At 67.0% G+C, this 57,671-nt stretch carries 51 protein-coding genes (2 of these 51 running past the window's edge); 35 read left to right on the top strand and 16 right to left on the bottom strand.

The features are described 5' to 3' along the window. A protein-coding gene (gene dnaN / locus AC1MED_RS00810; protein WP_175323034.1) for a DNA polymerase III subunit beta crosses the window boundary here: on the bottom strand, nt 1–463 show its start. 662 nt of this gene lie to the left of the window's left edge; the window shows 463 of its 1,125 coding nt (coding positions 1–463); the start codon lies at nt 461–463; its stop codon lies beyond the left edge, outside the window. Nucleotides 464–1,054: 591 nt separating this feature from the next. Then, complete coding sequence (gene dnaA / locus AC1MED_RS00805; RefSeq protein ID WP_346958746.1) at nt 1,055–2,476, bottom strand: chromosomal replication initiator protein DnaA; 1,422 nt, start codon at nt 2,474–2,476, stop codon at nt 1,055–1,057. Between the two features lie 466 nt (nt 2,477–2,942). Here dnaA and rpmH point away from each other — a divergent pair, with 466 nt between their 5' ends. The 8 genes from rpmH to AC1MED_RS00765 all read left to right on the top strand — a co-directional run bounded on the left by rpmH (nt 2,943) and on the right by AC1MED_RS00765 (nt 8,730). Continuing rightward, nucleotides 2,943–3,080, top strand: a complete 138-nt coding sequence (rpmH, locus tag AC1MED_RS00800) for a 50S ribosomal protein L34 (protein ID WP_003800212.1) — start codon at nt 2,943–2,945, stop codon at nt 3,078–3,080. Nucleotides 3,081–3,121: 41 nt separating this feature from the next. Continuing rightward, a complete protein-coding gene (gene rnpA / locus AC1MED_RS00795) occupies nt 3,122–3,532 on the top strand; it encodes a ribonuclease P protein component (protein WP_346958747.1) in 411 nt (136 codons plus the stop codon). After that, on the top strand, nt 3,525–3,932 hold the full coding sequence (gene yidD, locus AC1MED_RS00790; protein WP_479784926.1) for a membrane protein insertion efficiency factor YidD: 408 nt from the start codon (nt 3,525–3,527) through the stop codon (nt 3,930–3,932). The genes rnpA and yidD overlap by 8 nt, the downstream gene beginning before the upstream one ends. A 16-nt stretch (nt 3,933–3,948) precedes the next feature. Beyond that, complete coding sequence (yidC, locus tag AC1MED_RS00785) at nt 3,949–4,929, top strand: membrane protein insertase YidC (RefSeq protein WP_479784924.1); 981 nt, start codon at nt 3,949–3,951, stop codon at nt 4,927–4,929. Beyond that, on the top strand, nt 4,929–5,540 hold the full coding sequence (locus tag AC1MED_RS00780) for a Jag family protein (RefSeq protein ID WP_479784922.1): 612 nt from the start codon (nt 4,929–4,931) through the stop codon (nt 5,538–5,540). The genes yidC and AC1MED_RS00780 overlap by 1 nt, the downstream gene beginning before the upstream one ends. Nucleotides 5,541–5,556: 16 nt before the next feature. After that, nucleotides 5,557–6,207: a 16S rRNA (guanine(527)-N(7))-methyltransferase RsmG gene (gene rsmG / locus AC1MED_RS00775; protein WP_479784920.1), complete on the top strand. Its 651-nt coding sequence runs from the start codon at nt 5,557–5,559 to the stop codon at nt 6,205–6,207. A gap of 85 nt (nt 6,208–6,292) precedes the next feature. Continuing rightward, on the top strand, nt 6,293–7,360 hold the full coding sequence (locus AC1MED_RS00770) for a ParA family protein (RefSeq protein ID WP_479784918.1): 1,068 nt from the start codon (nt 6,293–6,295) through the stop codon (nt 7,358–7,360). Nucleotides 7,361–7,428: 68 nt separating this feature from the next. After that, on the top strand, nt 7,429–8,730 hold the full coding sequence (locus tag AC1MED_RS00765; protein WP_479784917.1) for a ParB/RepB/Spo0J family partition protein: 1,302 nt from the start codon (nt 7,429–7,431) through the stop codon (nt 8,728–8,730). A gap of 5,657 nt (nt 8,731–14,387) precedes the next feature. Here the strand turns inward: AC1MED_RS00765 and trxA are convergent. The 5 genes from trxA to AC1MED_RS00740 form a co-directional block, all read right to left on the bottom strand. Then, nucleotides 14,388–14,714 (bottom strand): thioredoxin, encoded by a 327-nt coding sequence (trxA, locus tag AC1MED_RS00760; protein WP_479784915.1) that lies wholly within the window; start codon nt 14,712–14,714, stop codon nt 14,388–14,390. A gap of 37 nt (nt 14,715–14,751) precedes the next feature. After that, the gene (trxB, locus tag AC1MED_RS00755; RefSeq protein WP_479784913.1) at nt 14,752–15,708 is read right to left on the bottom strand and encodes a thioredoxin-disulfide reductase; all 957 of its coding nucleotides are present in this window, start codon (nt 15,706–15,708) and stop codon (nt 14,752–14,754) included. 129 nt (nt 15,709–15,837) lie between these two features. Continuing rightward, complete coding sequence (locus AC1MED_RS00750) at nt 15,838–17,415, bottom strand: ABC transporter substrate-binding protein (protein WP_479784912.1); 1,578 nt, start codon at nt 17,413–17,415, stop codon at nt 15,838–15,840. 172 nt (nt 17,416–17,587) lie between these two features. Next, the gene (gene murJ / locus AC1MED_RS00745; protein WP_479786730.1) at nt 17,588–19,669 is read right to left on the bottom strand and encodes a murein biosynthesis integral membrane protein MurJ; all 2,082 of its coding nucleotides are present in this window, start codon (nt 19,667–19,669) and stop codon (nt 17,588–17,590) included. A 106-nt stretch (nt 19,670–19,775) separates the two neighbouring features. Further along, the gene (locus AC1MED_RS00740; RefSeq protein WP_346958757.1) at nt 19,776–20,324 is read right to left on the bottom strand and encodes an NUDIX hydrolase; all 549 of its coding nucleotides are present in this window, start codon (nt 20,322–20,324) and stop codon (nt 19,776–19,778) included. Between the two features lie 170 nt (nt 20,325–20,494). On the opposite strand from AC1MED_RS00740, the gene AC1MED_RS00735 reads away from it, so the two are divergent. The 5 genes from AC1MED_RS00735 (at nt 20,495) to AC1MED_RS00715 (ending at nt 26,513) form a co-directional block, all read left to right on the top strand. Continuing rightward, a complete protein-coding gene (locus AC1MED_RS00735; RefSeq protein WP_479784910.1) occupies nt 20,495–21,967 on the top strand; it encodes a CCA tRNA nucleotidyltransferase in 1,473 nt (490 codons plus the stop codon). Then, nucleotides 21,968–22,552: a histidine phosphatase family protein gene (locus tag AC1MED_RS00730; protein WP_346958759.1), complete on the top strand. Its 585-nt coding sequence runs from the start codon at nt 21,968–21,970 to the stop codon at nt 22,550–22,552. 672 nt (nt 22,553–23,224) lie between these two features. Further along, a complete protein-coding gene (locus AC1MED_RS00725) occupies nt 23,225–23,365 on the top strand; it encodes a hypothetical protein (RefSeq protein WP_346958760.1) in 141 nt (46 codons plus the stop codon). A 234-nt stretch (nt 23,366–23,599) separates the two neighbouring features. Further along, nucleotides 23,600–25,081 (top strand): glycosyltransferase family 87 protein, encoded by a 1,482-nt coding sequence (locus AC1MED_RS00720; RefSeq protein ID WP_346958761.1) that lies wholly within the window; start codon nt 23,600–23,602, stop codon nt 25,079–25,081. Further along, a complete protein-coding gene (locus tag AC1MED_RS00715; RefSeq protein ID WP_479784908.1) occupies nt 25,074–26,513 on the top strand; it encodes a phytoene desaturase family protein in 1,440 nt (479 codons plus the stop codon). Before AC1MED_RS00720 ends, AC1MED_RS00715 begins: the two co-directional genes overlap by 8 nt. Here AC1MED_RS00715 and AC1MED_RS00710 read toward each other — a convergent pair. Then, on the bottom strand, nt 26,510–27,208 hold the full coding sequence (locus AC1MED_RS00710) for an ABC transporter ATP-binding protein (protein WP_479784907.1): 699 nt from the start codon (nt 27,206–27,208) through the stop codon (nt 26,510–26,512). The two genes, AC1MED_RS00715 and AC1MED_RS00710, sit on opposite strands and share 4 nt — an antisense overlap. Nucleotides 27,209–27,256: 48 nt before the next feature. After that, nucleotides 27,257–28,354 (bottom strand): FtsX-like permease family protein, encoded by a 1,098-nt coding sequence (locus AC1MED_RS00705; protein WP_479784905.1) that lies wholly within the window; start codon nt 28,352–28,354, stop codon nt 27,257–27,259. 198 nt (nt 28,355–28,552) lie between these two features. Here AC1MED_RS00705 and AC1MED_RS00700 point away from each other — a divergent pair, with 198 nt between their 5' ends. From AC1MED_RS00700 to AC1MED_RS00655, 10 genes are all read left to right on the top strand, one after another. After that, complete coding sequence (locus AC1MED_RS00700; protein ID WP_479784903.1) at nt 28,553–29,827, top strand: sensor histidine kinase; 1,275 nt, start codon at nt 28,553–28,555, stop codon at nt 29,825–29,827. Further along, entirely contained in the window at nt 29,824–30,480 is a 657-nt protein-coding gene (locus AC1MED_RS00695) for a response regulator transcription factor (RefSeq protein ID WP_346958766.1), read from the top strand. The genes AC1MED_RS00700 and AC1MED_RS00695 overlap by 4 nt, the downstream gene beginning before the upstream one ends. A 56-nt stretch (nt 30,481–30,536) precedes the next feature. Beyond that, complete coding sequence (locus AC1MED_RS00690; protein WP_479784901.1) at nt 30,537–32,513, top strand: penicillin-binding transpeptidase domain-containing protein; 1,977 nt, start codon at nt 30,537–30,539, stop codon at nt 32,511–32,513. Nucleotides 32,514–32,533: 20 nt separating this feature from the next. Next, a complete protein-coding gene (locus AC1MED_RS00685) occupies nt 32,534–34,216 on the top strand; it encodes an ABC-F family ATP-binding cassette domain-containing protein (RefSeq protein ID WP_479784899.1) in 1,683 nt (560 codons plus the stop codon). Between the two features lie 56 nt (nt 34,217–34,272). Continuing rightward, nucleotides 34,273–35,460, top strand: coding sequence for an MFS transporter (locus tag AC1MED_RS00680; protein ID WP_479784898.1), 1,188 nt, complete (start codon nt 34,273–34,275; stop codon nt 35,458–35,460). A 16-nt stretch (nt 35,461–35,476) separates the two neighbouring features. Then, a complete protein-coding gene (locus tag AC1MED_RS00675) occupies nt 35,477–36,979 on the top strand; it encodes a phosphatase PAP2 family protein (protein WP_479784896.1) in 1,503 nt (500 codons plus the stop codon). Between the two features lie 123 nt (nt 36,980–37,102). Continuing rightward, nucleotides 37,103–38,047 carry an ABC transporter ATP-binding protein gene (locus tag AC1MED_RS00670; RefSeq protein ID WP_346958771.1) on the top strand — a complete coding sequence of 315 codons (945 nt, stop codon included), beginning with the start codon at nt 37,103–37,105 and terminating at the stop codon, nt 38,045–38,047. A gap of 3 nt (nt 38,048–38,050) precedes the next feature. Next, nucleotides 38,051–38,947 carry an ABC transporter permease gene (locus AC1MED_RS00665; RefSeq protein ID WP_479784893.1) on the top strand — a complete coding sequence of 299 codons (897 nt, stop codon included), beginning with the start codon at nt 38,051–38,053 and terminating at the stop codon, nt 38,945–38,947. 352 nt (nt 38,948–39,299) lie between these two features. Further along, entirely contained in the window at nt 39,300–40,742 is a 1,443-nt protein-coding gene (locus tag AC1MED_RS00660; RefSeq protein ID WP_479784891.1) for an amino acid permease, read from the top strand. A 190-nt stretch (nt 40,743–40,932) separates the two neighbouring features. Then, complete coding sequence (locus tag AC1MED_RS00655; RefSeq protein WP_479784889.1) at nt 40,933–42,267, top strand: M18 family aminopeptidase; 1,335 nt, start codon at nt 40,933–40,935, stop codon at nt 42,265–42,267. Between the two features lie 28 nt (nt 42,268–42,295). Here AC1MED_RS00655 and AC1MED_RS00650 read toward each other — a convergent pair whose 3' ends face one another. Continuing rightward, nucleotides 42,296–42,982 (bottom strand): DUF1345 domain-containing protein, encoded by a 687-nt coding sequence (locus AC1MED_RS00650; RefSeq protein ID WP_346958775.1) that lies wholly within the window; start codon nt 42,980–42,982, stop codon nt 42,296–42,298. Between the two features lie 248 nt (nt 42,983–43,230). Between AC1MED_RS00650 and rpsF the strand changes: the two genes are divergently transcribed. From rpsF to AC1MED_RS00615, 7 genes are all read left to right on the top strand, one after another. Next, the gene (gene rpsF / locus AC1MED_RS00645; RefSeq protein ID WP_056428835.1) at nt 43,231–43,536 is read left to right on the top strand and encodes a 30S ribosomal protein S6; all 306 of its coding nucleotides are present in this window, start codon (nt 43,231–43,233) and stop codon (nt 43,534–43,536) included. A 54-nt stretch (nt 43,537–43,590) separates the two neighbouring features. Then, nucleotides 43,591–44,163: a single-stranded DNA-binding protein gene (locus AC1MED_RS00640; protein WP_479777642.1), complete on the top strand. Its 573-nt coding sequence runs from the start codon at nt 43,591–43,593 to the stop codon at nt 44,161–44,163. A gap of 126 nt (nt 44,164–44,289) precedes the next feature. Then, nucleotides 44,290–44,529, top strand: coding sequence for a 30S ribosomal protein S18 (rpsR, locus tag AC1MED_RS00635; protein ID WP_003800144.1), 240 nt, complete (start codon nt 44,290–44,292; stop codon nt 44,527–44,529). Nucleotides 44,530–44,546: 17 nt separating this feature from the next. Then, nucleotides 44,547–44,999: a 50S ribosomal protein L9 gene (rplI, locus tag AC1MED_RS00630; RefSeq protein ID WP_175323062.1), complete on the top strand. Its 453-nt coding sequence runs from the start codon at nt 44,547–44,549 to the stop codon at nt 44,997–44,999. A 126-nt stretch (nt 45,000–45,125) separates the two neighbouring features. Continuing rightward, nucleotides 45,126–45,971 (top strand): PhzF family phenazine biosynthesis protein, encoded by an 846-nt coding sequence (locus tag AC1MED_RS00625; RefSeq protein ID WP_479786729.1) that lies wholly within the window; start codon nt 45,126–45,128, stop codon nt 45,969–45,971. Nucleotides 45,972–46,091: 120 nt separating this feature from the next. Next, on the top strand, nt 46,092–46,718 hold the full coding sequence (locus AC1MED_RS00620) for an FMN reductase (RefSeq protein ID WP_479786728.1): 627 nt from the start codon (nt 46,092–46,094) through the stop codon (nt 46,716–46,718). 75 nt (nt 46,719–46,793) lie between these two features. Continuing rightward, nucleotides 46,794–47,183, top strand: a complete 390-nt coding sequence (locus AC1MED_RS00615) for a TFIIB-type zinc ribbon-containing protein (RefSeq protein WP_346958778.1) — start codon at nt 46,794–46,796, stop codon at nt 47,181–47,183. 25 nt (nt 47,184–47,208) lie between these two features. Here the strand turns inward: AC1MED_RS00615 and AC1MED_RS00610 are convergent, their stop codons facing one another. Together AC1MED_RS00610 and AC1MED_RS00605 are read right to left on the bottom strand one after the other, a co-directional pair. Further along, nucleotides 47,209–47,784, bottom strand: coding sequence for a hypothetical protein (locus AC1MED_RS00610; RefSeq protein ID WP_346958779.1), 576 nt, complete (start codon nt 47,782–47,784; stop codon nt 47,209–47,211). A gap of 3 nt (nt 47,785–47,787) precedes the next feature. Then, complete coding sequence (locus tag AC1MED_RS00605; protein ID WP_479784886.1) at nt 47,788–48,249, bottom strand: hypothetical protein; 462 nt, start codon at nt 48,247–48,249, stop codon at nt 47,788–47,790. A 724-nt stretch (nt 48,250–48,973) separates the two neighbouring features. On the opposite strand from AC1MED_RS00605, the gene dnaB reads away from it, so the two are divergent. Then, complete coding sequence (dnaB, locus tag AC1MED_RS00600; RefSeq protein ID WP_346958780.1) at nt 48,974–50,356, top strand: replicative DNA helicase; 1,383 nt, start codon at nt 48,974–48,976, stop codon at nt 50,354–50,356. A gap of 14 nt (nt 50,357–50,370) precedes the next feature. On the opposite strand, the gene AC1MED_RS00595 is transcribed toward dnaB, so the two are convergent. Beyond that, complete coding sequence (locus AC1MED_RS00595) at nt 50,371–51,330, bottom strand: acyl-CoA thioesterase (RefSeq protein WP_479784884.1); 960 nt, start codon at nt 51,328–51,330, stop codon at nt 50,371–50,373. Nucleotides 51,331–51,614: 284 nt separating this feature from the next. On the opposite strand from AC1MED_RS00595, the gene AC1MED_RS00590 reads away from it, so the two are divergent. The 3 genes from AC1MED_RS00590 to AC1MED_RS00580 all read left to right on the top strand — a co-directional run bounded on the left by AC1MED_RS00590 (nt 51,615) and on the right by AC1MED_RS00580 (nt 53,975). Beyond that, nucleotides 51,615–52,895: an MATE family efflux transporter gene (locus tag AC1MED_RS00590; protein WP_479784882.1), complete on the top strand. Its 1,281-nt coding sequence runs from the start codon at nt 51,615–51,617 to the stop codon at nt 52,893–52,895. Nucleotides 52,896–52,930: 35 nt separating this feature from the next. Next, nucleotides 52,931–53,524 carry a hypothetical protein gene (locus AC1MED_RS00585; RefSeq protein WP_479784880.1) on the top strand — a complete coding sequence of 198 codons (594 nt, stop codon included), beginning with the start codon at nt 52,931–52,933 and terminating at the stop codon, nt 53,522–53,524. Between the two features lie 85 nt (nt 53,525–53,609). Next, the gene (locus AC1MED_RS00580) at nt 53,610–53,975 is read left to right on the top strand and encodes a hypothetical protein (RefSeq protein WP_479784878.1); all 366 of its coding nucleotides are present in this window, start codon (nt 53,610–53,612) and stop codon (nt 53,973–53,975) included. An 8-nt stretch (nt 53,976–53,983) separates the two neighbouring features. On the opposite strand, the gene AC1MED_RS00575 is transcribed toward AC1MED_RS00580, so the two are convergent. Beyond that, on the bottom strand, nt 53,984–54,526 hold the full coding sequence (locus AC1MED_RS00575) for a CGNR zinc finger domain-containing protein (protein WP_479784876.1): 543 nt from the start codon (nt 54,524–54,526) through the stop codon (nt 53,984–53,986). 177 nt (nt 54,527–54,703) lie between these two features. Here AC1MED_RS00575 and AC1MED_RS00570 point away from each other — a divergent pair, with 177 nt between their 5' ends. Then, on the top strand, nt 54,704–55,636 hold the full coding sequence (locus AC1MED_RS00570) for an EamA family transporter (protein WP_479786727.1): 933 nt from the start codon (nt 54,704–54,706) through the stop codon (nt 55,634–55,636). 85 nt (nt 55,637–55,721) lie between these two features. Here AC1MED_RS00570 and AC1MED_RS00565 read toward each other — a convergent pair whose 3' ends face one another. Continuing rightward, nucleotides 55,722–55,988 carry a hypothetical protein gene (locus AC1MED_RS00565; protein ID WP_346958786.1) on the bottom strand — a complete coding sequence of 89 codons (267 nt, stop codon included), beginning with the start codon at nt 55,986–55,988 and terminating at the stop codon, nt 55,722–55,724. A gap of 135 nt (nt 55,989–56,123) precedes the next feature. Then, a protein-coding gene (locus AC1MED_RS00560; protein WP_479784874.1) for a heavy metal translocating P-type ATPase crosses the window boundary here: on the bottom strand, nt 56,124–57,671 show its 3' portion. Its footprint extends 723 nt past the window's final position; only the last 1,548 of its 2,271 coding nucleotides appear in the window; its start codon lies beyond the right edge, outside the window — the gene reads right to left on this strand; it ends in the stop codon at nt 56,124–56,126.

The raw sequence follows: 57,671 nt of genomic DNA, 5'->3' as shown, positions 1-57,671 counted from the left end.
CACCCGTCAGGATGGGCAGCGTGTCGTCCTTGCTGGCCGCGATGATCACTTGGGACACGGCCTGGGCGAAGGAGTCGCCCGGAACGGTGCCGCTGATCGGGGGCAATGCGGGCAGCGGCGGGTATTCAGCCTCGGGCATGGTGGCCAGGTGGAAGCTGCTTCGGCGGCAAGTCAGGGTCACCTTGTTGCCATCGGTTTCGATCTCCACCGGGGCCGAGGGCAGACTGCGGCAAATGTCGGCGAGCAGGCGGCCGGAAACCAGGATGGTGCCTTCGGTGGTGATGTCCGCAGGAATTTCCAGGCGGGCCGAAGTCTCGTAGTCAAAGCTCGAGAGGCTGACGGTGCCGGCTTCTGCCTTGAGGAGCAGGCCGGAAAGCACTGGAACAGGCGGCCGCGGAGACAACGACCGGGCGGTCCAGGTCACGGCTTCGGCCAGGACGTCCCGCTCGACTCTGAACTTCACGGAAGGGTGCCGCCTTTCATTGCTGCTGACAAAAGCTAAAACTCACAGGGCCATGGCGGTGCCGGACGCAGTGCCGGTTCCGCCAAAAAGGTAAGTGCATTCATCCCGGGTGTCCTGGCCACCGGTCCCCGGCGCCGGGGACGGAATCACAAAACATGTCCGGGGCGGACGCACTGCAGACAGCTTAGCCCCAAGATCCGAGTTCTCCCATCCCCGGGTTACACCTGTGTGGTTCCGGACGGGGGTCCGGCGCCTCGGTTCAGCAGGGTCCGGGGTGGCCGGTGGTGGGTCGGCAAGAAACTGTTGTTTGAGGGAATTTCATTTTCTTGGGATTAGTAGTGTTAATAACTGCTGTGGAAACTGTGGATAACTCGGTCTGGCCGTGCCGTTCCGGGGTTAAGCCCTGTTCATGGACTGTGGGTTGAGCAGGTTTTAAACAGGGTGTGGATGGGGACAACATTTTTGGCCGGTTCGCCGATCCACAGGCGCCTTAAGGGTTTTAAGCCCATTAACCGCGGTTGTCCCCTTAACTATCCACAGGGTTGTCCACAGCCCCCTGTTAATAAGGTAAGAGTGCGCCGGCAGCGATGCTTAGGAATTGCGCTGCTGCTGTTTGATCCGGTTGGTCAGCTCGGTGACCTGGTTGTAGATCACACGGCGTTCGGCCATCAGTTCACGGATCTTCCGGTCGGCGTGGATCACCGTGGTGTGGTCGCGGCCGCCGAGTTCCTGGCCAATCTTGGGCAATGACATGTCGGTGAGCTCCCGGCACAGGTACATTGCGATCTGCCTGGCCGTGACCAGGGTCCGGGTGCGGGACTTGCTGCAGAGTTCTTCCATGGTGAGCTTGAAGTAATCGGCGGTCTGGGTCAGGATCTGCGCTGAGGTGATTTCCTGGGCGCCGTCGTCCGTGATCAGGTCCTTGAGCACCATCTCGGCCAGTGCCACGTCCACCGGTTGCCGGTTCAGGCTCGCGAACGCCGTGACGCGGATGAGCGCGCCCTCCAGTTCACGGATGTTGCTGGAGATTTTCGATGCGATGTACTCCAGGGCATCGTCCGGGGCGGACAGACCCTCGCTCAGCGCCTTCTTGCGGAGGATCGCGATGCGGGTTTCCAGTTCCGGCGGCTGGATGTCGGTGAGCAGGCCCCACTCGAAGCGGGACTTCATCCGGTCCTCGAAGCCGGCGAGCAGCTTGGGCGGCTGGTCGGAGGTGATGACCACCTGCTTGTTGTTGTTGTGCAGCGCGTTGAAGGTGTGGAAGAACTCCTCCAGCGTCCGGTCCTTGCCGGCCAGGAACTGGATGTCATCGATCAGCAGGACGTCCACGTTGCGGTAAGTGGTCTTGAAGCTGGTGCCTTCATCGTCGCGGATCGAGTTGATGAAGTCGTTGGTGAATTCCTCGGAGTTCACGTAGCGGACCCGGATGCCGCTGTAGAGGCGGCGTGCGTAATGGCCGATCGCGTGCAGCAGGTGGGTTTTGCCCAGCCCGGAGTCCCCGTAGATGAAGAGCGGGTTGTACGCCTTGGCGGGCGCTTCGGCGACGGCGACGGCGGCGGCGTGCGCAAAGCGGTTGGAGGAACCGATTACGAAGGTGTCGAAGACATACTTTGGGTTGAGCCGGCCAAATTCATGGGACGTGCTCGGCAGCATCGGCTGCGGCTTCAGCTCCACCAAGGGATCGGCAACCAGGGAAAGTTCGGCGGTGGGTTCCGGCTCGACGTGAAGCGGCACCAGGTCGGTGTCGACGTCGATCGCGCAGCGGATCTCATCGGAGAAGACGTCCCGCAGGGCGTCGTCGAGGGCTTCCTTGACCTGCGTCTGGAGCACCTCCCGGGTGAGTTCATTGGGGACGGCGACCAGCAGGGTGGAGCCGATGAGGCCCTGGGCCTGGGCGAGGATTACGAAGCCACGCTGCCGGGGTGTGACCCGGTGGTCGTTCTCGAGAAGGCTGACCACCCGCCGCCAGGAACTTCCGACGGTGTTCGCGTGGTTGGCTTCGTCTACCGTCATCAATCAGTTCCTCAAACCTTGCTTGCCTGCGTTACCTGCAGCCACAAGACCGAACCAGACTGCTGGCCCCGGCATAATCCACAGGGTTGTGCACAGTCCGTGGATAATCGGCTACTGGGACACTCTAGGGGATCAAAAGCCTAGAAGATAGCTGGGATCAGCCCTGTGGATAATTACACGGGTGTGGTTCCAAATCGGGGCGCGTGACGCACTTCATCCACAGGCAGGCGGCGCGGTTAACCACAGCTGGGGACAAGCGGCGGGCCAGCGTCCGGTTTGACTCCGGGGGCGTTTTTCCCCTAACGTTGTGAAGTCCTTTGTGTCCGCTTTTCGCCTCATTTGAATCTCTCCCCGACGCCTGCGTCTTGCGAGTCGAGGGAGGCGGCACATACAAAACTTAGCGTCGGCCAGTTCTTCCCCTTTTTTGATCGGGTGGGCGCACCTTTGATCCACTGGAGTAACTAACGTGAGCAAGCGGACTTTTCAGCCGAATAACCGCCGTCGAGCCAAGAAGCACGGCTTCCGCCTTCGTATGCGTACCCGTGCCGGCCGTGCCATCCTGGCAGCCCGTCGTGGCAAGGGCCGCACCGAGCTGTCGGCCTAAATAACTGACTCGTCGGTCACCATCCCTATGCGAGTTGAACGGTGCTAGCCACCCGGAACCGTCTGAGGACCCCTACCGATTTTTCAACAACTGTACGTTCCGGCGTCCGCAATGGACGCCGGAACTTAGTGTTATATGCGGCAGCTCTCGCTGCCGATGAACCAAGCCGGATCGGTTTCATCGTTTCCAAGAGTGTTGGGAACGCTGTTGTCAGGAACCTCGTTAAGAGGAGACTAAGAGAAGCCGGCGCCTTGTCGCTGCAGAAATATCCCAGCGGGTTCGCTATCGTAGTCCGGGCACTGCCCGCCTCGGCAGCTGCCGGCTGGGATGATCTGTTGGGTGACTATGACGCTGCTTTGGAGACAACCATGAAACGGTTGGGCAGCCGCCTTCCACAGGCCGCTTCTACAGTTTCTTACGAGACAACACAGGAAGGGACCCCGCGTGCGTAACTCAACTGCCGCCGTCGTCCCTGTTCCTGGATCCCGCCTTAAAGCCGCCGCAGCCTGGCTGGGCCGGGCGATCTGGAATCTGCCCCGCAACCTCCTGATCGTATTGCTGGTGGCCTACCGCAAAGTGGTGTCCCCGCTGTATGGACAGGTCTGCCGCTTTTTCCCCAGCTGCTCGGCGTACGCGCTGGAGGCGGTGACGGTGCACGGCGCCGTCAAGGGCAGCTGGCTCGCGGCCCGGCGCCTCGCGCGCTGCCACCCATGGAATTCCGGCGGTGTGGACCATGTCCCCGCCGGGCACCGGGAGTGGCCCGACGGCCACACCCCCAGAATTGTTGTACTGAACAACCCGGACAAGTACCTGGCTGCTCGGTCTGATGGAGAAGGCCGCTCGGCGGCCTGACGAATAGGGATATCGTATGGACTTCTTTGAAACAATCATGTTTCCGTTCAAGTGGCTGGTTTCCATCATTATGGTGGGCTTCCACGATGGACTGAGCGCCATCGGCCTCCCGGCCGCCAACGGCTGGACGTGGACGCTGTCCATCATCGGGCTGGTGCTGGTCATCCGTGCCGCCCTGATCCCCGTGTTCGTCAAGCAGATCAAGGCCCAGCGCGGCATGCAGCTGCTGCAGCCGGATCTGAAGAAGCTTCAGGACAAGTACAAGGGCAAGACCGACCAGCTCTCCCGCCAGGCCATGGCGCAGGAACAGATGGCCATGTACAAGAAGCACGGCACCAACCCCTTCTCGGCGTGCTTGCCGATGCTGATCCAGATGCCGTTCTTCTTTGCCCTCTTCCAGGTGCTCTCGGGTATCAGTAACGCCAAGACCACCGGTAAGGGCATCGGCGCCCTGAGCCACGACCAGGTGGTTCAGTTCGACGAGTCCAGCATCTTCGGCGCCCCGCTGTCGGCGTCCCTGCTCCACGGCGGTGGCGGCAACCAGGTGGCGGTCTGGATACTGTCGATCGTGATGATCCTGGCTATGACGGCCTCGCAGTTCATCACCCAGAAGCAGATCATGGCCAAAAACATGTCCGAAGAGGCCATGGCGAGCCCGTTCATGAAGCAGCAGAAGATGATGCTGTACATCCTGCCGCTCGTCTTCGGTATCGGCGGAATCAACTTCCCCATCGGTGTCCTGATCTACTGGACCACCACGAACCTTTGGACCATGGGCCAGCAGTTCTTTGTCATCCGCCGGATGCCGACGCCGGGATCCCCGGCCGCGAAGGCCCTCGCCGAGCGCCGTGCCGCCAAGGGAATGCCGTCCCTGCCCCTGATGGGCGCCAAGAAGGCCGACGCCGAGGCTGAAGCGGCTGCCGCGGCGGCGGCCGCCGTCGCCGCCGCGAAGAGCCAGCGCGTCCAGCCCCAGCGCAAGAACAGGAAGAGGAAGTAATGTCTGCCGAGAGCACCGAACACGCTATTTCCGCCGAGACGCCCGTCGACGACGACTTGCAGGACAGTGTCCAGGAGGACGGCGTCGGCGAGGCCGGGTCCGACTCCGAGGATGCCGGTGCGGGCTCCGCGAAGGGTACGTCGGCGAGCCGGCTGGAGGAAGAGGGCGACGTCGCCGCGGACTACCTCGAGGAATTGCTCGACATCGCCGACATCGACGGTGACATCGACATCGAGGTGCGCAACGGCCGCACCTACATCTCCATCGTTGCCGAGGAGGAGGGCTCCGGCCTGGAGAACCTCGTGGGCCGCGACGGCGAGGTACTCGAAGCCCTCCAGGAGCTGACCCGCCTCGCGGTGCTCTCCGCCACGGAGAACCGCTCCCGCCTGGTCCTGGACATCAACGGCTACCGGGCAGACCGGGCCGGTGACCTGCAACAGATCGCCGAAGACGCGATCGCCTCGGTCAAGGAGACCGGCGCGGCGGTGGCGCTGGCCCCCATGAGCGCCTACGAACGCAAGATTGTGCACGACGCCGTGGCCGATCTCGGGTTTGTCAGCGAATCCGAAGGCGAAGGCGCCGACCGCCACATTGTTGTCTCCGCAGACTGATTCGCAGGGTAGCTTGATGGTGGAGATTAACGCGGCCGAATTGAAGGCCGCAGAGGCTATTTTTGGTGACCGGCTGGAGCTGGCGAAGCGTTACGTTGAGCATCTGGCCACCTCCGGCACGGAACGGGGCCTGATCGGCCCCCGCGAAGTGCCGCGTCTGTGGAGCCGGCATGTGCTTAACTGCGCAGTCATTGAACGTGAGATTGCCCCGGGAAGCCACGTCGCCGACGTCGGCAGCGGGGCCGGTCTCCCAGGACTTTGCCTCGCCATCGCGCGGCCAGACCTGGAACTGACCCTGATTGAACCGCTTGAGCGTCGGGTGATCTGGCTGCAGGAAGTGGTCGATGACCTCGGCCTGGAGAACGTCACAGTGATGCGGACCCGTGCGGAACTGGCCGTGGGCCAAGTAACTGCCGATGTTGTCACCGCGCGGGCCGTTTCCGCCCTTTCCAACCTGGCAGGACTGACCATTCCGCTGCTTGGCGGCAAGGGCGAAGTTGTCGCGATCAAGGGGCGCAGCGCCGGCGAGGAGATTGAGAAAGCCGCCAAGGTGATCCGAAAGTTGGGCGGCGTCGAGACCTCTGTGGTTGTGGTCGGTGAGGACCTCCTCGAGGAACCCACAACAGTCGTCCGAATCGTTGTGAACAAGCCTCGAAAGATTGCGTAGCACCAGCCCGGTGCCCTCGGTCTTCCAGGGTAAGAGGTTAGGCTAGTAACCGGCAGTAAAAGCCGAATGAGAGCGAGAGTGTCAAGTGAGCAGTAGCGAAGCCTCCACACAACGGATTCCGCCGTTTGTGTCCCTGGGGTCCGCACGGGCCTTTTCCGCGCCCGCCCTCACTCACAGCATTTCCGCTAAGCAAACCGGATCGGTTGCAGCAGCCCCAGCGGTTGCCAGCGTTTCACGTGAAACCTCAAGCTCGTCGGTAGCCAACGTCCTGGACTCCATTGACGACTCCAGCCCGATCGCGCGCGAACTGGCACACGAAAACAAGCGCCGGGAACGCCTGCTCGGCCGTGAATTGCCGAAGCCGGAGAGGACCCGCATCTTCACCGTCTCGAACCAAAAGGGCGGGGTGGGTAAGACAACCACCACGGTCAACATTGCCGCGGCCCTCGCTGCCGCCGGCCTCAACGTGCTGGTGATCGACATCGATCCGCAGGGCAACGCCTCAACCGCACTGGGTATAGAACACCACGCCGACGTCGACAGCATCTACGACGTCCTCATCAATGACGTGCCGCTGCAGGACGTTGTGGCGCCTTGCCCGGATATCGCCAAGCTGATCTGCGCCCCGGCCACGATCCACCTGGCCGGTGCCGAGATCGAGCTGGTCAGCCTGGTTGCCCGTGAGCAGCGGCTCCGGCGCGCCATCGACGTCTACGCCAAGGAACGCGCCAAGAACGGTGAGGAACGGCTTGATTACATCTTCATCGACTGCCCGCCGAGCCTGGGACTCCTGACGGTCAACGCATTCTGCGCGGCCAGTGAGGTCCTGATCCCGATCCAGTGCGAATATTATGCACTCGAAGGGCTGAGCCAGCTGCTCAAGAACATCGAAATGATCCAGAAGCACCTCAATGCCGACCTGGTGGTTTCAACCATCCTGCTGACGATGTACGACGGTCGAACCAACCTCGCCGCCCAGGTGGCCGCAGAGGTTCGTGAACACTTCCCGGAGCAGGTCCTCGGAGCTGTGGTTCCTCGCTCGGTGCGCATTTCGGAGGCGCCGAGCTACCAGCAGACCGTGATGACCTACGACCCTTCCTCCAGCGGCGCTCTTTCCTATTTGGAAGCCGCAGCGGAAATTGCTGAACGTTAGAATCTTCTCAACAATTGCACTAGCCAGAGCCGCGGTCTGCCGGGCTCTTCCACTGGAGGGATTTATCCATGAGCGATAAGCGACGCGGCCTCGGCCGTGGACTTGGCGCGCTGATTCCAAGTTCCGCCTCGGCTAACGCCTCCGGAAACGGTTCCGCGCCGTCCCGGCCCGTGGATTTGTTCTTCCCGGAGGCCAGGAAGCGAAGCTCCGATGCGGTGTTGATGGAAGAGACCGCCGAAACGACGGCAGCCCCGGCTGCCCCGGCTGCCCCGGCAGAGAAGACGACGGCGTCTTCCGCACCGGAAGCACTTTCGGGCACCGCAGCTCCAGACCAGGCTGCCGAGGCGGCTGCTCCGTCCACGACTGCGGCCAAGAGCTCAGCCGCCAAGGAGTCGCGTCCTGCAACGTCGGCCGGTGCTGCCGCCAAGAAGGCACCCGCCCGCAAGGCATCTGCGGCCCGGACCGGTACACAGGACGCGGACGACGCCGACGCGCGGACCGCTTCTGCGGCCGAGGTCGACGCCGCAGACAATGGGGTGGATCTGGTTGAGGTCCCGGGCGTCCGTTTTGCGGAAATCGCGGTGTTGGACATCCACCCCAACCGCAAGCAGCCGCGCTCAGTCTTCGATGAGGACGACATGGCGGAGCTCGTGCACTCGGTTCGCGAAATTGGTGTCCTCCAGCCAATTGTGGTGCGGACTTCAACCGAGGAAGGTGGCGAACCGTATGAGCTCGTCATGGGTGAACGCCGCTGGCGTGCAGTGCAGGCTGCCGGCCTGGAAACAATCCCCGCGATTGTCCGCGATACCACCGATGATGACCTGCTTCGCGATGCGCTGTTGGAGAACCTCCACCGCAGCCAGCTGAACCCGCTCGAAGAAGCAGCGGCCTACCAGCAGCTGCTGGAGGACTTCGGAACCACACACGAGCAGCTGGCCGATCGTATTGGTCGGTCGCGGCCCCAGGTATCCAATACCCTTCGGCTGCTCAAGCTCCCGCCGTTGGTGCAGCGGCGGGTGGGTGCCGGCGTCATTTCGGCGGGGCACGCGCGCGCCCTTCTCGCCCTCCCCGATGCAGCGGCCATGGAACGTCTGGCGCAGAAGATCGTTGCTGAAGGCATGTCGGTCCGCGCCACCGAGGAAGCTGTAACGCTGTACCAGAGCCCGGCAGCTCCTACGAAGAACAACATCCCGCGTCCGGGTGCGCGGCACGAGCGCTTGGATTATCTGGCTTCCTCACTGTCTGACCGCTTGGACACCAACGTGAAGATTTCATTGGGTGCCCGCAAGGGACGCGTAAGCATTGAATTCGCCAGCGTAGAGGACCTAAATCGGATCATGGAAGTGCTTACGCCGGGAAGTCCAAGCTAAGCGACCACTGCCTTCGGCGTACAGGCTCTGTTTCACGTGAAACAGAGCCTGTTTTTTTGTGCTCAGACCCTGCAGATATGCCAGCATGTTCTTTAGTTAGGCCGGGCTCCCCTCTCCGTCTGCGGCTGTTGGGGACGCGTCTCCGCGCAGGTGCAGGTCCTCGAGTAGGCGGGCGCTAAACGATGCCCTGGAAGCTGGGGCCTGGAACCTAGGGTCTGCGATTGGCAGAGTCCCGGGCCCTTGTGTGGTGACTATCGGAGCCCCAGAGGAACCCGCCTGGGTCCGGTGCCTGTCTGGAGGCGCCGTAGAGGCCCTCGGGGCTGCATGAGCGGGTAGGCCTCAGCGTAGCTGGTTGGGGCTCTTTGCAGAGCTTGTGGGCGTTGTGGGCGTCCCCCACGGCTTGAAGCAGCTGGATTTCCGCATCGTCGTTACCGGGCGGTGCGTCGACGGTTGACCGTACGCGTCCATGCGGCGGGCGGTATTCTGGGCGGGGGGTGATCAACCGAAGTGTAATCGCTGAACGCGCAGTTACACCGCAAGGAATCTGCGAACTCCTGTCCAGACAGCACCGAGCAGGCATCATCATTGTCTCCTTTACGATTCAAGTGGTCTGAGGTGTTTCACGTGAAACACCCCCAGGCCTGCCGAATCAACATGCAGCAGCAGTTGCTGTCCCCGTTTTCGGCTGCCCGCCCGCGTCGGTAGGCCTCAGTGCTCCACGGCCCCACCTCGTTATCCGTGTAGTGCTTATGCGTGGATTGCGGAGAGTCGACGACTGAGGCAGGAATAGGCTTCGCGGGCACTAAGTGCGCATGAAAGGGTAATCCCTTCAAGGTCCAGGTGGGCTGAGATCTTCAGCGCTCATGGCCTTTGGAACTAATTGCTAAATATGAAAAGGGCCGCTGTTGCACGCCACGAGGGGAACTACCGCAAGAGGCGGACTTTCCTGAGGCTACCGAAGAGTCCAGTCAGTTCTTATGACCGGGTCACTCTTGAGCGGGTTAGCCCGTACAGTCCCGAGATCAGGGCCACGCTGGTGAGGGGGTGGGACGCGGCAGTCCGCAGCATGCCTGATGAAACCTCATCGTGGGGCTCCGGTGGAAATCTAGCCCCATGTCAGTGTCAGCTTTTCCGAGATGTTTCACGTGAAACAAGGCGCGGTGTGGTCAATTATTGCTGGAGTCCGCTGAGTGTCCGAGGCAGTGACAAGCGGAAGACTCGTTGAGACGGGTATGGTCACTACATCACCTTCGGCTGCTAGGTGACGGCCCTGCGCTTCTCGAGTTCAACTGACTTCCCGTCAGTCCTTACGCCGTCTCGGCCGCTCTAGGGATCACCAGCAGTGCTGCGCAGTCTCCCCTCTTCTTTCTGCTGTTCGCGCCTAGATGCCAGCGGACGGCGTCTAGGGCGCTGTGGCGCTTGAGCGGAGCGAGTAGTTGAGACTCATGGCGCTGGGCCTCGAACTAAACATGCGACCAGCAGGAGCCGCAGGAAATTGCCCAAGATGCTGATCGAGCTGTGGCCTGGCGAACAGCTGGGACTGCTGGATTCGCGGCAAGTAGACGCATAGTAGCGGTGCCGTGGTGATCAGCAGGCGGAGGGACTTCTATGCCGTGCTGATCGGATACGTAGCGTTTGATGGGTGTGATGGACAGGTCAGCGTCCTCTGTAAAGTGCTGGTCTCACAGCTAACTGTCAGTGGGCGGGTTGCCCCTAGATCAGTGCTGCGGCGATATTGCTTGGCACTCCGTGGCAGCTCGGGAGGCTCAACCATTCTTCACGAAGGGTGACGCGACTTTGGGCCCGCTCCCCCGGAGAAGTTTCTCGGGCAGACACGTTCCTGGCCACTTGGCTGGGTGTTCGTCCCCGAGTTGATGGCGTTGATGCAGCCCGCAGTCGGATGAGCGACCGTTGACTGTGACGCCTTCCGCGCGCCTTCTTCGGCCCAAGCTGATGTTCCGCCAGTCCTTGGCTTGTCCGACCCGAGAGGGCCCCATCCACCTGGTTGGGAGGTTCTACTTTTGGGAACCTAGGAGAAACTCCTGGCTCGGAGTTGCTGCGCAGGCCCTGGGCTTTTAGGCGGGTCCGAACTCTGTGGTGGAACTGGCTATGGTCTCGCGCTTCGCGGGATTCGTTGGCTGACCCCCTTTTAGCGGCCAGGCATCGGGGTCACTAGGTAGGTCTTCACGGCGGCCGGAACACGATCGATTGGATGGGATATGCCGGTGGATATCGCTGTGGATAACTTTGTGGATTATTCCGGGCCTGCTGCGACTCAGGCGCGCCGACCCTAGGGGCATGGTGGGTCGCTGAAGTCAGGTAGGGCTGGCCCCAGAGCTGGGTAGGTCATGTTTCACGTGAAACGGTGAGAAGAGTTTGTGACGACAACTCACTACACCCGGCTGTGCTTCCAAAATCCCCGTACTGTGGTTAAATTTTCGATGATCTAGGCGGGTTGAGCGTCCCCGCACTATGGACGCTCTAATAGAGGTCGGACGCCGGATTTGCGGATCCTGAGACAACGATCGTTGGCACTCCGCTGAGGCCGGGTATCTGCAGCGTAAGACCTGAGGATAGAGCTGTGCGTAATATCTCGGCGGCATGTGGATAACTATGTGTATAACTATCGGCAAGCCACGGCCGGCCGGGCCAGTGAACTGGTTACTCCTCCCACTTGAGGGCCCCTTCCCCGCCGTCGTGGAAGTAGAGTCGGGCTGACGTCATACGGCAGAGGGGGTCGCTCTCGAGTAATGAGAACCAGCGCCCGAACCCGTGTGCAGATTTTATGCCGTGCTTTCACACACCCCACCGCAGAACAAGTCAGATAGTTTTGTCGGACCCCGTTGTCGTGACCGACCCATACGCTCAGCCAGCGATGATGCAGCTGGGGAGTTTGGCGTGGAGCTGTATGGCGGTGGGTCACGTGTATGGGGCCGCCCGGATGGCGCTGGAAGGCTGGGCACCTCCGCGGTGGAAGGGTTGTCGAGGTGGTGGCAGGAGACGAGGAGGTGCCCCAGGTCAGCCCGACCAAAACAACACTGCATGCCTTGCTTTCGGTGGGACGGGTAGATCCGACCCGCGCCGGCGGAGTACCAGGAGGGGCCATCGGGTCACCTGCGTTGTGGCGGTCCTGATCGGGCAAGCGGGAGTAGCAGGACCCGCTTCCCCTGGGACCTCCGGACGGCTGCAGGAACTGCTGTCGGTAGGACCTCCGTACGGCAGCATGGCCTGTTGCCGCTGGGCCTCCGGACGGCAACGCATTTTGATTCCTGCAGAGCCCGCGCTGACATCCCCTGATAACCGGGTTGGCCCCGGTGCGGCCGTGGAGCTCCGCGATTTGGCGCCCGCATGGTCGTGAGTCCTGCCAAGAAATCCATGGGTTGTTTGATGGTTTGTGCCGAGTTGACGCGTGTCACGCATTTGGTCCAAGAGGCTGGGACCCGATCTCATGTGGGCGAGGTCGTCCGCTTGCTCTGAATAGGCGGGCAGCTGCGGGCTCTGGAGAGGCAGACCGCTGTGGCAAAGTGACACCGCTTTACTGCCATGAGGACGTCGGCATGCCAGACGCAAGAACCGGTTGCGACGTGACCTGCGACTGCATGGGATGTCCCCGGGCTGACTGACATAGGTTCAGTTCAGAGGCCGCCTGAGCTGTTCTCTCTGCCCTTCTCGCTCCTATTGTCGGGGCATGGTCCCCTGCCGACTCCTCAACCCGCATTGATTTCTCGGCTCCGCCGTGGAAGCTTCCACAAGGTGTAGGCCGCCTGAGTGAGGCTTTTGGGTGAACTAAGCGGCGCGGCTTCCCAAGGCTCAGGACAGTCCAGCAGCGTGGAAATCTGCTACAGAGCGACCTCCGCGCACTCATTAAGTGCAGTACCTCGCGCTGGTTCTATGTTTCACGTGAAACAAGACGATACGGGGTCCGCCATTCGACGGGAGCTGGGTTTTGTCCGTGGCGCGGTCCAGGACGCCAGATCGTTGAGTGGCGGGCTCCCCTGTTTCTTTAGGATTCGTTCTCAACCCGGTTGTGGTTCTCCACCAAGCGGAAGCGCAGAGGGCACCCGCGAAAGGGCTCAGGCGGTCTGGCTGTGCGGATACGCGCGTTGAGTGCACCCCACGAAGGGGCTCAGCCGGTGTGGCCCTGTAAGGTCTGGCCCTGCGCGGATACGCGCGTTGAGGCCACCTCCGCGAGGGGGTCTGCGTTGATCTGGCCCGGCGTGGGCATGCGCGTCGAGGCTTACGGTGTGTGCCGACGCCGCTGGTCCTCGAGCTGATTATCCTTTTGATAGCTGTCTATCGGAATGAACGGTGAATTCGCGCGTCAGCCACTTGGATCGATGGCTCCGCTGCGATATCCATGTTGACGGCTGTCCGGTGAGCGTTTCACGTGAAACATGACCCTGGGCGGGCGTCCAACCCACTTTGTTCAAGGATGATCTATCACCGTCCTGGTCTGGACAGCTGCACTCCGGGGGTACGACAAGCCTTAGCGCGGCGGTAGGACCACTTCACAGCCGCACCGCGATTGGGGGGCTAGTACCTGTGTCTTCTCAGAGACGTTCCCGGAGGGCCCCGCGAACGGTCTGGATCCGCCCACCTAGGTCATGATCGACGGCCGCTTCCAGAGGATGGCCGAAATCGCGACGATCGGCTTGTCCGTGGTGCCGAAATCCTGTCTTCCTGCGGTAAGGTGCGGAGACACGGCCCAGCGCGCACGAGGAATCTGTTCTGAACCCGGGCCGTCGCGCAAAGCGTGTATGGAGTTCCTGACGGCCCGCCAATCAAGGTTTCACGTGAAACATTGCCAACGGTCCCCTAGGTACGTACCGAGAATGACTGTGTTGAGGACGGTGCGAGGAAACATACGAACGAAGGCAGCATCCCAGGGGCATTTTGGGCCCGGATCTTAGGACAACACGGTCCCCAAGCGGGCCCTCCGGTTTCACGTGAAACATGCACCCGCTGGGACGCCTATCGCGGGAGGTCTGATGATAGTGACGAAGAAAGCAAAGCAGGACCGGCCTATTGCAAAACTTAACTCCCCCGGAAACTTGGTTAGATGAGAGCCGGCCTACTAGCGTCGGCGAACCTAGGTCGCCCGCCGCGTTCAAGCCGTTCCGTCCCAGCGATGCGCGGCCGACCGCGCCGGCCTGCCGGCCCTTCTCGCGCGCGGGGCGGGAGGCCTCTCTTGGCGCGGCGCCGGCCCCGCGGGTGCCCCTGGATCACGCTGCAATCAGCAGGTTTTTTGCTCAACGGCCGGTGATTCCTAGCAATCTGAGCTCATCAAAGGCTGGTGTCCGCCTGCTGCCGTGTGCCGGATGCTGTAGGTGTCGTCGTGTCCAATTCCAGGGAATTCATACAGCTCGATTAACGACTTTAGGTTTCATCCCCGTCAATGCGCCAGCTCCGGTTTGACGCTGGCCAGCGGCCAGCCGCCGCAGGCGGCACGCCGCCACGCCGCCTCGGCCGGCCAGCAAATGCAGCCCACAAGGGTCCTGCGCCCCCGGGGCCCGCACCGGGAAGCGCGCCGATCCGTTCAGCCACGCAGGAGGCCCGGAAAAAGGCGGTGGCCCCCACTTCTAAAGTGGGGGCCACCGCCCGGCTGCTGACCCTTCGGCCGGATCAACCGGCCAGCGCGGGGCCAGCGCGGGAGCAGGTTAGGACAGGAAGTCCGCGAATTCCTTTTCGAAGAACTGCTTTGGCCGGGCGCCAATGACGGTGCCCTTCACTTCGCCGCCCTGGAACAGGTAAACGGCGGGGATGGAGGTGATGCCGTATTCGGCAGCGATCGCCGGGTTGTCATCAACGTTGACCTTGACGACGTTGACCTTTTCACCGTACTCAACGGAGATCTCGTCGAGGATCGGGCTGAGCTTGCGGCAGGGTCCGCACCATTCGGCCCAGAAATCGACGATGACGGGCTTGTCGGCTCCCAGCACGTCGGTGCCGAAGCTGGCGTCTGTTACATCTTTAGCGTTGCTCATAACCTTGTCTCTCTCTTGGGTGATTGCCGCGCGCTGATTAGGCGTGGAGGTCAGCGAGGTAGTGCTCGACGTCGAGGGCTGCGACACAGCCGGATCCCGAAGCCGTGATGGCCTGGCGGTAGGTCGGGTCGATCACGTCGCCGGCGGCGAAGACGCCCCGGACGCTGGTTTTGGAGGTGCGGCCGTCAACGGCGATGGTGCCTTCGGGCGAAAGGTCCAGCTTGCCCTTGACGAGGTCGGTGCGAGGATCGTTTCCGATCGCGACGAACACGCCGGTGACGGCGAGTTCGGTTTCGGTGCCGTCAAGCAGGTTCTTCAACCGGAGCCCGGTGACCTTGTCGCCGCCGAGCACGTCCTCCACACCGCTGTTCCAGATGAAGTTGATCTTCTCGTGGGCCAGGGCGCGGTCGGCCATGATCTTGGAGGCACGCAGGGTGTCGCGGCGGTGCACCACGGTGACCGACTTTGCGAACTTGGTGAGGAACAGTGCCTCTTCCATCGCCGAGTCGCCGCCGCCAATCACCGCGATGTCCTGATCCTTGAAGAAGAAACCGTCGCAGGTTGCACACCAGCTCACGCCGTGGCCGGAAAGGCGCTTTTCGTTGGGCAGGCCGAGCTCGCGGTAGGCGGAACCGGTCGACAGGATAATGGACCGTGCCTGGAAGGTCTCTCCCGTGGCAATCGTGACGGTCTTGATATCGCCGTCGAGATCCAGTTCGGTGACGTCCTCAAACTGGATCTCGGTACCGAAGCGCGCGGCCTGCTTCTCGAAGTTTTCCATCAGGTCCGGACCCATGATGCCGTCCGGGAAACCCGGGTAGTTTTCGACGTCGGTGGTGTTCATCAGTTCACCGCCGGCGGTAACGGACCCGGCCAAGAGCAGCGGTTTCAGGTTGGCGCGTGCCGTGTACACCGCGGCCGTGTAGCCCGCCGGTCCGGAGCCGACGATGATGACATCACGTACTTCGGACGCGGTGTTTTCTGCGTTGGTCACTGAACGGTGAACCTCTTCCTTTATCGATGCGCCCGCCAGGGTGGCCGGCCACATGGCACAACTATGGTGGGTAGCTGAATATTCCGCCCGGCCCGGCGCTAGGGCAGGGATGCGCGGCCGCAGCAGCTCCTACTGGATCTTGATCTCAGCCAGGCGGAGACCGTAGCCGTACCGGGTCTTTGGGGCGGCCAGCTTCGGCAGGCTCTTGATGGAAACAATCACGTACTGCGCCGTGACCGGTTCCTGCAGCGGCATGGTGAGCTCCGGCGAGGTGAAGCTGTTACTGCCCACCTGTTTGGCGCCATCAAGCGAGGGCCGGTTGTTGGTGAAGACGCTGATATTGCCGCCTGAGGCGCCGAGCTGGCTCAGCGTCACCGAGGAGATTTGGGCCGGGGCCTTCAGTTTGACGACCAGCGGAACGCCGTCAGGGGCGAAACCGCCCCAGGCGTCGTTCGCAAATTCCATGTCGGACCAGTAGCTGGCGGCGTTGCCGTCGAAGGTCTTGACCAGGTCCCCGTCATAGGTTGCGGCGAAGTCGAAGTTACCGATCCGGCTGACCGATTCGATAGCCGGCGGCACGGCGGCCGGCGGTGCGCTTTCGCTGGCCGAGGGCGTTGCGGACTGCGCCTGCGTGCTCGCTGCGGGAGCCGTGGACTTGCCGGCCTCGGGTGTACTGCCCTTGAAAAGCCCGCCAAGGTTGGTTACGGCAAAGATGAGGCCGATGACCAGGACGGCCGCCAGCAAGGCGCCGACAAGCCAGCGCATGGAACGGGGCTCGCGACGGGGTGTCTCGTCGTCGTCGTCCTCGTCGTCGTTGTAGCGGTCATCTGACGGAGTCTGCTTGGCGGAAGCCGGGAAGCTGCGCGCAGCCCGGTCGGCACCGGAGCCGGAGAGGGCTGCTGCTTCCAGCGCTGTTGTCCGTTCATCCGGCTCGGCATCGTCGTAGTCGTCGTCTTCCCAGCGGGAAACCTTTGGTGTCGTATCCGCCGGTGGTGTCTTCGGTGCAGGCGGGACAGGCTGTGCGGGCTGGACCGGCTGGGCTGCCGTTGGCTGCACCGCAGCTTCCTGCGGCGCGGTCTTCGGGGATTTCGCAGCGTTCACCGCGGCGACCCCTGCCGCTCCCGCTGCTACCCCGGCTGCTGCTGCGCCGGTACCGCGGGCGCCAGCGGCCGGCGCGGCCGGAGCCGGAGCCGGAGCCGGGGCGGCGCGCTGCGCGGGTGCCGACGGCGTCGGGGGCTGCTGCCCGGCCAGACGCTGGTGCTCTCCATAGTTGATGTAGCCTGCGTCGACTTCCTCGTCGTCGTAGAGTCCGTCATAGGTCTCAGGCTCATTCGACCGCGGTTGTCCGAAGATCTCACTGCCCAGTGTGTCGGTGAAGAACGGTTCCACGTAGGGCGGGTTGGAACTCACCACAAGGTCCAGCAGGTCTGCGGCTGAAGTGTGGTTGGTGATGAGGTAAGTGGCGGCGTCGCTGACCCCCAGGTCGAGGATCTGGACATGCCCGGGCCGCTCGCCGGTGGCCACCTCGCGGGCGCTCTGCGCCACCTGGTCGGCGTTGCCTGGACCGGCTACAAGGATGCTCACCGGCCGGTTCAGAACCTGGTCCACTCCGTCCAGCACCAGATCCTGGTCATGCGAGGTCAGTACAGTGGCTGTGACCTTGTAACGGCCGCCAAGTACTGATCCGACATCGATCGGGTGGGACACGGGCTCCTCCTAGGCTGTCCGGGAACTGCCGGCCTCGATGACTTCGTCAGTCACTCAAGGCCCCCGGTAAAGCCGGTTGACCCCTGGTCTGCAACTCCCCTTGTTAGTCTTCGATCCTAGCTGATGCAGTCTCTGCGCCACGTGACCTAAGGCATCGCGAACCGGATGCACGTCATTTTTTCCTGCGGCGGTCGAACGGGAAGTAAGGATTGTGGCCGGCCTGGCCCTGGTACGTCCGGCGCCCCGGCAACGGAATCTCGCCGCGGCCCTGGCTGCCCTGAGCGGTGCCGGGCAGCTCCTCTTCGGGGAGGTACCCGCCGTCGGCCGCCCAGCCCTGGGCGTCCTGCCGGCCCAGGTCCGGGCCCGCACGGAAGGAAGCGGCGTCGAACTCGCCAGAGATGCGGGGAATCAGGCCGGTGTCCACCGACGTGGTGGCGCGCTCCGGCGTCGGGCGGGCCGCTGCCTGAACGTCGGGAGCGGCAGCGTCAGCGCCGCCGGCTCCGGGAGCGGCTTCCGGCCCCGGGGCGGCGGGGGTGCGGCGCAGGCGTCCCAGCAGCGGCTGCAGCAGGTCCTGCAGTTCGGTAACCCGGAGGACCTTCAGCAGGACCAGGTAGATGGCGAGCATCACGGGCCCGACGACGACGACCGTCACCAGGGCGGCGGGACGGCTGCTCCAGGCGAAGCCGTCGGACTGGTAGCTGCCCATCAGCCATAGTGCGCCGGCGCCGGCCACGGCCGAACCGAGCGCCGCGTAACCCATCCGGATGTAGGAGCTGGCCACGCGCGGCCCGTCCAGGTGGCCGAGCAGGCGGCGGAGGAAGAACGCACTGACCATCACGGAGAGGATGTTGCCGCCGGTGTAAAGAATCGCGATCGCGAAGATGATCTGGTCAAAGGGAAGGAACTGGATGAAGAAGGCCGCCACCACGTTGACGAAAGCCAGCACCAGCTGGATGAAGAAGGGGGTCCGGGCATCCTCGTTGGCATAGAAAACCCTGGACATCATGAAATTCGCGCTCATGAACGGTGTGCTCAACGCCAGGATGGTCAGCGTCTGGGCGAGCATCACGCCGTCTTGCTTTTGCCCGCCCGAGAAGAACATGCCCAGCGGTCCCGCGAGGGCGAAGAGCGCCAGGGCACCGAATACCGTGGCGACGGCCATGGTGCGCAGGCCGTGCGACAGCGCCCTGCGCAGTTCGGCCCGGTTGCCGTCCTGGGAGGCACGGGTCATGCGGTTAAACAGCACGGTGGCCAGCGACAGGGCAATGATGGAGTGCGGGAGCAGGTACAGCTGGCTGGCCACTTCCAGCACGGCGTTGCCGGGCAGGGTGGCCGCCGCGGCGTGCTCTCCTGCGCGTTCGAGCCGGAGGCGCTCGGCCCCAGGGATCGTGGCGATGCGCATGACGTAGAGGAATGCCAGCTGCCCCACGGCAGCGGTGGCCAGGGTCCACACGCTCAGCTTCGCCGCCTGCCCCAGGCCCACCCCGCGCCAGCCGAACCGCGGGCGCAGGCCCAGCCGCAGCCGGAAGACCGGAACCAGCAGGATGGCCGTCTGCGCCACCACCCCGATCGTAGAGAACCCCGCCACCAGGAAGGTCTGGAATGAGCCCCAGTTGTCGAGCGTGTGCGGGTTGCTGGCGTTGGCGCCCAGGATTCCGATGAACATGCCCAGGCCGGCAATCGCGACAATATTGTTCAGGATGGGTGCCCACATGGCCGGCCCGAAGGCGCCGTTCGCGTTCAGGACCTGGGTGAGCAGGGCGTATAGGCCGTAGAAGAAGATCTGCGGCAGGCACCAGAATGCAAAGGCCACGGCCAGCGATTTCTGCGCCGGCGAATAGCCCTGCGTGGTCAATTCGATCACCCAGGGCGCCAGGAGGGTCACCAGCAGGGTGAGTGAGAGCAGCACGACAACGGCCAGGGTCAGCAGCCGGCTGATGTAATCCGCGCCCCGGTCCGGTGCCTTGCTGGCCTTGATGATCTGGGGCACCAGGACGGCATTGAACACGCCGCCGGCCACCAGCAGGAAGATCAGGTTCGGCAGGTTGTTGGCGTTGATGAAGGTGTCTGTCACCGTGGAGCCGAGGCCCAGGGCGGCTCCCAGCATCCAGGTTTTTCCGAAGCCCAGGAAGCGCGACACCAGGGTTCCGGCGGCCATGACGGCGCTGGAACGCGCCTCTCCGGAATGGGCGTCCTGGGGGTCGTCGTTCCCGGAGGGGGCGGGCTTTGCTGATCGGGGCTTGGCGGCAGACATTATCTTCATCGTCTCACCCGGGCGCGACTTTGTGCGCCATCCGGGCAGCGGGACGGCGCGGAGTCCGACGGCGCGGACCGCCTGCCGGGCACCGCCGGCGGCGGCCTCAGCGGTGTTCGGGCAGGACTTCCCGGGCAAGGTCCGCGATGCGGCGCTCATTCGGGAAGGAGAGCTTGCGGGCGAGTTCGTGGATGGGCACCCAGGCGACGTCCACCGCTTCCTGGTCCGGGTCATTCTCGATGGTCAGTTCCCCGCCGGTGGACTGCAGAAGATAGTGGTGGACGGTCTTATGGACGCGGTGTCCGCTGACGGTGAACCAGTAATCGATGCTGCCAAGCGGCGCGAGGATCTTGCCTTCGATCCCGGTTTCCTCCGCGATTTCACGGACGGCGGCTTCCTCGTTGCTTTCCTTGCCTTCCGGGTGGCCTTTGGGCAGGCACCACTCAAGGCGTCCGCCCCGGTTGAGGCGGGCAATGATGGCGACCCGCAGTTCGGCGTCGGAGGTATCCACCACCACGCCGCCGGCGGAGACTTCCTCGACGGTCGGCAGCGACGCCTGTCCCGGGTGCTGCGCGGGCGCGACGTTGGCACCGATTGCCGAGGGCAACGGTGCGTTTGTCCTCCTGCCGGGAGCGCTCGGTACGGGATGGGCCATGAAGTCCACTCTAACGACTCTTGCCCGGACTTGATGACCTAAACATGACAGGAAAGTGGCCGGGCGGAAAACTGGATCGGCGGCCCTTCCCCTCCGCGCCGCGGGCACCGGCGGTCCGTGCACCGCCATGGTGTGGTGCTGGCCGGGATTTCTGACAAGCTTAAGAGACTATGGCGCACGCACATCACCAGACTGACTCCCACACCGTCGACTTCCAGGTAGACCCGGTGGTCCTCGAGCTTGGGCAGCGCTTCGTCGACGCCGGTCATGAACTCTCGCTCGTCGGCGGACCGGTGCGTGACCTCTTCCTCGGCCGGGTATCGCCGGACCTGGACTTCACCACCGACGCGACGCCGGACCAGACGGTGGCACTGATCAAAAAATGGGCCGACAACTACTGGGAGATCGGGCGCGCCTTCGGAACGATCGGCATGCGCAAGGCCGGGTTCCAGATCGAGATCACCACTTACCGGGCCGAGGCCTACGATCCGGAATCACGCAAGCCCGTCGTGGCGTTCGGAACCTCGCTCACCGATGACCTGCTACGCCGGGACTTCACGATTAACGCCATGGCCCTGCGGCTGCCGGCGTTGGAACTGGTGGACCCGTTCGGCGGCGTCCGGGACCTGCACTCGTCCACGCTCGCCACCCCCGGCTCCCCGGCGGACTCTTTCTCCGACGATCCGCTGCGCATGATGCGCGCAGCGCGCTTCGCTTCCCAGCTGGGCGTGTCGGTGCACCCGGACGTGCGCCAGGCCATGACGAAAATGGCCGAGCGGATCAAGATCATCTCCGCCGAGCGTGTGCGCGACGAACTGGTCAAGCTGATCTGCGCCGCCCGGCCCCGGACCGGTGTGGACCTCCTGGTCGAGACGGGGCTTGCCGAGTTCGTGCTGCCCGAAGTGTCCGCCCTGCGCCTTGAGTCCGACGAGCACCACCGCCACAAGGACGTCTACCAGCACTCGCTGCAGGTCCTGGAACAGGCCGCCGCGCTGGAAACCGACGCGGACGGCCCGGTGCCCGGCCCGGACTTTGTGCTGCGGTTCGCTGCCCTGATGCACGACGTCGGCAAGCCCGCGACGCGCCGCTTCGAGCCCGGCGGCGCGGTGAGCTTCCGCCACCACGACATGGTGGGCTCCAAGCTCACATCGAAGCGGATGAAGGCGCTCCGCTTCGACAATGACACGATCAAGGCCGTGGCCAAGCTGGTGGAGCTGCACATGCGCTTTTACGGCTACGGCGACGCGGGCTGGAGCGACTCGGCGGTCCGCCGCTACGTCACCGACGCCGGGCCGCTGCTGGAGCGCCTTCACCGGCTGACCCGCTCGGACGTGACCACCCGCAACCAGCGCAAGGCTGAGCGCCTCGCCTTTGCCTATGACGACCTCGAGGCGCGGATCGCCGCGCTGCGCGAGCAGGAGTCGCTCGACGCCGTCCGCCCCGACCTTGACGGCGGCCGGATCATGGCGTTGCTGGGGCTCAAACCCGGTCCGGAGGTGGGGCGGGCCTACAAGTTCCTGCTGGAAGAGCGGATGGAACACGGACCGCTGGAGCCTGCCGTGGCCGAGGCCAAGCTGCACGAATGGTGGGCGGCGCAGCCGGAAGCCGCCGCCGTCGACGTTTCCCCAACTGAGGAGTCCTAAGTGATTGCACCTTCCAACGGTCCCCGTCCCCAGCTCTGGATCCTGCGCCACGGTGAAACGGAATGGTCCAAGAGCGGCCAGTACACCGGCCTGACCGACCTGCCGCTCACGGTGGAAGGCGAGCAGCAGGCCGTGGAGGCACGGAAGGTACTCGACGCCGTCGACTTCGACCTCGTGCTGACCTCCCCGCTGCGCCGGGCACGCCGGACCGCGGAGTTGGCCGGCTTCCCCGACGCGCAACAGGAACCCCTGGCGGTGGAATGGGATTACGGCGAGTACGAGGGCATCAGTTCGGACCTGATCCGCAAGGACAACCCCGACTACCTGATTTGGACCCACGGCGTGCCCAACGGGGAAGCCCTCGACGACGTTGCCGCCCGCGCCGATAAAATCGTGGCCCGGGTCCTTGAGTCAGGCCTGGACAACGTCCTGATCGTGGCGCACGGCCATTTCTCCCGCATCCTCACCGCCCGGTGGCTTGGGCTCGACGCCCACGAAGGCCGCCACTTTGTGCTCGGCACCGCGAAAGTATGCACGCTCGGCTGGGACAAGAAGACCCCCGCCGTCGTGCGTTGGGGCCTATAAACACCGCCTAAATACCGCTGAGGAAAGTTTTTTGGCAAAAGTTTATGAATTCGGTGGCCTGCCGCCGCATTCATGGTGTATTTTTATTTCTGACCCCAGAGCGACCTGCCGGGGTCACGGCGCGCGTCGCCCGGCCAGTCAGCCGGAGCCACGGCAGAACAGAAAAGGAGGTTGGGAAAAATGATTACTTTGACTAGCGGATGGATGTACACCCTCACCGCAAACCCGGCCTCCGTCGCTGCCGCGCGCCCGAACGTCGGACTGTCCGCCTGATAGCTCCTCCGCTCCCGGCCTGACGCCGGAACCGGAAGATTGCCAGGTTGTCCCGCAGGGCAACCATCACGGAACGTCTGACCCAGCGGAACCACGCGGTTGCGCAGTACCCCCATAGTTCGGAACCCAGCTTCTTGTTGGGGTTGCGGCGCGACGCGTCCGGGGCCATTTTTTGCCTTTTCATCACCACCCGATTAGCACCGGGCATTTCCATGCCTAATTAGGGCTTTATTCATTCATTTTCAGGGGCCCTAATTGTCGTACCCAATTACTTTTCATTTCCACAACTACGAAAGGTCCCTTGTGACTCTTGCTCCGAGCCCCATTAGCCGCACCGCCACCCGGCGGGGCCTCCGAAACCACCGTTCCTTCCAGCACCCCCGAGGGGAGGTGACCACCATGATCCGGAAACTACAGGACGTGCTGATCTTCAACTCACAGCCCGTGCGCAAGGACAAGACGCGCTTCAACGCCCAGCTGCTTGAGCAGCGGCGCGAAGACATCTTCCTTGCCATGCACCAGATGGGACTCCTCCGCTGACGCCGCGGCGCCTCGGTCCAGGCCACGGCGGAATTCATGCCCAGCGAAGGAGGAACTGATGAGGACCATTGGAACCGATCCCCAAGCAGCCCACGCGGCAACGCGTGGGCTGCTTGTTTTAACCGCCCCTCACCACCGCGCCTTCCGCCGGTCCCCGCCCTCTGTCCCCGTCCCCTCTCACCTTCCCCTGGGGCCCGCCACCGCGGAGCGCTGCGGCCCCGGTAAGCTCAAGGCATGCAGGAGACAATGCCGCCGGAGAACCGCAAGCGGACCCGACTGGTAGTGCCAAGCCGCAGCGACCTGCTGCTGCGGAATTTCACCGAACTCGTCGGGGGCCCGCTGGGCCGCCGCACCGCCCCCGGCATCGTCTCCCCCGGATTCTTCACGGTGGAACGGGTACTGGTCCTGCTCACTGTCCTGGCTGCCCTGATGGGGATCCTGCTGAAGAACTACTGCCGCAGCAAGGGCTGGGAGTCCCCCGGTCAGTTCTATGCCACCTGCTACTCGGACTTTCCTGAACTGTTCAGGAACCGCGGCCTGGGCGACGGCGCCTTCCCGTTCCTCACCGCGGGCAGCTTCTTCGAGTACCCCGTCCTGATGGGTCTCATCGCCGGTGCCACGGCGCTGCTGGTCCCCGGGCACGGCGTGAGCAACGCCCGCGTCCTGGCCTATTTCGACGTCAACGCCACCCTGGTCGCCGCGGTCTGGATCGTCACCGTGCTGGCCACCGCTCGGACCGCGCGCCGCCGGTCCTGGGACGCCGCCATGGTGGCCCTCGCCCCGGGCATCGTCCTCGCCGGCTTCATCAACTGGGACATGTGGGCCGTCGCGCTGCTGGCCCTGGGGATGTATTTCTTCTCGAGGAACAAGCTGCTCCTCGCGGGCCTGTTCATCGGCCTCGGCACCGCGACCAAGCTCTACCCGCTGCTGATCCTGGGCGCAGTCCTGGTCCTGGCCCTCCGGACCGGCAAGATCCGCACCTTCCTGGTCACCGCCGGCGCCGCCGCCGCGACCTGGCTGGCCGTGAACCTCCCGGCAGCCACCGGCGACCCGGCCGGCTGGAAGTACTTCTACCAGTTCACCGAGTCACGCCCGGCGGGCTACAGCTCCCCCTGGTTCGCGTACAACCTCGTTGCCGGCCGGCTGGGCTGGAAGCCGCTGGAAGCCGAGGTGATCAACGGCCTGGCCCTGAACCTTTTCCTGCTGGCCTGCGTGCTGATCGCCGCCCTCACCCTCGCGGCACCGCGGAGGCCGCGGCTCGCCCAGCTGGCGTTCCTGATCGTGGCCGCCTTTATCCTCACCAACAAGGTGTATTCGCCGCAGTTCGTGATCTGGCTGATCCCGCTGCTTGCCCTGGCCCGGCCCAGGTGGCGGGACTTCCTTCTCTGGCAGGCCATTGAGGGCCTGCACTGGGCGGCCATCTGGATGTACCTCGGCCAGGTGACCAGCGGAGGTCCCACCCAGCACAACATCGACATGCCCTACTACGTCCTCGCCGTCGTGGCCCACATGCTCGCCACCGGCTATCTGATGGCGCGTGTTGTGTGGGACATCTGCGCCCCGGGCTACGACGTCGTACGCCGGGGCGGTGTGGACGACCCGCACGGCGGCCCGTTCGACGGCGCCGCGGACTGGTTGCGGCTGAACCTGCGGCGGCCGGCAGCTTCTGTGCTGCCATGGCGGCGCGTCCACACGGGGATCGATTCCCGTGCCTGATGTAGCCGTCGTCGGGTCCGGTCCGAACGGGCTGGCGGCTGCGGTGACCATGGCCAGGGCCGGGCTGGCGGTGCACGTTTACGAGGCGGCCGGCTCCGCGGGCGGGGGCCTGCGGACCACCGAGCTGATCGAGCCGGGATACCTCCACGACGTGTGCTCAGCGGTGCACCCGATGGTCCTGGCGTCACCCTTTTTCCGGGAGTTCGGGCTGTCCCGGCGGATCCGGCTGGAGGTCCCCGAACTCTCCCACGGTGCCCCGCTGGATGGCGGCCGGGCGGCGCTGGGCTACCGCTCGCTGGAGCGCACAGCCGCGGCCCTGGGGCGCGACGGCGACGCCTACCGCCGGCTCATGTCGCCCCTGGTGGACCGGATGGAGGGCGTTGCCGACCTGACCTTGAACCAGCTGCTCCGGGTGCCGCGGCGGCCGCTGGCGGCCGCCATCTTCGGGCTGCGGACCCTGGAGCAGGGCACCCGGTTGTGGGACGCGAGGTTCCGGGAGGAACTGGCCCCGGCCCTGCTGACCGGGGTGGCCGCGCACGCCGTGGCCCCGCTGCCGACGCTGCCCGCCGCAGGGGCGGGCCTGATGCTGGGGGCCCTCGGGCACGCCGGCGGCTGGCCCATCCCGGTGGGCGGCTCCGCCGCGATCGCCAGGGCGATGATGGCGGACATCGAAGCCCACGGCGGCGTGGTGCAGACCGGGGTGCGGATTGACTCGTTGGCCGACCTTCCGCCGGTCCGGGCCACCCTGCTGGACGTGGCGCCGCCCGGACTGCTGCGGATCGCCGGCGGCCGCCTTCCGGCCGGCTACACCCGCGCACTCGAGTCGTTCCGCTTTGGCAACGGCGCCTGCAAGGTTGATTTCATTCTGTCCGGCCCGGTGCCGTGGAGGGCTCCGGAACTCGCCGAGGCCGGGACCGTGCACGTGGTCGGAACGCGTGCCGAGACCGCCGAGGCGGAGCGCCTCGTCGCCGCCGGCCGGCACCCGGAGCGGCCCTACGTCCTGGTCTCCCAGCCGTCCCGGTTCGATCCCTCCCGCGCACCGGCGGGCCGGCAGATCCTCTGGACCTACTGCCACGTTCCGGCCGGGTCCACGGTGGACATGGGCGGGGCCGTTATGGCCCAGCTGGAACGCTTCGCACCGGGGTTCCGGGAGCTGGTGGTCGATTACCGGGTGACGACGGCGGCGGAACTTGGGGAGTACAACGCGAACTACGTCGGCGGAGACTTCAGCGCCGGAGTGATGGACCTGCGCGGCCTGCTCCGGCGGCCGGTGCTGAGTCCCGTGCCGTGGCGGACCCCGCTTTCGGGCGTGTACCTGTGCTCGTCTTCGACCCCGCCCGGGCCGGGGGTTACCGGAATGCCAGGCTTCCATGCCGCAAGATATGCCTTAAAAGACATGTTCGGGCTCCCGGTCCCCAGCCTCGGCCCCTAGGTCGCCGGCACGAGGGTTTCCGCCGCCGAAAGACGGCCGTCGCGCATCCTCGCCACCGCATCGGTAAAGGACACCAACCCGGTGTCGTGCGTGACCATCAGGGTGGCCACACCGAACTCGTCTGTCACCTGGCGGAGCAGCCGGACGATCTCCTCGCTCCGCGTGTAGTCCAGCGCCGCCGTCGGCTCGTCGACCAGGAGGACCGCGGGGCTGGCCATCAGCGCCCGTGCAATGTTCACCCGCTGGCGCTGCCCGCCGGAGAGCTGGTGCGGGCGCTTGTCCAGCATGGACCCGAGGCCGACGCGTCCCAGCAGCGCTGCGGCTTTGCATCGCGCCTCGCGAAGCGGCTCGGACCGCAGATGGGCGGCGATGACGAGCTGCTCGACCGCCGTCAGGGACGGCAGCAGGTTCGGTTGCTGGAAGATGATCCCGATGCTGTCCCGGCGCAGCGCCGTCCGCCGGGCCTCCGGGAGGGAACCGGCCGCCTTGCCTGCGACCAGGACCGAGCCGGAGGTGGGCCGGACCAGGGCGGCGGCAACGGCCAGCAGGGAGGATTTTCCGGACCCGGACGGGCCCACCAGGGAGACGAATTCGCCCCGGCGGAGTTCCAGGCTCACGTCGTCCAGGGCGCGGAGCGTTCCGTCGCCGTCGGGATATTCGAGCGTCACGTTACTGAGTTGCAGGGCGGATTCCATATATATGCCTTTCAGGGAATGTTCAGTTTCAGTGTTCGGGCGGGCTGGTCAGTTGCCGCCGAGCGCCAGCAGCGGGTCGACGCGCGTAATCCCCCGCACGGCCAGGGCAGCCCCGGCCAGGCCCAGGGCAACAATCCCGGCTACCGGCAACAGGGTGGTCTGCGGGGTGGTGAGGAACGGAGCGGCCCGGGCGGCAAGCAGGCCGCCGAGAACGCCCGCCGTGCCTCCGGCGACCGCCCCGGCGACGAGGACGACCGCAGCCTGCACCATTGCGTCCTTGAGTACGTAGCTTGAGGAGCCGCCCATCGCCTTGAGCACGGCAATGTCCCTTGTGCGCTGCACGGTCCAGACGGTCAGGAACGCCACAATCACCAGCGCGGAGATGCCGTAGAGGAAGGCCTGCATCAGTAGGAGCGAACCGTTCTCGCTGCGGTAGGAGCCGAGAGCCTGGAAGGAGCCCTCCCGGCTGGCACTGACGGTACCGGCCGCCCGGTCGGCCCCCGCGACGTCGACTCCGGCGCCGTCCTCGAAACTCACCGCGGCCACCGTAGCGACCGCGTCACTTCCGGCAAGATGGGCCAGCTTCCGCCAGTCGCCCAGGGTGGTCCACACGACGCCGGTGTGCGAGTACCACTGCTCCGGAACCACGGCGGAGACGGCCAGTTCGGTGCCGCCCACCGCCACCCGGCTTCCGACGGCGAGGTCGAGGTCCTGGGCGGTCGCGTCCCCGACCACCACGGTGCCCTCAGCCACCGGGGCCGGTGCCAGGCGGCTCCCTGACCCGGCGCCGAAGACGGCTACGTTGGCGGTGCCGGCAGGGACTCCCCCGTCGCCCAGGGCCTGCAGCCGGCCCTGGCTGACGCCCAGTGCCTCCGCTGTTCCGACGCCCTCACGGGCGGACCAGGCGGCCACCTGCGCGCCGGTGACCTCGGATTCGGTGAAGGAGGCCTCGGGACTGCTGCCGGCGGGTGCGCCGAAGACCAGCCGGTCCGCGGGCAGCGCCGCGATGGCGGAGGTCGACTGGTTGCCGAGGCCAGCGGTGAGTCCGGAGAGCATCACCAGCAGCAGGGTAATGAGGGCGACGACGCCGCCCATCAGGGCGAACCGGCCCTTGGCGAAGCGGATATCGCGGATGGCGAGAAACATGGGTGTCCTTTGTCGGTGGTGGTTGGGCTCCCTTCCACTCTCGCGCCGCGGGCCTGCCGTGCCATCGGGGCTTCGGATGGTCCGCCGCGCCCGTCGGGTTGAGCCGCCGGTCAACCAAACGGTTGATCCTCAACGCCGAGGCCGCGCTGCCGGGGTATTTCCCGGTTTTTGGGCGCACGCCGGCGCTAGGCTGAAGCCATGGACGGCAGAAGCAGCGCGGCGGCGGAGGACTCCACCGGCGCCGCCGTGGTCCTGCGGGTCCTGCGGGTCAGCCTGCACGTGGGATTCGCCGTGCTGCTGCTCGTGGCGCTGGTGCGGCTGCTGGCCGCCGGGGTCCACGGCGCGGGCTGGCTGCAGCTGGTCCTGGCCCTGTGCCTCGCCGCCGTCTACCTGGCCGGCACGGTGCTCGAGAAGCGTCACTCCGCCCGGCCCGGACGCTTCGATCCACGCCGCTTTTCGGTGTGGTGGCTAGGCGCGGTCTGTCTGCTCTGGCTGCTGCTGGTCTGGGGCAGCGCGGACTTCGTTTGGCTGGCCTTCCCGCTGTTTTTCCTGCAGTTGCACCTGCTGCCCCGGGGTCCGGCACTGGCGGCGATCGGGGCCAGCACGCTGCTGGTGATCACGGCGTTGTGGTTCCACAACGGTGGCCCGGCCGGGAGCGCGCCGCAGCTGCCGATGGTGCTTGGCCCCGCCTTCGGGGCGGCGTTCGCCGTCGTCACCGGCCTGGCCTACCGTGCGCTGTACCTTGAGGCGGAAAAGCAGCGGCGGGCGGCCGAGGAGCTCCGCCGCACCCGCGCGGAACTGGCGCGCAGCCAGCACGCGGCCGGGACCGTGGCGGAACGGACCCGGCTGGCCCGGGAAATCCACGACACCCTGGCACAGGGATTCTCCAGCATCGTGCTGATGGGCCGGTCTGCCGAACGGGCGCTGGACGCCGGGGACACGGAACTGGCCCGGACGCGGCTCCGGACCGTCCAGGACACGGCGGCGGCCAACCTGGCCGAAGCCCGAAACTTTGTCCGCGGCCTGCAGCCGCCCGAACTGGAACAAAGCCCGCTGGTGAACAGCCTGCGCCGGCTCTGCGAAACCACCGAAAGGGAGGCGGCCGCGCGCGGCACCGTCCTGCGCTGCCGCCTTGAAGTCGATGGGACCCCGGCGGAGCTCCCCGCCCCGTACCGGACCACCCTGCTCCGGGCGGCGCAGGCCAGCCTCGCCAACGTGTGGACCCATGCGAACGCCGGCACCGCCGTCGTGACACTGTCCTTCCTGGGCACAGAGGTGGCCATGGACGTTTTCGACGACGGCGCCGGGTTCGACCCGGCGGCGGTGCGGGTCCGGGCCGACGGCTCCGGCTACGGGTTGAAGTCGCTGCGGGAGCGGGTCGCCGCGCTGGCCGGGACGCTCGAAGTGGAGTCCGCCCCCGGTGACGGGACGGTGGTGGCCATCCGGCTGCCGCTTGGGAAGGAAGAACTGTGAACGGAATCCGTGTGCTTCTGGTCGATGACCACCCGGTTGTCCGGGCCGGCCTGCGGGCCATGCTGGGCGATTTCGACGGCATCACCGTCGCAGCGGAAGCCGCCGACGGCGCCGCGGCCCTGGCCGCGCTGAAGCGGCTGCACACCCTCGGCGAACCGGTCGACGTCGTGCTCATGGACCTGCAGATGGGCGCCGGCATGGACGGGGTCACCGCGACCGGCAGGATCAAAGCCGGTGAGGCCGGGACACCGGCGCCGCCCGTGCTGGTGCTCACCACGTTCGATTCCGACGCCGACATCCTCGCCGCGGTCGAGGCGGGCGCGAGCGGCTACATGCTCAAGGACGCGCCGCCGGAGCAGATCCGCCAGGCGGTCATCGCTGCCGCCGCCGGCCAGACGGCCTTGGCACCGGAGGTCGCCGCGCGGCTGCTGGGCCGGATCCGCAACCCCGAGCCGGCCCTGTCCGCCCGGGAGATCCAGCTGCTCGAACTGCTGGCCACCGGCCTGGGAAACCGGGCCATCGCCAGGCAGCTGTTCATTTCCGAGGCGACGGTCAAGACGCACCTGGTGCACATTTACGCGAAGCTGGGCGTGGATAACCGCACGGCGGCGATCGCCGTGGCCGCACAGCGGCGGATCATCCGCCGCGGCTAGCCAGGGGGCAGCTACGTGACACCGCCGCCGTCCGGGCCCCGGGGCATAATGGCGCAATGGGGAAAATTCACAAACTGTCCGCAGCTCTTGTCGGCCTGGTGCTGGGCACCTCGCTCGTAGCCTGCGATGACGGCCGGTCCGGGGCGCAGGATGCTGCAAAGCAGCTGGCCGCGGCGGTCGCCGCGCTCGACGTCGGAACCGTGGCCTTCGAGGGCACGGACTCCGGTGCGGCAAATGATCGGCTCAAGGCCGTTTTCAAAGCGCTCGACCCGGCAAAACCGGCGGTGACCGCCGGGGAGCTGACCCTGGAAAAGGACACCGCCACAGTCCCGCTGGACTACAGCTGGAAAGTCGGTGCCGGCGAGTGGAAATACACCGTGTCCGCACAGCTGAAGAAGGCGGACGGGAAGTGGCAGGCTCTCTGGAGCCCGGAACTGCTGGTCCCCGGCCTCGCCGACACCGAAGTCCTCGGCACCTCGACCGAGTCCCCGCAGCGGGCCGAGATCCTGGGCGCCGGCGGCGCAAAGCTCGTCACCTACCGGCCGGTGGTCCATGTCGGCATCGACAAGCAGCAACTGGGTTCGGCGGATCCGTCCGCGTCGGCGGACAAGCTGGCCCGGCTGGTGGGCGTCGACCCGGCCGCCTACACCAAGCAGGTCACGGCCTCCGGGCCCGAAGCCTTCGTCTCCGCCATTACCCTGCGCCAGGCCGGGCGGACCATCACCGACGCCCAGCTTGCCGCGGTCCCCGGGGCGCGGGCCATTGCCGACTCGCTTCCCCTGGCGCCCACCCGCAGCTTCGCCCGCGCCCTGCTCGGAACCGTCGCCGAGGCCAGCGCCGAACAAATCGAAAAATCCGGCGGCGCCCTCCGGGCCGGTGACACCACCGGCACCGGCGGCCTGCAGCAGCAGTACGACGCGCAGCTCCGCGGCACCAGCGGCATCCAGGTCTTCGCCCAGACCGAGGGCCTGACCGCGGAGCAACGCCGGGCCCAGCCCAACGAAGGCCGCCGCGTCCTGTTCCAGGAGCCGATGAAGCCCGGAACCGCACTTAAAACCACCCTGGACCCGCGGCTGCAGCAGCTGGCCGAGGACGTGCTGGGCGACGTGGGACCCGCATCGGCCATCGTCGCGCTCCGCCCCTCCAGCGGCGCGGTCCTGGCCGCCGCCTCCGGGCCGGGAAGCAACGGCTACGACACCGCCATGCTGGGGCAGTACGCCCCGGGTTCCATCTTCAAAATCGTCGACTCGCTGGCCATGTTCCGCAACGGAATGACCCCGGACTCCAAAGTGGACTGCCCGCCCACCCTCGCCGTGGACGGCCGGACCTTCAAGAACGCCGAAGGCTATCCCGCCTCCTCGCTGGGGTCCGTGACCCTGCGCGACGCCTTCGCGCACTCTTGCAACACCGCCTTCATCAACGCCCGTGAAAAGGTCAGCCAGGCCCAGCTGGAGTCGGCGGCTACCTCCCTCGGCGTCGCCGTGGAGGCCCCGTCCCTTGGGGCTGCGGCCTTCCTTGGCTCCGTCCCGGGTGAGGCGGAGGGAACGGAACACGCCGCCTCCATGATCGGCCAGGGCAAGGTGTTGATGTCCCCCCTGGCCGCCGCCGTGATGGCCGGATCGGTGGCCAAGGGCGCGCCGGTGGCGGCCCAGCTCGTGCTCAACCCGAACGCCGCGGCGACGGGCAGCCCGACGCCGTCGGCGGGCCCGACGGCGTCGCCGTCGCAGTCCGCGCCCGAGCCGGCGAAGTCCGCCGGCAAACCGGTGACCGCCGCGGAGGCGGCGTCCCTGGCGGACATGATGCGCGCCGTCGTGACCTCCGGGCACGCCGGTTTCCTCGCCTCGGTGCCCGGCGCGCCGGTGGGCGCCAAGACCGGCACCGCCGAATTCGGCAAGGAGAACCCGCCGAAGACCCACGCCTGGATCGTGGCCGTGCACGGTGACCTCGCCGTTGCCGTGTTCGTGGAGGACGGCGGCCTCGGCGCCACCACCTCCGGGCCGCTGCTCAAGGAGTTCCTCACCGCCGCCGGCTAAGGCCGTGGGAAGATTGCCGGGTGGCTCATATTGACGTTTCCGGCATCGACTACTTCCTCTCCGACGGCACCCAGCTGCTCAACGGGGTGACCTTCAAGGTCCCGGACGGCACCAAGACAGCCCTGATCGGACCCAACGGAACGGGCAAGACGACGCTGTTCCGGATTATCTCCGGCGACCTCGTCCCGGACGAAGGCGTCATTGGCCGCTCGGGGAACATGGGCATCATGCGCCAGTTCGTCGGCCAGGTGCGCGACGACTCAACCGTCCGCGACCTGCTGGTTTCCGCCGCGCCGCTCGCGCTGGCCGCCGCTGCCCGCGCCGTCGACGAGGCGGAGCTGGCGATGGTGGAGCACGACGACGAACCCACCCAGATGAAGTATGCGCAGGCAATCGTGGACTGGGGCGACGCCGGCGGCTACGACGTCGAAACCGTCTGGGACGAGGTCTGCATGGCCGCCCTCGGGCTGCCCTTCGACCGCGCGCAGCACCGGCCCGCCTCGAGCCTCTCCGGCGGCGAACAGAAGCGGCTGGTCCTGGAGGCGCTGTTCGCCGGCCCGGACGAGCTGCTGCTGCTCGACGAACCGGACAACTACCTCGACGTCCCGGGCAAGCGCTGGCTCGAAGCCAAGCTCAACGAGTCCAAGAAGACCGTGTTCTTCATCAGCCACGACCGCGAACTGCTCAACAACGCCGCGGGCCGCATCGTGACCCTGGAGCCGGGCATCAACGGCGCCGGCGCCTGGATCCACGGCGGCGGCTTCGGCTCCTACGTCGAAGCGCGCGCGGACCGGAACGCCCGCTTCGAGGAGCTGCGCAAACGCTGGGACGAGGAGCACGTGAAGCTCAAGGAACTCGTCAACATGTACAAGAACAAGGCCGCGTTCCGCTCCGACATGGCCAACCGGTACCACGCTGCGCAGACCCGGCTGGCGAAATTCCTCGAGGCCGGCCCGCCCGAGGCGCTCCCGATCGAGCAGAACGTGCAGATGCGGCTCAAGGGCGGCCGCACGGCCAAACGCGCCATCGTCGCCGAGAAGCTGGAGCTCACCGGGCTGATGAAGCCGTTCTCCACCGAGGTCTGGTTCGGCGACCGGGTGGGCGTCCTCGGCTCCAACGGTTCCGGCAAGAGCCACTTCCTCCGCCTGCTCGCCACCGGCGGCACCGACCCGGAACGCGAGCACCTGCCCGTCTCCGACGTGGACATCGCCGAAGTCCCGCACGAGGGCACCGTGAAGCTCGGCGCCCGGATCCGGCCCGGGTTCTTCGCCCAGACCCACGTCCGGCCCGACCTGCTCGCCAAGACCCTGCTGGAAATCCTGCACCGCGGCGACGAACACCGCTCCGGCCTGGGCCGCGAGGCGGCGGCCGGGGCGCTGGACGGCTACGGCCTGGCGTCCCAGTCCGAGCAGAAGTACGAATCCCTCTCCGGCGGCCAGCAGGCCCGGTTCCAGATCCTGCTGCTCCAGCTCTCCGGCGCCACCCTGCTGCTGCTCGACGAGCCCACCGACAACCTGGACCTGCACTCGGCCGAGGCCCTGGAACGGGCCATCGACCACTTCGAGGGCACGGTCCTCGCCGTCACGCATGACCGCTGGTTCGCCCGCACCTTCGACCGTTTCCTGGTCTTCGGTTCCGACGGCAAGGTTTACGAATCCGCCGAGCCGGTCTGGGACGAAAAACGCGTCGAGCGGGCCCGCTGATTGGTCTGGCAAGACCCTGACCCGCCCGCACAACACTCCGTGGAGGCAGTGACCCTATGACCAGAACCGCAACCGCTCCGGCCCTGAAGGCCGCCGCTGGGGCGACTTTCCTGATATTCGGGATCAACGGCCTCGTGTTCGCCAGCTGGGCCGCGCGCATCCCCGCCGTGACCGAGACCCTGCACATCACCTCCGGGCAGATGGGAAGCCTGCTGCTGTGCGTCGCCGTCGGCTCGCTGATCGCGCTGCCGACCGCGGGCTGGGTGGTGGGCCGGCTGGGGACAGGCAACACGGTCCGGGCGGCCGGCCTGCTGGCGGCGGCGGCCGGTGTCGGGATCGCGCTGTCCCTCAACGCCGGTTCGATCCTCGGCACCGCCGTGTCGCTCTTCTTCTTCGGCATCGGCATCGGCCTCTGGGACGTGTCCCAGAACATTGAGGGGGCCGACGTCGAACACCGGCTGGGCCGCACCATCATGCCGCAGTTCCACGCCGCGTTCAGCGGCGGCGCCTTTGTGGGTGCGCTTCTCGGTGCGGGGCTGTCCACGCTCGGCGTCGGGCTCCCGGCGCACCTGCTGGCCATCGCCGCGGTGGTGGTCGTGGCCGCTTTGGTGGCGCCGCGCTACTTCCTGCCGCACATCCCGGCGCCGGTTCCTGCCGACGGTGAAGCCAGGCCGGCGCGTGCCGCTTCCGCCTGGCGGGACGGCCGCACCCTGCTGATCGGTGTGGTCGTCCTGGGCGCCACCCTGACCGAAGGCGCGGGCAATGACTGGATCGCCAAGGCCGCCGTGGACGGCCTCGGTGCCAAACAGTCCACCGGAGCCCTGCTGTTCGCGGTCTTTGTGCTGGCAATGACGGCCATGCGCTTCTTCGGCGGGCGGGCGATCGACGTGTACGGCCGGGTGGTGGTGCTGCGTGGCAGCATGGCAGCCGCCGCGGTCGGGCTGGGATTCTTCGTCTTCGCCGGCAACATCTGGCTCGCCACGGCCGGCGCCGCCCTGTGGGGCGTGGGGGCAGCCCTGGCCTTTCCGATGGGCATGTCCGCCGCGGCCGACGACCCCAAGCACGCCGCGGCCCGCGTCTCGGTCGTGTCCACCCTCGGCTACCTCGCCTTCCTGGCCGGGCCGCCGCTGCTGGGTTACCTTGGCGACCTGACCGGAATCCGCGTGGCGCTGCTGGCCATCGGGGTGCCGATTCTGGGGGCGCTGCTGCTCGCCGGCGCCGCGAGGCCCTTGCGCGCCAGCTGAGCAGTAGGGTGGGGAAATGCGAAGCATGCTGGGAAAAACGCCGCACCGGCTGGAGAAGCTGGACCGCAGACTCGTTCAATCCGTGTCCGGGCTGCCAGGCGGGGGCCACGACGACTTCTTCCGGCGGCTCTCAGCAGCCGCCAACAAGGGCAAGCTCTGGTTCGGCATTGCCGGCGTAATGGCCTTCTTTCCCGGCAGGACCCGGCGTGCGGCGCTGCACGGTGTCCTGGCGCAGGGCGTGGCCTCCGCCGTGACCAACGTGGTCTTCAAGACCCTGTTGCCGCGGGCCCGGCCGCTGCCGGAGCACCTCCCGGTCTTCCGCTTTGTGCACCCGCAGCCCACCAGTTCCTCCATGCCCTCGGGGCACTCCGCCTCCGCCGCCGCCTTCGCCCTGGGGGTAGGGCTGGTCCGCCCGGCGCTCGGTGCGGCCCTGGCCCCCGTCGCCGCCGGAGTCGCCTATTCCAGGGTGCACACGGGCGCTCACTGGCCCTCGGACGTCTTTTTCGGCTCCGCGATCGGGGCCGGGGCGGCCCTCGTTACCCGGAAGTGGTGGCCGGTCCGTCCCCCGTTCCCCGCGGTCCGGCGCACCCCCGTGCCGGCGGCCGCGCTGCCCGGCGGCGAGGGACTCGTCATTGCCGTCAATACGCTCGGCGGCTCCTACGCCGAAGAGACCGCCGCCGCCCTCCAGAAAGTATTCCCTAAGGCGTATATACAGGAGATCGGTCCGGACGAGGACGTGGCGGCCGCGATCGAGGCGGTGGCGACCCGCCCCGGCGTCGCCGCGCTCGGCGTCTGGGGCGGCGACGGGACCGTGGGCACCGCCGCCGCGTCCGCCGTCGAGCATTCCATCCCGCTCCTGGTCCTGCCGGGCGGGACCCTCAACCACTTCGCCCGCGACGCCGGCACCCCCACCTTGCAGGCCGCCGTCGAGGCCGCCGCCAAGGGGGAGGCGGCGCGGGCCGACCTTGGCCACGTCGCGGTGGAGCGGGGGCTGCCGGACAGCCCCGAAAAGCTGGAACTGACCATGCTGAACACCGCCAGCATCGGCCTCTACCCCAATTTGGTGCGCCGCCGCGAGCAGCTTCAGCCGGCCCTGGGGAAACCGCTCGCTGGGGTCATCGCCATGTTCCGTACCTTCGCCGCCGGCACCCCCAGCACCCTGGTGGTGGATGGCGTCCGGCACAAGGTATGGATCCTCTACGTCGGCCGGGGCCGCTACTACCCCCGCGACCACGCGCCGCTGGTCCGGCCGGTGCTGGACGACGGCGTGCTGGACCTGCGGATGATCACCGCAGACGAATCCTTTGCCCGCCTGCGTTTGCTCTGGGCCGTCTTGACCGGCACAGTGGCTACTTCCCGAATCACCCACCTGCGTGAAACCAGCCGGATCAGGGTGGAGCCCGGGGGTAGCACGATGGTGCTGGCGGTGGACGGCGAAGTCATGCCCGGCGTCCGCGCCGTGGAGTTCTCGGTCAAGCACGGCGGGCTGGTCTACTACTCGCCGACCGCGCAGGACTGACCTGAGATCCCCGCGGGACGACCCTGATTGACCCCTGAATCAACCCTGAGAGCGGCGAATCCGGGGATCCGCATCGGTAGCGTGGTGGGTACACAACCACACGCAACGCAAAGGAACGCTTCCATGATCGAAGCACGAGGCCTGACCAAGGTGTACGGCGAAAAAACCGCCGTCGCGGGAGTCAATTTCACTGTCGAAGCCGGCCGGGTCACCGGCTTCCTCGGCCCCAACGGCGCCGGCAAGTCCACCACCATGCGCATGATCATGGGACTGGACCGGCCGACGTCGGGCTCCGTCACCGTCAACGGGGTGCCGTTCGACCGGCACCACGCGCCGCTGCGCGACGTCGGCGCCCTGCTGGACGCCAAAGCCGTGCACACCAGCCGCTCGGCCTACAACCACCTGCTCGCCATGGCTGCGACGCACAGCATCCCGAAGAAGCGGGTGCACGAGGTCATTGAAATGACCGGGCTGGCCGAGGTGGCCAGGAAAAAGGTCGGCGGCTTCTCGCTCGGCATGGGCCAGCGCCTCGGCATCGCGGCGGCGCTGCTCGGCGACCCTCAGACCGTCATCCTGGACGAACCCGTCAACGGCCTCGACCCGGAAGGCGTGGTCTGGGTCCGCAACCTGGTCAAGTACCTGGCCTCCGAGGGCCGCACCGTCTTCCTGTCCAGCCACCTGATGAGCGAAATGGCTGTCACCGCGGACCACCTGATTGTGATCGGACGCGGCCGGATCATCGCGGACGCACCGATCCAGGAGATCATCACCGGCAAGGGCCAGGGCCGTACCCGGGTCCGCACCGACCAGCCGGAGACGCTGATGCGCCTGCTGGCCGGAGCCGGCGGTGCCGTGGACGTCCAGGACAGCGAACTCCTCGAAGTCACGGGGCTTCAGCCGCGGGACATCGCCCGCACCGCCCTCGACAACCACGTCATGATCTACGAACTCACCCCGCTCCAGGCCAGCCTCGAGGAGGCCTACATGGAGCTGACCAAGGATGAGGTCGAATACCACTCGCTGATCACCACGGGCGTTCCCGCCCCCGCCCAGTCCGGAGGCAACTAAGCCATGAGCTCGACCACTCTCGAACCCACCCCCTCAGGCCGCGGGGCGCACGCCGGCACCGCACCCGGCCGGCCCGGCGACGGTCTCAGCAAGGGCCCGGGCCCGAGCTTTGCGCGCGTCCTCAATGCCGAATTCATCAAGTTCCGCACCCTGCTGTCCACCCTGATCCTGCTCGGCGCGACCGCGGCGGTGCTCGTGGGTTTCGGCGCGCTTTCCGCGTGGGGAACGGGCCAGTTCTCGCGGGCTGCCGCAACGGATCCGGGCGCCGCCGCAGCGTTCGCCGCGCAGGGAAGTGAACTCGCGCTCGGCGCGCCCACCTCCGGCATCCCCTTCGCGCAGCTGATCCTCGGCTCGCTGGGGGTGCTGCTGATGAGCTCCGAGTTCACCACCGGCATGGCCCGCTCCACCTTCGCGGCGGTGCCGAGGCGGACGCCGGCCTTCGTGGCCAAGCTGCTGGTGGTGGTGGTGACGGCGTTTGTCCTCACCGCGGTGTCCGTGTACCTCGCCGGGCTGGTGTCCCTGCCGATCCTGGACAGTTATGACCTTACGCTGGACCTCGCCAGCTCCCAGTCGGTCAAGCTCCTGTTAGTCAACAGCATCTATGTGGCGGCGGTTGCAGCGATCGGCATGGCCCTGGGTGCGCTGCTGCGCAACTCAGCCGGCGGCATCATGAGCCTGGTGGGGCTGTTCTTCGTGCTTCCGATCGTGTTCCAGCTGATCCCCGGCGATTTCTTCGAGGAGGCGCGGAAGTACCTGCCGGGCAACACCGTGCAGGCGATGACCGCCGCCGAACACCTCCCCGACACCCTGGAGGCCTGGCAGGCGGCCCTGGTGCTGGGAGCGTGGGTTCTCATCCCGGTGGTGCTGGCCGGTGTCCTGCTCAAGAAGCGGGACATCTAGCCCTCAGTGGTTGTCGTTATGGGTCGGCATAACGACAACCACTGCCGGCCAGTAGGACGGGCCCCAGGGAACGACGGCGGGGCCGACGGCGGGCACCTGGCGCCGGCATCGGCCTGAAACAGTGGTTTCAGGCACATTTCGGAATTGACCGTGAAGCAACAGCCTTTGCCTCCCAGGCCTCCTCGCTGGAGTTCCGCCCGAACGGCGGCAGCGTAATCTGTGGGACTGCACAGACCGGGGCCTCCCCCGGCCGGTCTAGGGTGAAACGACACTGTGGTCCGCCGCACATCCTCGCCAGGCATCGCCGGGCAGGGTGCCCGGGCCGACACCACCCCACGAAGGACGGCGCTTCATGCAGGCTGACCAGCAACTCTCCAAATCCCTGAAACCCCGGCATTTGTCCATGATCGCCATCGCCGGCGTCATCGGCGCCGGGCTGTTCGTCGGCTCCGGCGCCGCCATCCAGCAGGCCGGCCCCGGCATCCTGGTGGCCTACCTGGCAGCAGGGCTCGTGGTCATCCTGGTCATGCGCATGCTCGGCGAAATGGCCGCCGCCAACCCCGAGACCGGATCGTTCTCCACCTACGCGGACAAGGCACTTGGCCGCTGGGCCGGTTTCAGCATCGGCTGGCTCTACGCCTGGTTCTGGATCATCGTGCTCGGCATCGAGGCCACGGCGGGAGCGGCCATCATGCACCGCTGGGTGCCAGGCATCGACCAGTGGGTGTGGGCGCTGGTGCTGATGGTGCTCCTGACCCTGACAAACCTCGGCTCGGTGAAGTCCTACGGCGAGTTCGAGTTCTGGTTCGCCTCCATCAAGGTCGCCGCGATCGTGCTGTTCCTGCTTTTCGGCGCCGCAGCCATCCTCGGCCTCATCCCCGGTGTACCGGCCCCCGGATTGGACAACCTGACCGGCAAGGGCGGCTTTATGCCCAACGGCCCGGGCGCCGTGCTGGCCGGCATCCTGGTGGTCGTCTTCTCCTTCTTCGGCGCTGAAATCGCAACCATTGCCGCCGGCGAATCCGAGAATCCGGTCGACGCCGTGAAGAAGGCCGTCAAGTCCACGGTCTGGCGCATCCTGGTCTTTTACATCGGCTCGATCGCCATCGTCGTGACCCTGCTGCCCTGGAACGACGCCTCCGTGGCCAAGAGCCCGTACGTCGCCGTGATCGAACTCTTCGGCATCCCCGGCGCCGGCACCATCATGGACGTCGTGGTGCTGACCTCCGTGCTGTCCTGCCTCAACTCGGGCCTGTACACCGCCAGCCGCATGCTCTTCTCGCTCTCCCGCCGCGGCGACGCACCCCGCTCCTGGATGCGGATCTCCAAGCGCGGCGTCCCGGCCGCCGCCGTGCTGGCCTCGACCGTGGTCGGCTTCATCACCGTGGGCCTGAACTACATCGCCCCGGACACCGTGTTCCTTTTCCTGGTCAACACCTCGGGCGCCATCGCGCTGTTCGTCTGGCTGGTCATCTCCGTCTCGCAGCTGATCCTGCGCCGCCGGATGGGCGCTGCCGCGCGGGAGCTGCAGCTGAAAATGTGGCTGTTCCCGTACCTGACCTGGCTGGCGATCATCAGCATCGTCGCGCTGCTGGTGGGCATGGTAGTGCTGGACACCACCCGGGAATCGCTGCTGCTCTCCCTGGCCCTCGCCGCCGTCGTGGTGGGAATCGGACTCTGGCGCTACCGCAGGCACGGCGCCGCGGCGCCCGCTGTACAGCCCGCCGGCCAGCAGCCCGCCGACGCCGAGATCCGCCGCGAGGATGCCGACGCCGGCGTCGGTCCGGCCAAGTAAGCCCGCAGCAACTCCGCCCCCGACGCCGCCCGACGCCGCCCGAGACGCCCCGCACGGGCCCGGGCCACCGGACATGCCCCATGCTGGCGACCAGCAATGGACATAGTGCCCCTATGCCCAAGCGCCGTCGCCAGCGGAGGGCATGTCCGGTGGGGCGCCGGGGTGCAACCGCGGCACTAGACTCGGAGCCATGCCTTCCTCCGCCACTGCCGCAGACCACATCCGGGACCTCGGCGCGTATGTCAGCGCGTCGCCGTCGAGCTTTCACGCCGTCCACGAGGCCGCCCGGAGGCTGGACGAAGCGGGGTTCACCGGGCTCGACGAGCTGCAGCCCTGGCCCGGCGCCGCAACCTCCACCGCAGCCGAGGGTTCCGCCGGCAAGTTCTACGTGATCCGCGACGGCGCCCTCATCGCCTGGGTGACGCCGCGCGGGGCCGGCCCCACCACCGGCTTCAACATCCTCGGCGCGCACACCGACTCGCCGTCGTTCAAGCTCAAACCCAAGCCCACCACCGGCAAGTTCGGCTGGCTGCAGGCAGGCGTCGAGGTCTACGGCGGGCCGCTGCTCAACTCCTGGCTGGACCGAGAACTGCAACTCGCCGGGCGCCTCGTGATGCTGGACGGCACCGAGCACCTGACGGCCACCGGTCCGCTGCTGCGCTTCCCGCAGCTGGCGATCCACCTGGACCGCGCCGTGAACGACGGCCTGGCCCTGGACAAACAGCAGCACATGAACCCGGTCTTTGGCCTCGGCGACCCGGCCGGCGCGGACCTCTTGGGCCTGCTCGCGGAGCGGGTGCCCGGCGCCGCGGTGGATCCGGCGCAGATCGGCGGCTACGACGTTGTGATCGCGGATACGCAGGCGCCGGCCGTCTTCGGTGCCGAGGGTGAATTCTTCGCCTCCGGACGCCTGGACAACCTCTCCGCCACGCACGCCGGCCTCGCCGCGCTGATCGCGCACGCCTCCGGAGAGGTACCGGCGGAGGGGCCGATCGCCGTGCTGGCGGCCTTCGACCACGAGGAAATCGGATCCGCCTCGCGCTCGGGTGCCTGCGGCCCGGTCCTTGAGGACATTCTGGTCCGCGTCTCCGACGGGCTCGGCGCGACGGCGAGCCAGCGGCGGCAGGCGTTTGCGGCGTCGTTCTGTGTTTCCGCCGACGCCGGCCACGCCGTGCACCCCAACTATGCCGAGCGCCACGACCCGGCCAACCGGCCGGCCCTGAACGGCGGGCCGCTGCTGAAGATCAACGCCAACCAGCGCTACGCCACTGACGCCGCCGGGGCGGCACTCTGGGCCAGGCTCTGCACCGACGCGGGGATTCCGTACCAGGAATTTGTCTCCAACAACGTGATGCCCTGCGGCTCCACGATCGGCCCGCTGACCGCCACCCGGCTGGGGATCAGGACGGTCGACGTCGGCGTCCCTCTGCTGTCGATGCACTCGGCCCGCGAGCTCTGCGGCGTCGAGGACCCGCACCGGCTGGCGGTGGTCACCGAACTGTTCTTCCGCACCGCCGCCCAGTAACCTGCCCGGCACTTCCCCCGGAAGGTTCCTAGGACCCGGCCAGCCCGATCACAAGGTTGATCGTGGCGGCCAGGATCACGGTGCCGAACAGGTAGGACAGCAGGCTGTGCTTGAGCGCCTCGGCCCGGATCGCGTGGTTTTTCAGTGCGGTGTCCGACACCTGGTAGGTCATCCCCAGGCTGGTGCTGAGGTAGGCGAAGTCGGTGTACTGCGGTGGTTCATCCTGATTGAAGTCGATGCCGCCCACCGCCGCGCCGGCCCTGGGCGCCGTGCTGTAGTAAAGCCCGGCGTAGCGCACGGTGAAGAGCGTCTGCACCAGCATCCAGGACAGCGCGACGGACGTCAGCGCCAGTAGCCCGCCGCCGAGGCGGGAGCCGCCGTTGTTGCTGTGCGAGTCCAGTACGACGGCGGCCACGGCAGCCAGGCTGGCGATGTTGGCGGCGAGGATCATCAGATCCGTGACGCTGCGGGACGGATCCTCGGACGTGGCGTGCGCCCGCGTTTGTGCAGCGTTCAGGGGGCCGATCACGATCCACACCCACAGTACGTACGTCAGGGCTGCGCTGCTCCAGCCCACGGCCGGAGCTTCCACCCAGTGTCCGGTGAACCCTGATGCCCCGGCTGCAAACAGGCCCGCCAGCAGCATCACCGCGAACCGCAGCCGGCTGCGGTGGACGGGGGACGCCGCGGAACGTGACGGGGAACCGGTGCTCATTCCCCGATCATGGCACAGGCGGCTGTCCGGTTATCCACAGTCCGGCCGGAACGCTTCCGCAGACGGTGCCCGGGGCCTAGGGTGGCGGTGGAAGAAGTCGCTGAAACCGGCCCGGATGCACTAAGCTATTGAAGTCTGTGCTGCGCCCTGCCTCCGTTCCGGGGGTGATGCACCGCACAAGCACCGCAAATGAACCTCCTGTTACGGAAATGCCGTAACCGCTTAGCCCAAAGGAGGTGGGTTCACATATGCGTCCTTACGAATTGATGGTAATCATCGACCCCGAGGTCGAAGAGCGTACCGTTGAGCCAACGCTTCAGAAGTTCCTGAACGTCATCACGACCGATGGTGGAACCATCGAAAAGGTTGACATCTGGGGCCGTCGTCGCCTGGCTTACGAAATCCAGAAGAAGTCCGAAGGTATCTACGCCGTGGTGAACTTCACCGCTGAGCCGGCTACCGCCAAGGAACTTGACCGCCAGCTGAGTCTCAACGAGACCATCATGCGCACCAAGATCACCCGCCCCGAAGAGCAGAAGGTCGTTGCTGAGTAATTCAGCCCCACCCTTCAATCTTTAACCCCGCAGGAACGAACCAGGAGGCAGTAGATGGCAGGCGAAACCACTATTACGGTCATCGGTAATCTCACCAATGACCCCGAACTGAGGTTCACACCGTCAGGTTCGGCAGTAGCGAACTTCACCATCGCTTCTACGCCCCGCACTTTCGACCGCCAGTCCAATGAGTGGAAGGACGGGGAAACCCTGTTCCTCCGCGCATCGGTGTGGCGCGAAGCAGCCGAGAACGTCGCCGAGTCCCTCACCAAGGGCATGCGCGTGATCGTTTCCGGCCGCCTGAAGAGCCGTTCCTACGAAACCAAGGAAGGCGAGAAGCGCACCGTTATCGAGCTTGAGGTCGACGAGATCGGCCCCAGCCTGCGCTACGCCAACGCCAAGGTCAACCGCACCCAGCGCTCCGGCGGACAGGGTGGACAGGGTGGCTTCGGCGGCGGCAACAGCGGCGGTTTCGGTGGCAACTCTGGTGGAAACCAGGGCGGCGGCAACTCCGGCGGAAACTGGGGCGGCAACCAGCCGGCAGCGCAGGACGATCCCTGGGCAACGCCCGGGGTCAGCAATGCAGGCGGCTGGGGCAACGGCCCGGATTCCGAACCTCCCTTCTAAACAACATCTAAGGTCCGACATCGGGACCCGCAGGGCCGCCCTCGGGCAGCCGCGCGGCGACCGCCGGCGGATCACCACCATCCCGTGGATCAATATCCACGGGCTCCATCGAATAGGAGCTCCACGATGGCTAAGGCTGAACTCCGTAAGCCCAAACCAAAGTCCAACCCCTTGAAGGCCGCTGACATCACTGTCATCGACTACAAGGACGTAGCATTGCTGCGCAAGTTCATCTCCGACCGCGGAAAGATCCGCGCCCGTCGCGTCACCGGCGTCACGGTGCAGGAACAGCGCAAGATCGCACAGGCAATCAAGAACGCCCGCGAAGTTGCTCTGCTGCCTTACTCCGGCGCTGGCCGCGGCTAAGGAAGGGATTAACTAACATGGCAAAGCTCATTCTGACCCACGAAGTAACCGGTCTCGGTGCTGCTGGCGACGTTGTCGAGGTCAAGGACGGTTACGCACGTAACTACCTGCTGCCCCGCAACTTCGCCCTGACCTGGTCCAAGGGTGGCGAGAAGCAGGTTGAGTCCATCAAGGCCGCCCGCGCCGCCCGCGAGCACGCTTCCCTGGAAGACGCTCAGAAGCAGGCCGCAGCACTGCAGGCCAAGCCGGTCAAGCTCGTTGTCAAGGCTGGCGAGACCGGACGCCTGTTCGGCACCGTCAAGCAGGCCGACGTGGCGGACGCTGTTGAAGCCGCCGGCCTCGGCCGCATCGACAAGCGCAAGGTCGAACTGCCGGCTCACATCAAGTCGACCGGTTCCTACCAGGCCAACGTCCGTCTGCACGACGACGTTTCCGCTGTGATCGAGCTCGACGTAGTTGCAGGCAAGTAGTCTTTTCGACTGACTGAACTGCATGGGAGGCCCCTGCCTCCGGATTCCCTCGGGAGCCCGGACGCGGGGGCCTTCCGCGTTAACTCCGACGGCCGGTGCCGGTGATAGCCTGCGGCAGTGACCCCGATGACTGCAGCCCGTCTTCGCCCCTTCGCCCAGGTGGACGTCTTTTCCGCCGAGGCCTACCGCGGGAATCCGCTGGCCGTTGTCCTCGACGCCGAGGGGCTCGACGCCGCCGTCATGCAGCAGTTCGCCAACTGGACCAACCTCGCGGAAACGACATTCCTGCTGCCGCCCACCGACCCCGGCGCCGACTACCGGGTCAGGATCTTCACCGGCAGCGAGGAGTTCCCCTTCGCCGGCCACCCCACCCTCGGCTCGGCCCACGCCTGGCTTGAGGCCGGCGGCATCCCGGCCCGGGACGGGATTGTGGTCCAGGAATGCGCCGCCGGTCTGGTCCGGGTGAAGCGCGACGGCGGCCGCCTGGCCTTTGCCGCCCCGCCGCTGACCCGCTCCGGACCGGTTGCCGCGCCGGATCTGGCCCGCATCGCAGCCGGCCTGGGCCTGCCGCAGGAGGCGCTTCTGGACGCGTCGTGGCTGGTCAACGGGCCGGAATGGATCGGAGTGCTGCTGGAGTCCGCAGCCCAGGTGCTCGCCATCCGGCCCGACTATGCGGCCCTGGCCGGACTGAAGGTGGGCGTGATCGGCCCCCACCCGGCCGGTTCCGACGTAGGTTTCGAGGTGCGCACGTTCATCCCCGGGGACGCCGCCGCGGAAGACCCCGTCACCGGGAGCTTCAACGCCGGGGCTGCCCAGTGGCTGATCGGCACCGGCCGCGCCCCCGGGTCCTACCTCGCGGCCCAGGGCACGGCCCTGGGGCGGGCCGGCCGGGTCCACATCGAGGCGTTGGACGGGGACATCTGGGTCGGCGGGCACTCGGTGAGCTGCATCGAGGGATTTGTCCTGCTCTGAGTGGCCCGGCCGCCGCCGAATCCGGCGCGGCGGGGAATAAAGACGGGCGGCCGCTGCTTCTACAGGTAGATGCAAATGCATACAGTTACCCGAACCGTGGAACAGCTACAGGAGCACACCGTGGAAAGCCGCCGCATTACCGTTCTCTCCGCCGGACTCGGCGTCCCGTCGTCGAGCCGCCTGCTCGCGGACCAGCTGGCGGCATCCGCCGAACGCCAGCTCGCCGCGGCCGGCTACGCCGTGAGCGTCGACGTCGTCGAGCTGCGCGATCTGGCCGTTGAGATCGCCAACAACTTCGTCACCGGCTACGCCGCCCCGCGGTTGGCCGAGGTTATCGCCGGGGTCGAGGCCTCGGACGGCATCATCGCCGTCAGCCCGGTCTTCAGTGCGTCCTACAGCGGCTTGTTCAAGTCATTCATCGACGTGCTGGACCCCAAGTCGCTGGACGGCAAGGCGGTCCTGCTCGGCGCCACGGGCGGGACCGACCGGCACCAGATGGTGCTTGACTATGCGATGCGGCCGCTCTTTAGCTACCTCCGCACCCGGACCGCGGCAACCGGCGTCTTTGCTGGCCCGCAGGACTGGGGAACCACCGGCGACGGCGGCTCGCCGCTCTCGTCCCGAATTGAACGGGCGGCGGAGGAGTTCGCCCGGCTGCTCGACGGCGCACAGCCGCGGCCGCAGCAGGCCGCGCTGGAGTCACTGCCGTTCGAGCAGCTGCTGGCCGGAATCTCCGGAGGCAACTAGCCCGGGCCGGCGGGGTATCCGGGGCCGGCTCCGCAGCGGCTGAACTATTCCGGCCCCTGGTTCGTTGTTCGGGACATGAAATGTCCTGTGGATTCCGTAGACCTGGTAATGAGCGAACGAAGCGGCGTGGAGATTGACTATTGCCCGCAGTGCCGCGGCGTGTGGCTGGACCGCGGCGAGCTTGACAAGATCATCGACCGAGCCGCGGACGGCTTCGGCGGCGCCGCCCCGGCGGCCCCCGCGGCGTCCGGCGCCGCCGCCGCGCCGACCGCGCCGGGACACATCCCGCCGCCGCTCTACAATCCGGACCCGCGGCGTGATGACCGCCGTCCGGACGACCGGCGCTTCGATGACCGCCGCTACGACGAGCGCCGCGACCGGCCGCGCTACGACCAGCCCCGCTACGACGACCGCCGGCGGCCCAAGAAGAAGGAAGGCTGGCTGGGGGAGCTGTTCGACTTCTAGGGCAGCCGGTTCCGGACTCCGGGCGTCAGTCCTCGAGCAGGGCGATGAACTCCTGCGCCTGCTTCAGGGAGATGTCCGAGTGCCTTGTCAGCGCGGCCGCGGCCGCCTCGGTGTCGCCACTTCTGGCCAGGGTGCGGATCCGGCCGTAAATTTCGTCGTTGAGCATATTGCTGCTGACCTCGCGCGTGACCTCGCCCTTGCTGGCGATCGCCCGGTAGCGGTACGGAAAGCGCTGCGGGGTGTCGTCATCGTCGTCGTGGGCGGGCTGCTCGGGCGCCGGTTTGGGCCGGTAGGGCTGCGGGTGGGCCGCCAGGGCCCCCACCGCGTCCCGGGAGGCGCGGAGGCCCTCCCCGGTGGCTTCCAGGTACAGCTTGATGGCGGCCATCGCCTGGCCCTGCGCGATCAGGGCGTAGAGACGGCGGTGCTGCTCCTGGTCCAGCTTCGCAGCCGCGGCACGCGCCAGCTCCGCGGAACTGCGGGCGGGCTGCGCGGGCTCCTCCTGCGGGCTCCGCGGCCGGCGCCGCCCCAGGGCGCGCGCGGCCAGGACGACGACGACACCAACGAGCACGAGGATCAGGACGGGGACTAGCAGGGCTTCCATGGACTACAGCCGATCTACGTAATTCTTGGCGGTCAAAAGGTCTGTTCGGGTGGCTTGGCGCAGCAGTCTGACGGCCTGGATCTTATGGCCGGAACGGGCCAGGGCCTGGAGCTGCAGCGTGAACCCGGGGCTCAACTGGCCGCCGGGAAGCACCGCGGCCGGATAGCCTGGCTGGCCGCTAAAGGAGCCATCCCCGCGGCGCCCGGCCTGCCGGGCATGCTCCGCCTGCTGCGACTGCTGCTGCTCGTTCTGGCTCGGGCGGGTCGCGGCGTCCACGCGGGCGCGGGCGGCCGTTGCGGCCTTCACCTGGGCCTCGTAGTGCGCCCGGGAGCGCAGGGCCAGATCCATCTGGTAACGCTCCGCGTCGGAGATGCCAAAATTGCGGGGTTTCAGGGCCGCAGAGACTGCCCACAGCACTCCCGCGAGGATGAGGGCAGGCAGTATGACTATCAGTACATCGCCCATGGCCAAAGCTTATGCCAGATAGGCAGTTATCCACACCATATTCTGGGCCCTGCATACAAGCCACGGCCGGGGCGGTCAATTTCGCGGCACTCCGGTGATGCACATCACAAAATTCGCATATTTGGCCCGGGCTGTGCCCCGGCAACCCGGGCGCTATCCCCAGTCGCCGGATGCAAGCTGTGGATGAAGCTTGCCTAAAAAAGTTTTCCGTCCACAGGTAAATATCAATGTTTCCGCACGTCAGAGCGGGATTCCACGCAGAAGAATTTTACTATCCACAGGCGTTCCCACAGGCTGTGCACAAGCAGGGGGAACTAGTCCACAAGTTATCCACAGGACCGTCGGCTAGCCGGGTTGGTGCCTGCCGAATCGGGGGATAACGTAGCGGGAGACCAGGTTGACGGCACCAAATCCACGCCATCGACCACGGTGCCGCGAGGCGGGTTCCAGGGTCGTCCGCGGCCGGGTAAGCGACCCGGCGCCGCGGTGCACAGGGCCGGAGACGCAACCCCGACGGGCGGACGGAAACGGCTGCTGGGGACGCGCCGCTTTCGGGCAGCCGGAAAACTGTCGGAGCCGGGTGATAGGAACTAACCGTGGCTGCCTGCCCGCCTACGGGACGGTACTGGGAGAGGCGGGGCACACCCGCACGCGGGGCAACACAACACATGGCTTAAGCGCCGGCGGCGACTGTTGCGCCGGCACACTATGAAGGACGGCAGTTTTGTCAGTTACGCATCTGGACTCGATCGAGGGCACCCGGGGATCCGAAGGCAGCCGCAAACCGCCGCAGGACATTCCTGCCGAGCAGTCCGTGCTGGGCGGCATGATGCTGTCCAAGGATGCCATTGCCGACGTCGTGGAGATTCTCCGCGGCCAGGACTTCTACCGCCCGGCGCACGAGACCATCTATGAAGCCATCATTGACCTCTACGGGCGGGGCGAGCCCGCCGACGCCGTCACCGTCTCGGACGAGCTGACCAAGCGCGGCGAAATTAACCGGATCGGCGGCCCGGCCTACCTTCACGAGCTGATCCAGACCGTACCCACCGCCGCAAACGCCGGCTACTACGCCGAAATCGTGGCCGAACGGGCCGTCCTGCGCCGGCTGGTCAACGCCGGAACCAAGATCGTCCAGCTCGGCTACGGGCAGGACGGCGAGGTGGAGGACCTGGTCAACCAGGCGCAGGCCGAGGTTTACGCCGTGGCCGAGCGCCGCACCGCCGAGGACTACGTCGTCCTCAAGGACGTGATGGAATCCACCGTGGACGAGATCGAGGCGTCCGGGCACCGCGGCGAGGGCATGGTGGGCGTTCCCACCGGATTCTACGAACTCGACGAACTGACCCACGGGCTGCACCCCGGCCAGATGATCGTCATCGCGGCCCGCCCCGCCGTCGGCAAGTCCACCTTTGCGCTGGACTTCGCCCGGTCGGCCGCGATCAAGAACAACCTCGCCACGGTCATGTTCTCGCTGGAAATGGGCCGCAACGAGATAGCGATGCGCCTGCTGTCAGCGGAGGCCACCATCGGACTGCAGGATCTTCGCAAGGGCACCATCAAGGACGAGCAGTGGTCCAAAATCGCCACCACCATGGGCCGGATGAACGATGCCCCGCTGTTCATCGATGACAGCCCGAATATGTCGCTGATGGAAATCCGTGCCAAGTGCCGGCGGCTGAAGCAACAGCACGACCTCAAACTGGTCATCCTCGACTACCTTCAGCTCATGAGCTCGGGCAAGAAGGTCGAATCGCGGCAGCAGGAGGTCTCCGAATTCTCCCGCGCGCTGAAGCTGCTGGCCAAGGAACTCCAGGTCCCGGTGATTGCGCTCTCGCAGCTGAACCGTGGCTCCGAGCAGCGCCAGGACAAGCGCCCCATGGTCTCGGACCTCCGCGAGTCCGGCTCCATCGAGCAGGACGCCGACATGGTCATCCTGCTGCACCGCGAGGACGTCTATGACAAGGAGTCCCCGCGTGCCGGCGAGGCGGACATCCTCATCGCGAAGCACCGTAACGGCCCCACCAAGGACATTGTGGTCGCGTTCCAAGGCCACTACTCCCGCTTCGCCAACATGGCCGGCGATGCGGGCGGCGGCGGCTTCTAGCGTGCCCCCGGCTCCTAGAGCAGGTGGTTGGGCAACCGGTTTCCTGGTGCCCGGCCCCGGATTTCGAGCAGCTCACGGGCATGGGCGTGCAGCCGCTTGTCCTCCTCGGACACCGGGACCCACTCCGGGACCGGAACCGAGGTGCCACTTTCGTCGCGGGCCACCATGACGGTCAGGCAATACGTGGTGAGGTTCAGTTCGTGGCCCTTGGGGTCGCCGGAGCGGACGTGAACGGCAATGTGCATGCCTTTCGTCCCCGTATAGACCAGCCTGGCCTCCACCTCCACCAGGTGGCCGATCAGCAACGGCCGGTAGAACCGCACGCCGCCGGAGAAGACCGCCACCGTGTCCATTCCGCAGTAGCGCGAAGCGCAGACGTAGGCGGCCTCGTCGATCCACTTCATGACGATTCCGCCGTGCACCTTGCCGCCCCAGTTCACGTCCGTGGGGGCGGCCATGAAACGCAGCGTGACGCGCTCGGCGGTCCCGGCGTCGGTGTATTCCTGGCCGCTCATGGCCTGGACGATGTCTTCGCGGACCTTGATCCGCGCCAGCGCGTGCTCGCGCTGCTCGATTTCCTCCGGCGTTGCCGGGACCCACTGCGGCACCGGAATCGGTTTTCCGTCCTCGCCGACCGCCACGAAAATCACCATGCACTGGCTACGCATGGTGGCCGGGCCTCCCTTCGGATCGCCGGAGGACACCACGGTGCGGATGTGCATCGAGGACGTGCCGGTGTAAACAATGGTGGCCGTGACTTCCACCATGTCGCCGCTGTTGACCGGATCCGCGAAGTGGATGTTCCCCACATAGGCGGTCACACAATACGACTTCGCCCAGCCCACGGCGGCGGCATAGGCCGCCTTGTCCACCCATTCCAGCACCGTTCCGGCGTCCACCGAGCCGCTGTGGCCGACGTCCATGGGGGCGGCCAGGAAACGCAGGGTGACGGCATTGGCGGAAGTCTCAGTCATGGATGTGAGTGTACTGAGCGGCTGCCGCAGCGTCGCGGGCGGCCGACACATTCCCCGCAGCCGCCGCCACAGAGAAGCCAAGGGGCGGCCACCCGAAGACGGCCACCCGAAGGTGACCGCCCGGCGTCGCGCGCTGCTGGAAGCCGACGAAGTGGTTGAGAAGTCAACCAATGCGAAGCCGCGCGTCGGACTGCCGCTAGGGTGGTGCCGTGCCAGCCTCCGCCCCGACCCCCGCAGCACCCCCGTCTCCGGCACACCGGCGTCGGGAAATCCTCCGCCTCGCGGTGCCCGCTTTCGGTGCGTTGATCGCGGAGCCGCTCTTCCTGCTGGCGGACTCCGCGATTGTGGGGCATCTCGGGGTGGCCCAGCTCGCCGGCGTCGGACTGGCCTCGGCGGTGCTGCACACCGCGGTGGGCCTGATGGTGTTCCTGGCCTACTCCACAACCCCCGCCGTGGCACGCGCGATCGGTAACGGCCAGCTGCCCAGGGCGCTGGCGGCCGGCCGCGACGGTGTCTGGCTCGCGCTGCTGCTGGGCGTTGTCCTGGCGGTGGCCGGATTCCTGGCCGCCGAGCCGCTGCTGGGCCTGATGGGCGCCCGCGGCGAGGTGCGTGACTTCGCCGTGGAATACCTGCGCTGGTCCATGCCCGGTCTGGTGGCCATGCTGCTGATCTTCGCCGGCACCGGGGTGCTCCGGGGGCTGCAGGACACCCGGACCCCGCTGGCCGTGGCCGCCGCCGGATTCACCGTCAATATCGTGCTCAACCTCTTCCTCGTCTACGGACTGCGGCTCTCCGTCACGGGATCCGCCCTGGGCACCAGCATCGCCCAGTGGGCCATGGCACTGGTCTACGTGGTGATGGTGCAGCGCAATGCGCGCAACCAGGGGGTGTCGCTGCTCCCGGACTGGCGCGGTATCCGGTCCCTGGCCGGGGTCGGTTCGTGGCTGATGCTGCGCACGCTCAGCCTGCGCATCGCGATCCTCGCCACGGTGCTGGTGGCCACCGCCCAGGGCCCGGTCAACCTGGCCGCCCACCAGCTGGCGATGACCGTCTTCACCTTCCTGGCCTTCGCCCTCGACGCCCTCGCGATCGCCGCCCAGGCCCTGATCGGCAAGGAACTTGGCGCCTCGAACCCGGCGGCGGCGCGGGGGCTCACCGGGACCATGATCCGCTGGGGCCTCGGCTTCGGAGTGCTGACCGGGATCCTGCTCGCCGCCGTCGCGCCGTGGGCCGGACTGCTGTTCACCTCCGACGCCGGGGTCCGGTCCGCGCTCACGCTCGCCCTGTGGATGCTGGCCGCCGGGCAGCCGATCGCGGGCTACGTCTTCGTTCTCGACGGGGTGCTGATCGGCGCCGGCGACGCGCGCTACCTCGCGATTGCCGGCGTCGTCAATCTCGCCGCCTACCTTCCGCTGCTGCTGGTGGTAGGGCTGGCCGGGGCCGACGGCGGCGCGGCGCTGCTCTGGCTCTGGGCGGCCTTTTCGCTGGGCTACATGAGCGCGCGGGCCATCACGCTGGGCCTGCGGGCCCGCACGGACCAGTGGATGCTGCTCGGCGACCGCTGACGCCGCCCGGAACCGGCACGCACTAAACTGGGCGGGTGACTCACCCCGCGGACCCCCACGCCCCTACTGCCCTGCCCGCCGCCACGGACCTCTGGAAGCCGGTGCTGCTGCGCGCCGTCATCGCGCTGGCGTTCGGCGCCCTGACGGTCTTCTGGGCGGCGCCGCCCGTCGCCGGTATGGGCTGGGCCGGCGGAAGCTACCTGCTGGCCACCGGCCTGGTGCTGATCTGGAGCGTCAAAAAGACCGGCCTGCGGCACGGGGACCGGACCGCCAAGACCCTCTCGGCCGCGGGGGCAGTCCTGGTGGGAACCGGCGCGGCCCTCGGCCTGCTCGCCGGCAATCTGGTGTTTGGGATCATCGGAGCCCTCGGCCTGGGCCTCGCCGGCGCCGCGGAGCTCTACCTGGGCCTGGCCACCCGGCGCCGCTCCGTCCTGGCGCGGGACTGGATCGCCTCCGGCGTGATCGGCCTCGGTACCGCGGCGGCGCTGCCGTTCTTCATAGACCTCGGCCCGCATGCGCTGCTCGGCGTCGCGGGCGGCGGCGCGATCCTCGGCGGTGTGCTCTGGGCCCTGGCCGGGCTGACCCTGCGGCACGATGCGCGGGACGTTTCCGCCGAGGCCGTAAACTAGTAGCGACAGGTTCTACCCGGCGTAGAACAACCGCGGTATCACGACTGCCACGCCTGCCCGGCGCTGGCGGCAGGAGGAAAGCACCTTGGCAGAGCAGAAATCAGGAGAACGCCGCAGCCTGCGGACCTCGGTCAAGGGACCGCTCATGTTCTCCGCGTTCTGGGCAGTGCTGGCCTTCGTCGCCGTCCTGATCTTCGCGTCCGGCGGCAGCGCCAAAACGCCCCGCTTCGACCTGGCCTTTACCGGCGCAGGCATCGCCTTCATCGTCACGCTGGTCATCGCGGCCATGCTCTCGATGAGCTACAAGGACAACGCCGAGCACCTTGGCAAAGGCTCCGGCATCAACCTGAGTTCCAAGTCGCCGTCGTCCCATGGCGGCCACGCCGCGCCGCCGGCCCCCGGCTCCGAGTCCCGCGGCGAGGGCCGCGAAGAGCGCGGCGACGTCCTCTAGTCCGCCCGCTAGGACGCCGCTTTCCGGGCCCGGTACGCCGCCACGTGCGCCCGGTTGGCGCAGTTTCCCGTGTCACAGTAGCGCTTGGACCGGTTCCGGCTGAGGTCCAGCACGACGGCGTCGCAGTCGTCCGCGGCGCAGACCAGCATCCGGTCCATTTCCTTGCTGCGGATGACGTCCACCAGGGCCATGGCGGCCTCGGTGCTCATCCGGTCGGCCAGCGGCGCCTCGGGTGTGGTGGCGTGCAGGTGCCAGTCCCAGCCGTCATGTTTGGTCAGCTGCGGGAGGGCCTTCGCCTCGCGCAGCAGGCGGTTGACCGTGTCCACCGCGGCGGCCTCGTCGGCCAGCCACAGGGCCGCGAGCTCGGCACGCAGCCGGTGCACGCTGGCCAGTTCGTCGGCATCCCGCCGCCGGGAGCCGCTGAAGCCCTCGGTCTCGAGGAAGCGGTCCAGCTCAGCGATAGTCGATAGCTGCTCCGCCCCGTTGGCCGCCGTGTTGATCAGGCCGACCACCGAGCGCAGCGCAACTTCCGTGTCAGGGGCAAATACCATCTTGACTCCTTACGTTCGCCGGGCGTACTGTCATGACCATAACCCAACTTTACTCCTGACAGGAGGCAGCCCGTGTCTGCCGCACGCCACCCCGCCGGGGCCCCGGCCCAGAACCGCACCCCGGTCCGCGGTGCCGGGACGCCGGACGCCTCGGGCTTCCTGGCCTCCGGGCTGGGCATGGCCTTGTTTTCCTCGGCCGTGTTCGGACTCTCCGGCTCCTTCGCCAAGGCGCTGCTGGAAACGGGCTGGACGCCGGGCGCCGCGGTTACCGCCCGGCTCACCGGAGCCGCGCTGGTGCTGGCCGTCCCGGCCCTGCTCGCCCTGCGCGGCCGCTGGCATCAGCTCCGCGACAACTGGCTCACCGTCCTGCTGTTCGGGCTGGTCGGTGTGGCCGCCTGCCAGCTGTTCTACTTCAATGCCGTTGCCCGGCTTTCGGTCGGCGTCGCGCTGCTGCTCGAGTATCTCGCCCCGGTCATCATTGTGCTGTGGCTCTGGACGGCGAGCCGGACAAGGCCGCGGCCCCTGACGATCGCCGGCACCCTGCTCTCCCTGGCGGGCCTGGTCCTGGTGCTGGACCTCACCGGAGCCGTGAAGATCGACCTGGTCGGCGTGCTGTGGGGCATCGCGGCGGCCGTCTGCTTGGCCATCTATTTCTTCATTACCGCCAAAGAGAATGACACGCTGCCGCCGATCGTGCTGGCCTCCGGCGGGCTGATGGTCGGCGCACTCGTTATGTGGCTGGCTGCCGCCACCGGGCTGCTGCCGATGGCCGCGAGTACGGCGGACACCAGGCTGGGCCCCTGGATCACGCCGTGGTGGGTGGCGCTGGGCGGGCTGGTGATCCTCGCGACCGTGCTCGCTTACGTCTCCGGCGTGGTGGCCGCGCGGGCGCTGGGCTCCAAGGTGGCCTCCTTTGTTTCGCTGACTGAGGTGCTGTTCGCCGTCATCTGGGCCTGGCTGCTCCTGGGTGAGCTTCCCGGCCCGGTGCAGCTGCTGGGCGGACTGCTGATCGTCGGCGGGGTGGTGCTGGTCCGGCTCGACGAACTGCGCCGCGCGGCGCCGCTGCCCGCCGAACTCGACCACGCCAACGACGTCGAGCCCGTCCCCTAGGCGGCTGGCCTGCCCGGTCGCCCGGGACTTAAACGGGAGGGCCCGGACGCGGGTGCGTCCGGGCCCTCCGTGACCAAGTTCGGCCTTAGTTGGAGGAAGCGCTTTCCTGGTCGGCGGCATTGCGGCTGGCCTGCTGGCTGGCCTGCTGCAGGGCCTGGGCCGCCCGGGTGAGGTTGGCCGAGTGCTCGCCGTTCCACTCGTTCCGGAACTTCGTCGCGTCCGGTCCCATCCAATCTGTCGACCCCAGCGCCTTGGTCAGGAGCGACCTCTGGTTGTCGATCTCCTGCGAACCCGCCAGCAGCTTGGACCCCAGCGCCTTGAGCTGAGTAACATCCGCACCCCACATAGCCATTGAAAAAACTCCTTAGTTCATCGGACCCGAACACTCTCGGCATCCCCAGCGGCCCCCGGCTGTTCCGGAAGATCCAATGCCTCGAACCTACCCTGCCCCGCAAAAATCTGTCGATGGGCAGCACTCCCCATCGGGCTACTTGCCGAAGCTGCGCAGCCGCAGCGAGTTGGCCACCACCAGCACGGAGCTGGCCGCCATTGCCGCGCCGGCGATCATCGGATTCAGCAGCCCCAGCGCGGCCACCGGAATGCCGACCGCGTTGTAGAAGAACGCCCAGAAGAGGTTGGTCTTGATCGTGGCCAGGGTCCGGCGGGACAGCTCGATTGCCTGGGCGACCTGTCCCAGCTCGTTGCCCATCACGGTCAGGTCCGCGGCCTCGATGGCGACGTCGGTGCCGGAGCCCATCGCGATGCCCAGGTCCGCCTGGGCGAGGGCCGCGGCGTCGTTCACGCCGTCGCCGGCCATGGCCACGGTGGCCCCGGCGGCCTGCAGCGTCCGCACGGCCTCCACCTTGCCCTCCGGCAGGACACCGGCGAAGACGTCCTCCGGCGGAATGCCGACGGCGGCGGCCACCTGGCCTGCCACCGCGGCGTTGTCGCCGGTCAGCAGGATGGGCCGCAGCCCCAGTTCGCGCAACCGCGCGATGGCGGGCGCGGAGCCGGGCTTCAGGGTGTCGCGCAGGCTGACGATGCCGGCCGGTTCCCCATCCACGGCCACCCAGATGGCGGTCGCTCCGGCGGCCTCGGCCGCTGCAAGAGCTTCCTGCTGCGGGCCGGAGACCGTGACGCCGTTCTCCTGCAGCCAGCCGGAGCGTCCCACCGTGACGACGCGCCCTTCCACGGTGCCACGGACGCCGCCGCCGGGGGCGGAGTGGAAGCCGATGACGTCGGGCAGCCGGGCGGCGTCGCCGGTTTTCCGCTCCGCGGTCAGCGCCGCTGCCGCGATGGCCCGGGCGATGGGGTGCTCGGACGCGGCCTCCGCCGCTCCGGCGAGCCGCAGCACCTCGCTGTCCCCGAACGGGGCGAACGCGCGGGTGCCTGTGACGGCAAGGTGTCCGGTGGTGACGGTGCCGGTCTTGTCCAGCAGGATCGTGTCCACGGTGCGGGTGTCCTCCAGCACCTGCGGGCCCTTGATCAGGATGCCCAGCTGGGCGCCGCGGCCGGTGCCGGTCAGCAGCCCCACCGGGGTGGCGAGGCCCAGGGCGCAGGGGCAGGCGATGACCAGCACCGCGACGGCGGCGGTGAAGGCAGCGCGGAGCTCGGCGTCGCTGATTTCGGGGCCGGCCGAGAGCAGCCACGCGCCGAAGGTGAGCGCGGCGATGGCAAGGACCACCGGGACGAAGACGGCGCTGATGCGGTCTGCGAGCCGGGCGATCGGGGCCTTCGCCGACTGTGCCTGGGAGACCAGCCGGCCCATCTGGGCCAGGGTGGTGTCGGCGCCGACCCGCGTGGCGCGGACCAGGATCCGCCCGGAGGTGTTGATGGTCGCGCCGGTGACCGGGCTGTCCGGACCAACTTCGACCGGTACCGATTCGCCGGTCACGAGGGAGGCGTCGACAGCGGAGGTCCCTTCGGTGACCACACCGTCGGTGGCGATCTTCTCGCCGGGGCGGACGACGACGACGTCCCCGACCTGGAGCCGGTCCGCGGGAATCTTCACTTCCGTGCCGTCGCGCAGCACGGT

This window comes from Arthrobacter sp. BI5 (assembly GCF_056680065.1).
The sequence above is the reverse complement of the archived record's forward strand: the minus strand, read 5'-3'. Positions and strand labels throughout refer to the sequence as shown.

Bases quoted from the DNA above. Each gene is read 5' to 3' on its own strand.
- AC1MED_RS00740 (WP_346958757.1), bottom strand. From the start codon at position 20,324: ATGGCCCATCCCGTACCGAGCGCTCCCGGCAGGAGGACAAACGCACCG.
- AC1MED_RS00735 (WP_479784910.1), top strand. From the start codon at position 20,495: ATGGCGCACGCACATCACCAGACTGACTCCCACACCGTCGACTTCCAG.
- AC1MED_RS00595 (WP_479784884.1), bottom strand. From the start codon at position 51,330: ATGACTGAGACTTCCGCCAATGCCGTCACCCTGCGTTTCCTGGCCGCC.
- rsmG (WP_479784920.1), top strand. From the start codon at position 5,557: ATGGTGGAGATTAACGCGGCCGAATTGAAGGCCGCAGAGGCTATTTTT.
- AC1MED_RS00675 (WP_479784896.1), top strand. From the start codon at position 35,477: ATGCGAAGCATGCTGGGAAAAACGCCGCACCGGCTGGAGAAGCTGGAC.
- dnaA (WP_346958746.1), bottom strand. From the start codon at position 2,476: ATGACGGTAGACGAAGCCAACCACGCGAACACCGTCGGAAGTTCCTGG.
- AC1MED_RS00665 (WP_479784893.1), top strand. From the start codon at position 38,051: ATGAGCTCGACCACTCTCGAACCCACCCCCTCAGGCCGCGGGGCGCAC.
- AC1MED_RS00610 (WP_346958779.1), bottom strand. From the start codon at position 47,784: ATGGAAGCCCTGCTAGTCCCCGTCCTGATCCTCGTGCTCGTTGGTGTC.
- AC1MED_RS00710 (WP_479784907.1), bottom strand. From the start codon at position 27,208: ATGGAATCCGCCCTGCAACTCAGTAACGTGACGCTCGAATATCCCGAC.
- trxA (WP_479784915.1), bottom strand. From the start codon at position 14,714: ATGAGCAACGCTAAAGATGTAACAGACGCCAGCTTCGGCACCGACGTG.
- AC1MED_RS00690 (WP_479784901.1), top strand. From the start codon at position 30,537: ATGGGGAAAATTCACAAACTGTCCGCAGCTCTTGTCGGCCTGGTGCTG.
- rpsR (WP_003800144.1), top strand. From the start codon at position 44,290: ATGGCTAAGGCTGAACTCCGTAAGCCCAAACCAAAGTCCAACCCCTTG.
- AC1MED_RS00680 (WP_479784898.1), top strand. From the start codon at position 34,273: ATGACCAGAACCGCAACCGCTCCGGCCCTGAAGGCCGCCGCTGGGGCG.
- AC1MED_RS00780 (WP_479784922.1), top strand. From the start codon at position 4,929: ATGTCTGCCGAGAGCACCGAACACGCTATTTCCGCCGAGACGCCCGTC.
- rpsF (WP_056428835.1), top strand. From the start codon at position 43,231: ATGCGTCCTTACGAATTGATGGTAATCATCGACCCCGAGGTCGAAGAG.
- rplI (WP_175323062.1), top strand. From the start codon at position 44,547: ATGGCAAAGCTCATTCTGACCCACGAAGTAACCGGTCTCGGTGCTGCT.
- AC1MED_RS00765 (WP_479784917.1), top strand. From the start codon at position 7,429: ATGAGCGATAAGCGACGCGGCCTCGGCCGTGGACTTGGCGCGCTGATT.
- murJ (WP_479786730.1), bottom strand. From the start codon at position 19,669: ATGTCTGCCGCCAAGCCCCGATCAGCAAAGCCCGCCCCCTCCGGGAAC.
- AC1MED_RS00660 (WP_479784891.1), top strand. From the start codon at position 39,300: ATGCAGGCTGACCAGCAACTCTCCAAATCCCTGAAACCCCGGCATTTG.
- AC1MED_RS00575 (WP_479784876.1), bottom strand. From the start codon at position 54,526: ATGGTATTTGCCCCTGACACGGAAGTTGCGCTGCGCTCGGTGGTCGGC.
- AC1MED_RS00720 (WP_346958761.1), top strand. From the start codon at position 23,600: ATGCAGGAGACAATGCCGCCGGAGAACCGCAAGCGGACCCGACTGGTA.
- AC1MED_RS00725 (WP_346958760.1), top strand. From the start codon at position 23,225: ATGATCCGGAAACTACAGGACGTGCTGATCTTCAACTCACAGCCCGTG.
- AC1MED_RS00700 (WP_479784903.1), top strand. From the start codon at position 28,553: ATGGACGGCAGAAGCAGCGCGGCGGCGGAGGACTCCACCGGCGCCGCC.
- AC1MED_RS00640 (WP_479777642.1), top strand. From the start codon at position 43,591: ATGGCAGGCGAAACCACTATTACGGTCATCGGTAATCTCACCAATGAC.
- AC1MED_RS00650 (WP_346958775.1), bottom strand. From the start codon at position 42,982: ATGAGCACCGGTTCCCCGTCACGTTCCGCGGCGTCCCCCGTCCACCGC.
- yidC (WP_479784924.1), top strand. From the start codon at position 3,949: ATGGACTTCTTTGAAACAATCATGTTTCCGTTCAAGTGGCTGGTTTCC.
- AC1MED_RS00570 (WP_479786727.1), top strand. From the start codon at position 54,704: ATGGCCTTGTTTTCCTCGGCCGTGTTCGGACTCTCCGGCTCCTTCGCC.
- AC1MED_RS00565 (WP_346958786.1), bottom strand. From the start codon at position 55,988: ATGGCTATGTGGGGTGCGGATGTTACTCAGCTCAAGGCGCTGGGGTCC.
- AC1MED_RS00625 (WP_479786729.1), top strand. From the start codon at position 45,126: ATGACTGCAGCCCGTCTTCGCCCCTTCGCCCAGGTGGACGTCTTTTCC.
- AC1MED_RS00670 (WP_346958771.1), top strand. From the start codon at position 37,103: ATGATCGAAGCACGAGGCCTGACCAAGGTGTACGGCGAAAAAACCGCC.
- AC1MED_RS00605 (WP_479784886.1), bottom strand. From the start codon at position 48,249: ATGGGCGATGTACTGATAGTCATACTGCCTGCCCTCATCCTCGCGGGA.
- AC1MED_RS00655 (WP_479784889.1), top strand. From the start codon at position 40,933: ATGCCTTCCTCCGCCACTGCCGCAGACCACATCCGGGACCTCGGCGCG.
- AC1MED_RS00705 (WP_479784905.1), bottom strand. From the start codon at position 28,354: ATGTTTCTCGCCATCCGCGATATCCGCTTCGCCAAGGGCCGGTTCGCC.
- AC1MED_RS00615 (WP_346958778.1), top strand. From the start codon at position 46,794: ATGAAATGTCCTGTGGATTCCGTAGACCTGGTAATGAGCGAACGAAGC.